The 57,671-nt window shown below is 55.3% G+C and carries 41 protein-coding genes and 1 tRNA gene; 6 read left to right on the top strand and 36 right to left on the bottom strand.

The features are described from left to right. Positions 1-158: 158 nt before the first annotated feature. The 9 genes from WCA10_RS12145 to WCA10_RS12105 form a co-directional block, all read right to left on the bottom strand. On the bottom strand, positions 159-1,349 hold the full coding sequence (locus WCA10_RS12145; protein WP_472822788.1) for a glycosyltransferase: 1,191 nt from the start codon (positions 1,347-1,349) through the stop codon (positions 159-161). A gap of 116 nt (positions 1,350-1,465) precedes the next feature. Next, positions 1,466-2,008 carry a dTDP-4-dehydrorhamnose 3,5-epimerase gene (rfbC, locus tag WCA10_RS12140; RefSeq protein ID WP_472822787.1) on the bottom strand — a complete coding sequence of 181 codons (543 nt, stop codon included), beginning with the start codon at positions 2,006-2,008 and terminating at the stop codon, positions 1,466-1,468. Between the two features lie 108 nt (positions 2,009-2,116). Beyond that, the gene (locus WCA10_RS12135) at positions 2,117-3,349 is read right to left on the bottom strand and encodes a carboxylate--amine ligase (RefSeq protein ID WP_472822786.1); all 1,233 of its coding nucleotides are present in this window, start codon (positions 3,347-3,349) and stop codon (positions 2,117-2,119) included. A 20-nt stretch (positions 3,350-3,369) separates the two neighbouring features. Beyond that, complete coding sequence (locus tag WCA10_RS12130) at positions 3,370-4,548, bottom strand: FAD-dependent oxidoreductase (RefSeq protein WP_472822785.1); 1,179 nt, start codon at positions 4,546-4,548, stop codon at positions 3,370-3,372. Positions 4,549-4,639: 91 nt separating this feature from the next. After that, positions 4,640-5,851, bottom strand: a complete 1,212-nt coding sequence (locus WCA10_RS12125) for a polysaccharide deacetylase family protein (RefSeq protein WP_472822784.1) — start codon at positions 5,849-5,851, stop codon at positions 4,640-4,642. 276 nt (positions 5,852-6,127) lie between these two features. Next, entirely contained in the window at positions 6,128-7,441 is a 1,314-nt protein-coding gene (locus WCA10_RS12120) for a glycosyltransferase family 4 protein (protein ID WP_472822783.1), read from the bottom strand. A 13-nt stretch (positions 7,442-7,454) separates the two neighbouring features. Continuing rightward, a complete protein-coding gene (locus WCA10_RS12115; protein WP_472822782.1) occupies positions 7,455-8,672 on the bottom strand; it encodes a hypothetical protein in 1,218 nt (405 codons plus the stop codon). Beyond that, positions 8,644-9,957, bottom strand: coding sequence for a nucleotide sugar dehydrogenase (locus WCA10_RS12110; protein WP_472822781.1), 1,314 nt, complete (start codon positions 9,955-9,957; stop codon positions 8,644-8,646). Before WCA10_RS12110 ends, WCA10_RS12115 begins: the two co-directional genes overlap by 29 nt. A 61-nt stretch (positions 9,958-10,018) precedes the next feature. Continuing rightward, a complete protein-coding gene (locus tag WCA10_RS12105) occupies positions 10,019-11,164 on the bottom strand; it encodes a glycosyltransferase family 2 protein (RefSeq protein ID WP_472822780.1) in 1,146 nt (381 codons plus the stop codon). A 552-nt stretch (positions 11,165-11,716) separates the two neighbouring features. Here WCA10_RS12105 and WCA10_RS12100 point away from each other — a divergent pair. Further along, the gene (locus tag WCA10_RS12100; RefSeq protein WP_472822779.1) at positions 11,717-13,831 is read left to right on the top strand and encodes a hypothetical protein; all 2,115 of its coding nucleotides are present in this window, start codon (positions 11,717-11,719) and stop codon (positions 13,829-13,831) included. Between the two features lie 94 nt (positions 13,832-13,925). Here the strand turns inward: WCA10_RS12100 and WCA10_RS12095 are convergent, their stop codons facing one another. From WCA10_RS12095 to WCA10_RS11980, 24 genes are all read right to left on the bottom strand, one after another. Next, positions 13,926-15,488, bottom strand: a complete 1,563-nt coding sequence (locus WCA10_RS12095) for a lipopolysaccharide biosynthesis protein (RefSeq protein ID WP_472822778.1) — start codon at positions 15,486-15,488, stop codon at positions 13,926-13,928. 144 nt (positions 15,489-15,632) lie between these two features. After that, positions 15,633-16,592: a glycosyltransferase family 4 protein gene (locus tag WCA10_RS12090; protein WP_472822777.1), complete on the bottom strand. Its 960-nt coding sequence runs from the start codon at positions 16,590-16,592 to the stop codon at positions 15,633-15,635. Positions 16,593-17,084: 492 nt separating this feature from the next. Next, on the bottom strand, positions 17,085-18,347 hold the full coding sequence (locus tag WCA10_RS12085) for an O-antigen ligase family protein (protein WP_472822776.1): 1,263 nt from the start codon (positions 18,345-18,347) through the stop codon (positions 17,085-17,087). A gap of 321 nt (positions 18,348-18,668) precedes the next feature. Further along, on the bottom strand, positions 18,669-20,312 hold the full coding sequence (locus WCA10_RS12080) for an asparagine synthase-related protein (RefSeq protein WP_472822945.1): 1,644 nt from the start codon (positions 20,310-20,312) through the stop codon (positions 18,669-18,671). Positions 20,313-20,488: 176 nt separating this feature from the next. Next, the gene (locus tag WCA10_RS12075; RefSeq protein ID WP_472822775.1) at positions 20,489-21,397 is read right to left on the bottom strand and encodes a hypothetical protein; all 909 of its coding nucleotides are present in this window, start codon (positions 21,395-21,397) and stop codon (positions 20,489-20,491) included. 96 nt (positions 21,398-21,493) lie between these two features. After that, positions 21,494-21,584, bottom strand: a tRNA-OTHER gene (locus tag WCA10_RS12070). Between the two features lie 58 nt (positions 21,585-21,642). Further along, on the bottom strand, positions 21,643-22,548 hold the full coding sequence (locus WCA10_RS12065; RefSeq protein ID WP_472822774.1) for a glycosyltransferase family 2 protein: 906 nt from the start codon (positions 22,546-22,548) through the stop codon (positions 21,643-21,645). 110 nt (positions 22,549-22,658) lie between these two features. Continuing rightward, entirely contained in the window at positions 22,659-23,405 is a 747-nt protein-coding gene (locus WCA10_RS12060) for a ChbG/HpnK family deacetylase (RefSeq protein ID WP_472822773.1), read from the bottom strand. Between the two features lie 117 nt (positions 23,406-23,522). Further along, positions 23,523-24,461 carry a glycosyltransferase family 2 protein gene (locus tag WCA10_RS12055; RefSeq protein ID WP_472822772.1) on the bottom strand — a complete coding sequence of 313 codons (939 nt, stop codon included), beginning with the start codon at positions 24,459-24,461 and terminating at the stop codon, positions 23,523-23,525. A 64-nt stretch (positions 24,462-24,525) separates the two neighbouring features. Continuing rightward, entirely contained in the window at positions 24,526-25,770 is a 1,245-nt protein-coding gene (locus WCA10_RS12050; protein ID WP_472822771.1) for a DegT/DnrJ/EryC1/StrS family aminotransferase, read from the bottom strand. Between the two features lie 130 nt (positions 25,771-25,900). Beyond that, positions 25,901-26,392 carry an acyltransferase gene (locus WCA10_RS12045; protein ID WP_472822770.1) on the bottom strand — a complete coding sequence of 164 codons (492 nt, stop codon included), beginning with the start codon at positions 26,390-26,392 and terminating at the stop codon, positions 25,901-25,903. Beyond that, a complete protein-coding gene (locus WCA10_RS12040; RefSeq protein WP_472822769.1) occupies positions 26,389-27,387 on the bottom strand; it encodes a Gfo/Idh/MocA family protein in 999 nt (332 codons plus the stop codon). Before WCA10_RS12040 ends, WCA10_RS12045 begins: the two co-directional genes overlap by 4 nt. Before the next feature lie 109 nt (positions 27,388-27,496). Further along, positions 27,497-28,633, bottom strand: a complete 1,137-nt coding sequence (locus WCA10_RS12035; protein ID WP_472822768.1) for a sugar transferase — start codon at positions 28,631-28,633, stop codon at positions 27,497-27,499. Positions 28,634-28,807: 174 nt separating this feature from the next. Next, positions 28,808-29,806, bottom strand: coding sequence for a CpsD/CapB family tyrosine-protein kinase (locus WCA10_RS12030; RefSeq protein WP_472822767.1), 999 nt, complete (start codon positions 29,804-29,806; stop codon positions 28,808-28,810). Continuing rightward, the gene (locus tag WCA10_RS12025) at positions 29,790-30,782 is read right to left on the bottom strand and encodes an ExeA family protein (protein WP_472822766.1); all 993 of its coding nucleotides are present in this window, start codon (positions 30,780-30,782) and stop codon (positions 29,790-29,792) included. The genes WCA10_RS12030 and WCA10_RS12025 overlap by 17 nt, the downstream gene beginning before the upstream one ends. Before the next feature lie 13 nt (positions 30,783-30,795). Further along, positions 30,796-32,367, bottom strand: a complete 1,572-nt coding sequence (locus WCA10_RS12020) for an XrtA system polysaccharide chain length determinant (protein WP_472822765.1) — start codon at positions 32,365-32,367, stop codon at positions 30,796-30,798. A 2-nt stretch (positions 32,368-32,369) separates the two neighbouring features. Next, the gene (locus tag WCA10_RS12015) at positions 32,370-33,689 is read right to left on the bottom strand and encodes a hypothetical protein (RefSeq protein WP_472822764.1); all 1,320 of its coding nucleotides are present in this window, start codon (positions 33,687-33,689) and stop codon (positions 32,370-32,372) included. 8 nt (positions 33,690-33,697) lie between these two features. Then, positions 33,698-34,336 (bottom strand): polysaccharide biosynthesis/export family protein, encoded by a 639-nt coding sequence (locus WCA10_RS12010; protein WP_472822763.1) that lies wholly within the window; start codon positions 34,334-34,336, stop codon positions 33,698-33,700. 96 nt (positions 34,337-34,432) lie between these two features. Then, positions 34,433-35,038, bottom strand: coding sequence for a transcription termination/antitermination protein NusG (nusG, locus tag WCA10_RS12005; RefSeq protein WP_472822762.1), 606 nt, complete (start codon positions 35,036-35,038; stop codon positions 34,433-34,435). A gap of 424 nt (positions 35,039-35,462) precedes the next feature. Then, entirely contained in the window at positions 35,463-36,338 is an 876-nt protein-coding gene (locus tag WCA10_RS12000) for a sigma-54-dependent transcriptional regulator (protein WP_472822761.1), read from the bottom strand. A 317-nt stretch (positions 36,339-36,655) separates the two neighbouring features. After that, the gene (locus tag WCA10_RS11995) at positions 36,656-38,107 is read right to left on the bottom strand and encodes a sigma-54 interaction domain-containing protein (RefSeq protein ID WP_472822760.1); all 1,452 of its coding nucleotides are present in this window, start codon (positions 38,105-38,107) and stop codon (positions 36,656-36,658) included. A 490-nt stretch (positions 38,108-38,597) separates the two neighbouring features. Then, a complete protein-coding gene (locus WCA10_RS11990) occupies positions 38,598-39,548 on the bottom strand; it encodes a D-hexose-6-phosphate mutarotase (protein ID WP_472822759.1) in 951 nt (316 codons plus the stop codon). Between the two features lie 74 nt (positions 39,549-39,622). Beyond that, positions 39,623-41,830 (bottom strand): glycoside hydrolase family 3 C-terminal domain-containing protein, encoded by a 2,208-nt coding sequence (locus WCA10_RS11985; RefSeq protein WP_472822758.1) that lies wholly within the window; start codon positions 41,828-41,830, stop codon positions 39,623-39,625. Positions 41,831-42,068: 238 nt separating this feature from the next. After that, positions 42,069-43,076, bottom strand: a complete 1,008-nt coding sequence (locus tag WCA10_RS11980; protein WP_472822757.1) for an energy transducer TonB — start codon at positions 43,074-43,076, stop codon at positions 42,069-42,071. 277 nt (positions 43,077-43,353) lie between these two features. Between WCA10_RS11980 and WCA10_RS11975 the strand changes: the two genes are divergently transcribed. From WCA10_RS11975 to WCA10_RS11965, 3 genes are all read left to right on the top strand, one after another. After that, a complete protein-coding gene (locus tag WCA10_RS11975; protein WP_472822756.1) occupies positions 43,354-46,479 on the top strand; it encodes an isoleucine--tRNA ligase in 3,126 nt (1,041 codons plus the stop codon). A gap of 115 nt (positions 46,480-46,594) precedes the next feature. Next, on the top strand, positions 46,595-47,119 hold the full coding sequence (lspA, locus tag WCA10_RS11970; RefSeq protein WP_472822755.1) for a signal peptidase II: 525 nt from the start codon (positions 46,595-46,597) through the stop codon (positions 47,117-47,119). Positions 47,120-47,338: 219 nt separating this feature from the next. Then, positions 47,339-50,005 carry a M1 family metallopeptidase gene (locus tag WCA10_RS11965; RefSeq protein ID WP_472822754.1) on the top strand — a complete coding sequence of 889 codons (2,667 nt, stop codon included), beginning with the start codon at positions 47,339-47,341 and terminating at the stop codon, positions 50,003-50,005. A 185-nt stretch (positions 50,006-50,190) separates the two neighbouring features. On the opposite strand, the gene WCA10_RS11960 is transcribed toward WCA10_RS11965, so the two are convergent. After that, entirely contained in the window at positions 50,191-51,048 is an 858-nt protein-coding gene (locus WCA10_RS11960) for an inositol oxygenase family protein (RefSeq protein WP_472822753.1), read from the bottom strand. 162 nt (positions 51,049-51,210) lie between these two features. On the opposite strand from WCA10_RS11960, the gene WCA10_RS11955 reads away from it, so the two are divergent. Further along, positions 51,211-52,539 carry a metal-dependent hydrolase family protein gene (locus WCA10_RS11955; protein ID WP_472822752.1) on the top strand — a complete coding sequence of 443 codons (1,329 nt, stop codon included), beginning with the start codon at positions 51,211-51,213 and terminating at the stop codon, positions 52,537-52,539. A gap of 260 nt (positions 52,540-52,799) precedes the next feature. After that, positions 52,800-53,846, top strand: a complete 1,047-nt coding sequence (locus WCA10_RS11950; RefSeq protein WP_472822751.1) for an IS110 family RNA-guided transposase — start codon at positions 52,800-52,802, stop codon at positions 53,844-53,846. Positions 53,847-53,915: 69 nt separating this feature from the next. Here the strand turns inward: WCA10_RS11950 and ltrA are convergent, their stop codons facing one another. After that, on the bottom strand, positions 53,916-55,313 hold the full coding sequence (gene ltrA, locus WCA10_RS11945; protein ID WP_472822750.1) for a group II intron reverse transcriptase/maturase: 1,398 nt from the start codon (positions 55,311-55,313) through the stop codon (positions 53,916-53,918). An 825-nt stretch (positions 55,314-56,138) separates the two neighbouring features. Next, entirely contained in the window at positions 56,139-57,446 is a 1,308-nt protein-coding gene (locus WCA10_RS11940; protein WP_472822749.1) for a S41 family peptidase, read from the bottom strand. Positions 57,447-57,671: the final 225 nt, after the last annotated feature.

Raw genomic sequence — 57,671 nt, 5'->3', positions numbered from 1 at the left:
AATGCCGCACGGAAACCGACCACAGGTCGGAAATTCGAGTAATCGGCGTAACTGTCGGGCAGAATGGAGATCCGTAAGACAGAACAAGGCTGTTCGGCTCGCACCCCTCGAAAAACGCGATGCGACATTCAATCTCACGTTACGGAGTCGGTGATACTTTAGCGATTCATCGACCTTCCAGACCCGGACGCGCTGTAAGGAGCTACAGCTTGATCTCCGATTACCTCGTCAGCCAGGCGTTGTAGCTTTTCTTTTCTTAGGGCAAGGCGCGGAGAACAAGCTAGGCCAACCGATCCAAGAATCGTCTCCCAACGGTAGGCCCAATCATGCCGGAGCAACGACTGCTGAACATTGAGTTTTTGTATCCTGGCTTGGCGTTCCGGCTCCTCGTCGAGTGCTCGAATAATCGCCTCCGCGTCCGGCGAGTTATAGGGCAAATCAATGAGTGCGTCAGGCCAATCAAACAACTGCTCAAATTCGCCATTCTGGGGTCGTTCACCCAGAAGAATGTTTCCGGCCGCGGCACCTTCGAAATAGCGGTTTCCGATTTCAATCTGATTTCCACGCACATCCGGTCGGTCAATCAGACCCGGATTCACAATGAAATATCGGCTTCGCTTCGCGATATTGGCGACAAGAACACGATGCTCGATTGGATCGAGCACGCGATCTGCCGAGGTGCTGTCGTGCAGATAAAGCGTTCCGATATTCGCGGCCATTCGCAGAAACGACTTGTGGGTGATGGCCGATCTCCTGCCAACGCTGTACACGTGGATTCCACGGGCCGGCGGATCCGGATAAGGGCAGAAGCGGATTGCATCAACTCCGGGGGGCAGGAACATGCACTTCTTTTCGCCCATGATTTCATTCGCCGGTGCGACGCTCTGGCTATAGTAGAGAACGACCAGATCGAATTGCTTGAGCATCCGGAAATAGTTTCGATAGTTCGGGATTTCTCTTGCCCACGCTTCGTCGATTAGGCAAACTGCCTTCTTGCTGCGGGCTCTCCAGTTCGAAATAACGTTAATCCTGAGCAGATCAGTCGGATCTCCGCATATAGCGAAGAACAGATCGAAGTCCGAATCGAGAGACACGGGCTCCACCCCTGGATTGAATTTGATCGGAGTGTGATAGGCGAGCTGCCGGGCAAGTGGGAAGCGCCAAGTAGAGGGATCGATCCTCGGCGAAAGCACGACTGCGTTGTCGACCTGAGCGATGATGTCTTCGAACTCAAAATGAGCGCAACGATACGGCTGGATTTGGGTGAGATTTCGCTGCGAGAAGATCAGTGTGCGGGGTTGGCCCGGTTTTGCTTCAATAAGATGGTCATTGTTAAGTTTCGCCGTCATGGCTTCAGGTGGCCTTCCTTTGCCGGATCGCGATGGCTTGACTCCGACACGAGCTTTTCGCGGTTCAAAATCAGTGCCCGCGCCTCAATCAGAGTCTGCGCCTGGTTGAGGTCTATCTAATTCTCGTGCAATTCTGCTTCCAATGGCCAGTTGCGATCTTGTGTGGAGATCACTAAAGGAACCAATGGCCATTGAATGCCAAATGCCGGATCATCGAACCGAGCGCCGCGTGCCGCAGCCGGAGCGAAAAACTGAGAGGCCATGTAGTGCATCTCAGTGTGGTCTTGAAGTGTCTGATATCCGTGCGCACATCGCTCTGGAACGAACAACATCTTGCCGTTTTCCGGGGTAAGTTCCACACCTACCCACTTTCTAAATGTGGGCGAATCAGAACGTACATCGAGTGCGACATCGAACATAGCGCCCTGTGTGCAGCGAATCAGCTTCGCTTCAAGCGCCGGCTCCACCTGGAAGTGCATTCCGCGTACTGTGCCCTTTCGCAGACTGAATCCCATGTTCGCCTGGACAGGATGGAATTGAATGCCGCGTTCTTCAAACTCTCTTAGACACCAGGCACGAAAGAAATGTCCGCGCTCGTCCTTGTGAAAGTCCGGTTCGATGATCCACACACCTTGAATCTCGGTTTTCAAAAATCGCATACAGCCGCTTTACCTTCAAAAAACTGTTCTGTGCGTTCTAAAAAACACATCGGCATCATTCAGATCATGTTGAAATGCTGCTCCCGCATGGCGACGCTGACTGGAGTGTTATTCATCGGATTTTAGATACTTTTTCGCAGCGAGGTAAGGCAACATGATAATTTCGGCAACAGACGGAAGCGGATCCTGCCAATTGAAGACTGATTCCACACGAGTTGCACGCAGCGATTTTATGTATGTACGTACGCTCAGGCTGCCGTGAAAAAAATCTGAAATTGCCGTTGGAATATCGCTCACGAGTCGGAGCCATCCCACTCCCGACACGGCGCGCACCGGTTCGATTGGCAGGCCCATTTGATCAGCGTAGACCAGATAAGGAAAATCAACACCAGAGGCGGAGCCGATACTGTGAAATCCCCAGGTCCTGGCATTCACATCCAGCAGCTTGTATTTTCCGTCTCGCGGGTCGCGCTTGTATTCGATCTCGACGACTCCGTGATAGCTAATCGATTTCAAAAAGAGTTCGGAAAACGCTTCTATCTCCGGCGCCTCAATGGTCTCAACATATGTCGCCGAACGGCCGAATTCCCGCGGGTGCTGTCGCGCGCGACGGGCCGTCAAGATACTGCTGGGAACGCCATTGCGCACAAATGCACAGTAGGAGTATTGCTCATTGCCATCGCCAGGAATGATCTCCTGAATAAGAATTTCTTCAGGCTTGATTTGCCTTGAGGCCTTCTCATAAAGAGACACCAACTCCTCAGCAGTGTCCGCTCGCCAAGCTTTGGCACCCGTTGCGTAAAAAAAATTCTCCTTAACGGCTGGCTTAATCGCCAAGGGCAACCGCGGGAAGAGTGCCTGTACCTCCTCTTTCGACTTAGGATTAAAGGTTTTCGGACACGGGATGTCCAGACTCTCGGCGAGTTCGTAGGTCTTCTTCTTATCCCATGCCCACTCGATGCTCTCCCATTCTCCAGTCGTGACGCGAAAGAACTTCGCAAGTTCCGTGCGGTATCGCGAAAATGCTGCCACGTTTTCATCGCGGGTCGGAAAAAGGATCCAGTTTCGCAAATTGTAGCGCTGACCCACTTCGAGCACAGCGTCAACAGTCTTGCGCTCATCCAGGATACTTTCCACCCGCACGACCTTGGTCACGTATCTCGAGAACGAGGAAACGCAGTACTGGTCATCCAGGATATAGACAGGAATCCCGCGCCGCCCCAGACTTCGAGCGATGCCCAGACCTGGGTGATCCCCGCCAACGACGACCGCGCCTGCAATTCCGTTCTTCGCCGGCGCTCCGACGTTTGCACCTTGCCGTTCTTGAGAAGCAGTTGGCATTTTGTGATCTTTCTCCACGCCTAGCTGCGATGCCGGCGAAAGTACGAGGCCAGTTCCCGGGCGGCGAAATCTGTGCCGGTAACGAAATAGAGCAATGGGCCGAATTTTCGCGCAGCCGTCGCTCCTGTGAAATGCAGGCCTGGTACCGAAGTGGAGAGACCGGCAGACACGTCGGGATAGCCGTCGATTTGCTTGATGTCCTTAAGCAGACTCTCGCATAGAAACTCGTACTTCGAAATGTCGACGCGATATCCAGTTCCCAGCAAGACGTGATCCACTCGTCTTTCCGTGCCATCATCCCACTTCAATTGGAGTTCACCATTTTCTTCAGCGGCAGAAACAACCGATCTGGAAGTGGTAATCGTTACGCCCGGCAGTCTGGGAATAAGCCAGGGCGCACCTGCTGCCCGAACAGCGCGTTTCCGAATCGGATCCTTCGCCCACATCGGGATGCGGTACATCAGGTTTGGATAGGCCACCAACCGGCTGATCCCAATTGGGCCAATGTCGTGTCTGGAATAGAGCATCTTCGACACTGGGCCTAGTTGATGAAGTTTCTGATGCATGCCGATCCAGCGCAGCACTGGGATCTTGGCGATCAACTCCGCTGAGATTCCACCTTCGCTAAGCAGAGCGGCAGACTCGATTGCACTCTGCCCAGCGCCAATCACCGCTACCCGCTTGCCCATTTGCGAAAATGGCCGCCCGTCATAACAGTGAGAAACTCGCTCAATCGGAAGGTTCGCAAATGCTGCCGGGACACTCTTGAACTTCGCAATTCCCGGAGCTACGACAACTCGATTGGCGCTGACTACTTCGCCATCGGGCAGGAAAAGTTTGAACCCCACGCCGTCGCGGCACAGGCGTGAAACGTTGCGCCGGTCTAGTATCGGGCCAAGTTTGGTTTGAAACCATCTCCCGTAACTCACAAACGTATCCTTGGGCAGCCGCTTTACAGGGGGGGTTCCGGTCGCCTTTTCGTACTGCTCGAGCGTGAAAGCCGATGTTGGATCGGAGATCGTGGAAGCCTCTCGTGGAGAACGCAAGAGCATTCCCCGTGGCGTCCCATTAGCCCAGAATTCCATGGGCTCTCCGAAAACACGAACATCCATTCCCAACGCCTTCAAGTGAGCAGCGGAGGAAAGGCCATACGGCCCTGCTCCGATGATTGCTACATCACAGTCTTTGGAAGAATTCATTTTGCTGTCCTTATTCACCTTGATCGATATTGATGGAAGGGTGTCGCCCGCAGCGTCCCAAGTCGAATCACAGCGGAGGTGATATCCGACTTCAGGCCCGAACTCCCCGGCGATTGTGGCGCATCTCGAACGCCGCAGAAGAGGGCGCCATGGCAGAAGAGGATTTGGGAGACGACCAACTCTCGATCTCGTAGACGATCCGGTCGCCATCCAGTCTTGCGTATGCTATCCGCCCGCGACCATCTCCCGGATTCTCAATCACCCAACCGTCTGGCGTCGAAACGAGCCTCATTCGCGCCCGTTGTCTCCACCACCGATTTACCTCGCTGGGAGTCGTCACCCACACCGACTTCTTCTCTCTCAGGTCGACAAGATGACGAAGCAATTCCTCATAGATCGCGCGCTTGCGTGCCTCGATCACGTAGTCAGGGTGGATGATGAAGCTCATAAGGCCGAATTTATGGGCGATGATCTCGGTCTGTTGCATCCAGATGGCAGTCGAAAAGTCATTGAGGATATTGAAAAGCGTGTAGTCCTGAATGGTGGTCACTGGAAGTTCGAGAATGTTCCCGATGAAGTACGGCATTACTGTGCAACATCCGCCGCGTTGCGGATCTAAGTGGGCAACGTTTGGCACGGACATATCGTACGCAAACTTCAGTTCGTCGTACCACACCTGCTTTCTGTAGAGGACTGCCGCGCGAAACCCTTCTGTCTTGTATTCCCTGCCGTAGGCATTTATTTTCACGGCTCTTTCAACAAACTGCTGCCGACTCTTGTAAAGATGGCCATCATGGTTCAGATCGTGAATTGCAATCTCATGCCGGCGCTGTCGAATTTCTTCCAGGAATTCCGGGGGAACCGAGTAACGTTCTTCCGGCACAACCTGGAAGGAGGCTTTGACGCCATAGGAGTCATCGATGTCCATCAGCGTCCGACAATAATCCCGACCGATCTCGGTCTCGACATCGTGTGTCATCAGCGCACACCCTGTTTGCCCGTCGGGCCAGAACCAGACGAAAGGGACTCGCTCAACGCCTGTAGACTGAAGCGTTAACACCATGAGTCGTTCCAGCAAGTTATCGATGGAGCAATCGACCGGCCATCGCGGAAACGAAAGCTTATTCCAACCATGCAAATAGACCTTCTGCAAATGTCGGCGTACACTCACCGGAAGCAAAGGTCGAATGAAGTAATAGGGCTTTGACAAGCTGGAAAGCGCCCCGTGGCGCCATTCTTCGACGTACATTTCCCGATGCAGGTTGTCCACGACCTCGGATAGGTCGAACGGCAGACGAACCAATCCATCTTCGAGGCGAACATCCCCGGCTGCATCAAAGTTTTCAGCGCTCGGACGCGGTGCGGTCGCATGACCCGCAAGTCGTCCAAAAAGAGTTGTATCATTTCCAAATCGAAAGTACCCGCTTTGGAAAGAGAACTCTCCCTCGCATATCAGGCGCATATATTCTTCAGGACATCTGAAGTAAGTCGAGAGATAGCTTTCCATTGATCCCTACACTTCTTGAGGAGATGAGCCCAATTTCATTGGCTGGCCCGACTAGGCACTACATACGATCCACTATCTTTCCACCCCTTCCGAGATATACTCGTCGGATTCTTGTTGCTGAATATCCGCTATCCCGGCAGCAGAATCCAGGCTGACCTCGGAAGTACTTCGAGAATTTTGGCCTCTTCGTTCTTTTTTTTCGAAGGCCCTTTTGTAAGCAGCAATCAGGTTACCCACCGAGCGTTCCCAGGCGAGGTGTTGTTCGACTCGCGCCCGACCAATCTGCCCCATCTTCTCTCTTTCAGCTGGATGATCCAGCAACCAGAGAATCTTGTCTGCAAAGTCGGTTACCAAATCATTGCCAGCGCTATAGAGGGAAGCATCCCCTGCCGTAACCCGGCCTTCCTTCAAATTGAACTGAACAATGGGTTTGCCCAAAGCCATGTATTCGGCGATTTTGATCATTGTCGAGATGTTGTTCATCTCGCATGGCTTGTCCGGATTTACGCAAACATCCGAAGTAGAAAGCACGTCAAGCAATTCCTCGTCAGACACGCGCCCCGTGAGGTTGAACATGTCCCCGAGGTTTTTATCCTCTACCAATTGCCGCAGCGCAGGCAGACCAGGTCCCCCGCCCACACAAGTGAAGTGAACATCGGACCGGCCCCGGCCCCTGATGTTTTCTGCAACTTCGACCAGGATATCGAGGCCTTCCTGAATGCTCATGGTGCCGACGTATCCAATCAAAAATGCCTTGCCATATTTCAGATTGGGTTTAGGAGGAACAAGCCTGAAAGTATCCAGATCCGGGCCATTCCGCACAACAAAGACATCCCGAGAATCACGTCTGCCGCGCGAGATCGCTAGCGATTTATAGCTCTCGTTGGTAGCCATCACCACGTCACTGAAACGATACGTCAGACCTTCCAACCACACCTGGGCTCGATAGAGTGCATCCTTCCTCTCGTATTTTGAGAGATAAAGCTCCGGATTGGCGTCGTGATGATCAAAAATAAATTTCACCCCGAACAACTTGAACGGGAGAGCAACCAGAAATATATCATCCGGTGGATTACACCCTTGCAGGACATCGAATCCTCGAGTGACAAATATCCACCATGCAAACACGAACTCCCACAACAATGCACAGCCGTATTCCCACACGTATCCGAATGGAGTATTTCCCTCCTTCGGCATAGGATGCCGATAGATGTGGACCCCTTCAAGAACTTCATGAACCTTCTGGAATCCCTTGCCACGTGGACTGAGCACGCTTACTTCGAACCCATGTTGATACAGGGCTCGCGCTTCTTTCCAGACCCTGCCGTCGAAAGGGACAGGCAGATTCTCAACAATGATCAGGACTTTTTTCTTCTTCTCGGTCAATTGAGTTCTCGTCTCAAATGGATTCAAACAGGCCAGCCAGCGCACATAGCATCGTCGCCTGTCCCCAATGCAAAGTTGGCGTCTTGTTCACAATGTGACGGGAATAGCGTCTGTAATAAAAGTAACCACTTCGATCCTGCATGTTCCGAATGGTCCATTCAGCTACTTTTTGCGCAAGTCGTAAACTATCGTGATCTTGCGTCCGGAAGAACACCAGCGTATCGATCGCCTGGGAACTGCATTGAATATCGAGGGGCAAAGTCTTGTGATCGTAGTACCGCGGAGTTCCGTCCGGAAGGAAGAATGTGCTCTTCCAATATCGATAACCCCGCATCATCGTCTCGTGAAACTGACTGTTGCCGGTGCTGCGCTCGTAGTGTTGAAAGCAATCGAGCACATATCCGGTGTGAAAGTTATCAACCCAATGTAGGTTCTCTTTTTCTCCGTAGTACCAGGATCCGTCCTGCCGCTGGCATTCGCTGGTATATCGCAGAGCCGACTCCGCAAGGTCGCGATACTTCTCATTTCCCGTAATGCTTTGCACCCTGATAAGCAGGCTTGCTCCGAGCGTGTTGGCGTTGTGCACTCTACTGTCCCTGCCTGGGACATAGGCAATGCAGACACCCGATTTATCCGGAAGTGCAGCGAGATCGTGAAGAATGTGCTCGCAGGCGCTCACAGCGGTTTGGAGATAGCGATCCTGACCGAAGTGCTCATAACCATCGATAAAAGCGTGCCCAATCAAAGAGGTCCACACAACCGTGGGCACTCCCTTGGGGAGATAGAATGCGCGTGACTGATAGTCGAAGTGATTGCCCCAGCATGCTCCTGTATAGCCGGATGATTGGTGTCCCATAAGCCACTGTAGTGAGGCCTCAGCCTTCTGGTTCCAAACCGGATCCCCGGTAGCCTTATTTAGGCGCATGAATCCGCGAGCAAGAAAACCCATCCCCTTGGTGGAGCGCTCCGCCCTGACACCCAACAGCGGTCGAAGATTGATCGGAAAGCGCCGCACGCCCTGAAGAAGAACCGTCCGAAGCAAAGCGGAGTTGAATGTAAACGGGCGGACAAATCTGGCGCTCAAGCCATCGAACGTATCGTAACCTCGATAGTCGTGTTCCTCGAGCCACCTCGATAGACGCTGAATGGAATTGAACAGATCTGTCTTTGCAAGGTTACTGGAGGATTTGACCGAGAGCAATTCAGGCGCAAGAGAGCTGGTGTTTGACATTTGATTTTCCTGACTGAGTAATTCTTACGAAATCAACAAGGCACTGATCATCGCGAAATCGACCCTGAATCTGACTGAATTCGGGATCATAATTACCAATCACGACCGTCTGTGCGTGAGACAGCACATCGTCGACGCTCGCCACCATCAACTTCGAGATATGTGGAATGCGGTTAAGAATGAAATCCCGATTGGCTCCTACAAGCGCGGCAATATTCACGTTTCTGTCGTAGATGCGAAGATCGTAGCCCTTGCCGATGAGACGTTCGATCACCTCGATAACAGGGCTTTCGCGAAGATCGTCGGTTCCGGCCTTGAAGCTGAAACCGAGAATTCCGATACGGGAGTTTCCGCTATCCATCACGAGCTTGACTCCTCGTGCAATCTGCATTTCGTTGCTGGGCAGGACGGCATTTAGAATCGGGAGTTGCAAGTCGTGAATTCTTCCGTGATACGAAAGCGCGCGCAGGTCCTTCGGAAGGCATGAACCGCCGAAAGCGAATCCGGGTTTCAAATAGGCAGACGAGATATTCAGCTTTTTGTCCTGGCAAAAAATATCCATTACAGACTCCGCGTCAACACCGAATGCGTCACATAGGTTTCCGATCTCGTTTGCAAAGCCTATCTTGAGAGCGTGCCAGCTGTTGTCAACGTACTTGATCATCTCAGCGGTATTCAGGTCCGTCCGTATGAACGGGGCTTCCAATTCTTGGTACAGCGTTGCAAGCAACGCGCCGCTGGCCTGGTCCAGTTCGCCAATCACCGTCTTCGGCGGAAACCTGAAGTCTTTCACTGCGGAACCCTCTCTCAAGAATTCCGGATTGTTGCACACGCCAAAATCTTCTCCAGCCTTTTTCCCAGAGAACTCCTCCAAAGTGGGAATCACTACGTCCCTCATGGTTCCGGGTAAAATTGTGCTGCGAATCACGACTGTATGCCGTTCCGACTTTGTTTGCAGTGCGCGACCGATCTGTTCGCATATTCGGCGAATGTAATGCAGGTCCAGGTTGCCATTTGGCTGGCTCGGTGTTCCGACGCAGACGAAAGAAATATCTGTTTCGTGCACCGCCATATTCGCGTCCTGCGTTGCCCGGAGGCCGCCTTTCCGCACAGCCTCCTCTATAATCTCCCCGATCTCCGTTTCTACGATTGGTGAAAGGCCTCGATTGATGAGGTCAACCTTATCCGAAACCGGATCAACGCCGACTACTTGGTGCCCTTCGGCTGCCAAACATCCAGCCGATACCGTTCCCACGTAACCTAATCCGAAGACACTAATGTTCAATGTGAACTCCTCGCTGGAAACCTAGTAGATTGTGTTCGATTGGAATTGAGGTTCTTGCTATCTATTGAAACCGATCTTTCGCGCTGAATGCCTTCGGAGATTTCTCGCAGCCCACAGAAGACCACAGGTGATCGGGGGCAGGCGGCACGGAAAACTCCTTGCTAAGTATCGGGTCCGATTTGAGACAAAGACAAATCCTGTCCCAGTCGCGAAGCAACCACCACCTAATCCCCTGGAGGTTTCGTTCCATTAGCCTGGCAACGCGCCAACCAAAAACTCGCTTGATCCAGCGATACTTCCACGGGAATCGAGGTGCGTCGAGACGTCCCCCCAGGTCGCTAGCCAACAGCTGCGCCAAAGTGAAGAGGTCCGGTCGTTCCGGGTAGAAAGCCCCTATGCAGTTCTGCAGGTATCTCACGCATGCTGCTCGAGCCCTCTGGCTGTCACAAATCGACAGCAGATAGTCCACATTCAACTTCATCGAGAGCCACAAGGCATCGCGCTTGCGGTCACACGCTCCAATATAGCCCAAGCTTTGCGGACCAATGTAACGGTAATACACTCTCGCACCCGGTACAAAACAAACACCTTGACTGGCCATCAATACACGGCAAAAATACTCGCCATCATCATCCGACAACAATCGTGTATCCCACGGTCCAGCCGCTTCGGTGAGCTCCCGGCTCACTAACCACGTCGCAGTTTGCATACTGGCATTCTGCTCCATCTTTCGCATGAGCCACTCGACGTTGGAAAGATCGCTCCAGAGGCAGGTTGGAGTAAACTCCGCCTTCGTTGGTCGGTATAAGAATCTGGCCCATTCTCCAGAAAGCAGAATTCTGGGATTGGGCGTATCTTCCAGCGCTTCCATTTGCAAAGCAATTTTGTTCGGGCTTAGCAGATCGTCGGCATCCAACCACTGGATGAACTCCCCGCGGCTTATTGACAAGGCATTATTCCTGGTCGCAGCTGCACCTTGATGCGCTTGTGTGAATACCCTCAAGATGCCCGACTCAAAGGACCGTGCCACAGACAACGTCTGATCGTTGGAGCCGTCATCGACAACAATAATTTCCTTGCGATCCCACGTCTGCGCTAGCGCGGAGCGAAGTGTATCCGCAAGCCACTTCTCAGCGTTATACGCCGGCACGAGAATCGATACTAGAGGTCTCACGTGTTTCAAAGCACCGATCGTTCTACCTTGCATAAGAGTGCTTCGCCATCTGTACGACCACTCTCCAAATTCGTTGAGGTTTGCCAAACGCAATCGCGTCGAAATTGTGACGAGCGTCAAACGGTAGCCATGCTAAATTCCCATTGTAGATAATACTCAGATCGGAAATATTTACGCGGTTCGGTTGCTCAACTTCCTGTTGAAAATCCAATCTCAGATTATTTAAGTCCAACGATTTCATTGACCTGCCAAGTTGGTTACCCCGGCGCCCAGTTTGGTCAGTGTCATGCTCACGATTTGAGTAGAAGATCCAGATCCGATGGGCACTCTCACACTTTAGTACCAGTGAGGGTATTACTAGGGATGTACGAATCACCCATTTTCTATAAACTTGGTCCATATGAAATCGATGTCGACTCTAAGGGGACGCATGCACTCCGAAGTGCTGTCTATAGTTGTTGTCGGCGACTGCTTTTCCTGGAGTTCCAAAGACACACCCAGAACTAGCGCTCCAATGCAGAAAAACGGTTTGAGTGACATCGTTGATCGTGCTTCTTCGGATCGCGTTAACAGGAGACTCCACTAATGAACTACCGACTTTTCTTTTTGCTATTTGCACTCATCTTAAGTGCTATTACCGTTGGCGTAGTCGCGGCTTGGCGTCGGCCTGCCCGACTTCTCATCCTGCTCACGGCATTCAGTCTTACTGCCTCTGCACAGAACTGGTCTTCTTTTCTCGATTCTTCCAGGGCGATCGATTGGAAGGGAGCCGGATTTACGATTCCCAACTATACGGCGAATTGCGCTACTCAACCTTCGCTCACCGCAAATTCTTCAAGTGCCGCCTCGGCGAATGCTTCCGCGATCCAGAATGCACTGAACTCCTGCGATGCTACACATAACGTGGTGAACATTCCCGCGGGAACATATTACGTGAACGGCTTCAACTTCGGTTCGCAGGGTAAGCAGGTACTTCGCGGTGCGGGCCCGAATTCGACCACCTTCATATTTGGGAACGGAGTCGGCTGTGCGGGCGGATTGGCCGCGGGTATCTGCACCGTTGACGCCAACCCCCGTTACGACGGCAGCGGCGAGGTCTTGCCAGGGGGTTCGCAGCAATGTTCTTGGACGGGCGGACTGTCCAAGGACTCGACTACCCTTACCCTTAGTAATTGCGGTGGCGCTCCTCCTGTGAATCACACCATTATTCTCGATCAGGCCAATGACACTTCGGACACAAACGGGATTTACATTTGTGACACCAACATCGCCAACTGCGGTTATGAAGGCTCCTCGGGTGGCAACAACAATGGACGCGTTATCAACGGCGTCTCGCATTCTGAACAGCAGGTCGCCTATGTGACTGGCGTTAGTTCCCTCGGCGGCGGCTCGTATACAGTCACCATTTCTCCCGGCGTCTATTTTTCAAACATCCGGTCCAGCCAGAACCCCGGTGCGTGGTGGCCCGGATTCGTCCAGAACGACGGGATCGAAAACATCACCCTTGACGGGTCATCGGTCAATAGCAATGTGGGGATCTACGACTGCTATCAGTGCTGGGTGAAGAACGTGCGATCTGAACACGGCGGCAGAAACCATGTCGATGTGTACCAGAGCGCCCAGGATGTGATCCGCGACAGCTATTTCTATGCAGCGCAGGGTTCGGCCTCAGAGAGCTACGCGATTGAATTCGAGGAATCCTCTGGTGCGCTTGTCGAAAACAACATATTCCAACAAGTCACTACGCCAATCATGTTCGGGCAGGGATCAGGGCACGTTATCAGTTTTAACTTCAATATCGACGTGAACTACTCTTGCGGCGGCGGCTGCCCGACCTATGGCAACGGCGCGTACTCCTCGCACAATGCCGGAAGCGAAATGAACCTGTTTGAAGGCAATGACTTCTTCGGCATCTGGGGCGATGATGCCTGGGGAGCGAGCGATCAGAACACGTATTTCCGCAACATGCTGACAGGGTGGCAGAGCGGCAAAACCGCTTCGACTTTTCCAATCCTGCTGAGAGCCTACGTGCGCGGCCTCAACATTGTCGGCAATGTGCTGGGTCAGCCGGGATACAGCACTCAGTATCAGGCAATTGCTACATCGACTTCGGGAGGAACCGGAGGAGCGGCAGAGAATACCAGCATTTACTCGATCGGATGGGCTGGGACCGGAGCAGCATGTTCATCTGGTTCGGTTACGCAATGCGATCCTCTAGGCGGAACGACCTTGATGCGCTGGGGCAACTACGACACCGTAACTGCTGGGGTGAAGTGGGACTCAACCGAAGCATCTCCCGGTGCCGTTCCTTATGTCAAAGCGAATCCCGTGCCTGCGACTCACACGCTGCCCGCATCGCTCTATTACGGTTCCACGCCTTCGTGGTGGCCTTCGGGCAAGCCTTGGCCCCCCATCGGTCCGGATGTAACTTCGGGAAATTTGGGTACGTGCAGCGGGAGTTATAGCGGGGCGCAGGCCACGTCCTCGAGCCAATGCGCGGGCGGAACTTTGACCAGCGCCTGGGCTAACCATGCAACATCTATTCCAGCTGAGGACTGTTATCTCGGCGTTATGCATGGCGTACCTGATGGATCTGGTAGTGTGCTAAGTTTCGACGCCAACCAGTGCTACAGCGCGTCCTCCTCAGCAGGGAATAGCCCGCCTTCGGCCCCGGCGGGACTGACGGCGACTGTGCTCTAGCGACCCTTGTCCTGACCCCCACTGCAACGTTGGGGGCGTGACCCTCAACTTGTGATTGAAAGCCGGCAGTTCACACCCTGTGATTGCCGGCTACTCACGTGGGTCCTCCCACTACTCCGGCCCCGGCTGTTTCTGCTTTCCGAGACGGGACCAACTCGCGCAAAACGCCGGCAAGCAACCGGAACGGGCCGAACCCTCCATGAAGGAGAATGACCGCACCCAAATATAGCGTGATGAACAGCGCCGAAATGCTGATGATTGCCAGGAACGCGAAGCTTGAACTTCCGGCGGTGACCCAGAATCGTGTATGTCGGATGATTGCTGCTGCTGCCAGGCCTGCCAGCAGCGCTGCAGCGGCGTACTTCCAGATAGCGTTCATCAGATCTGAGACACCAAACCCGATGGGTCGCCCGGCATACCAGAATCCGGGAATCAAAAGGGTCCAAGACGAGATGCTCCATGCAGCGGCGACTCCCACGGGTCCCCAATGCAGTGCCACCAGAAACATCGAGACCGTTATCGCTAATGACACCAGACCCCAGCGTAGCAACCGTCCCGGCTTCCCGATGGAAAGGTGGGTCCAGCTAACGGTGGTGCATAGCAGCATGGCGCCGATTCCCGGCCCGAATATCTCAAAAATTCTGCCGGCCTCCGCCCATTTCTGTCCAAGAACCAGTCTGACTACGTCCTTACCGACCAGCGTAAGATCAGCGCTCGCAGCCATGCCGAGGAAAGCAATCATCGCGAGCGAACTGGCGAGATAACGTCGAAACCGAGCATGATCCTCATTCAACCGGCTCAGTGCCGCCAAAGCAACGTTGCTAAGCGGTGCGGTAAGCTGGCTTGCAGAGAGCGCAAACAAGTCAAAAGCTTTCTTGTAGAAACCTAGAGCCACCGCATTGAATCGCCAACCAACCAGCAGGTTATCGATATTCCTAGTGGAATAGGCGATGCTGAACTGGCCATAGACCTTCACTGCGAACCGGACCGCTGCACCTGTCTTGCCATTCCTGCGCGGCAAGCCCGGCACCCATCGACAAAGCCACCAGGCACCAACGGTGAGGCTAAGCTGTTGGGCGAGGATCCCCGTCACTAGCGCCCAATATCCCCACCCGCGCAGCGCGAACAGGATCGAAAAAACTGTATTCGCCACACGGCCAACTACGTCGTTGGTTGAGGTTCCGCCGAATCGCATGGCGCGCATCAGAAGAGCCAAGTGAACTACGGAACCTGCCTGAATGAAGATCCCGATCGACAGACCTTTAGCGACATCTGCCACCAGCGGATTTCCGTAGAACCGCGCGAGCAACGACCCCGCCGCAGCAAACGCAATTGCAAGAACTAACCCTGCGCCAGTATTGAGCCAAAACAAATTGCTTGCTGTCTGATGGTCCATTTCTTCAAACTGAATGACCGCCTCGGTGAATCCATTGAGACCGAAGCTGACCACAAGCAGGCTAAATGTCGTCACCATCGTGACTACGCCGAAATCGGCGGGGGTCAGTAACCGTGCCAGTATCACCGTACTGATCACCTGGGCTCCGAGCGCCAGCCCCGAAGCCGATACGGTCGCTGCTGCACCGCGGACGGCGAGCCTTCGTAGTTCGTGATTTCCTGCACCGGGGCGAAATACGCCGCTAGCGTCAAATGGGATCATTGTCCGACCCTACTCCATTTGCGGCGCGCGAAAACCGCTGCTCGCTTGGCCCCTTCATTCCGTCGCAGCCGACATTCCTTTGTATACGTGTGCAAGTTCTTAGTAATCGGTGAACCATTGCCTTTCCGACAGGCCGTTGCAAAGTCATCTCGCAGCCTGCACATGAAGAAATTTCGGTGGCACAAGATCGGGTTTCAGACCTCGTCCCACTGCCCAATTCAGTACTCGAGTTGTGCATTGTGCTTTTGCATCCCAAGTCAGGCGTTCCTTTGCGTAAGCCATGCCTTCGCGTCGTAGGCCATTCAGGAGGTCCCGATCGGCAGCAAGGTCCACCAGTATCTCTTGCATCCGCATCACCATATCGGCCTCATTCGTGAGAGGAACTTTGTACCCGATCTGCGGAAGGACGATGTCGCCGGGTCCGCCGAAGTCCACGACTATCGGAACGGTCCCCCCTGCCAGTGCTTCAAAGACCACTCCTCCGCCGAAATCTCGAACCGACGGAAACACAAGCACGTCGGCAGATTGCAGCCGGCCGAGGGCTTCCGTATGGCTCAACCACCCGCAGAAAGTGACGGCCTTTTCGATCCCGAGGGAGACTGTCAACTGTTGAAGGCGGTCTCGCTCTGGTCCATCGCCGACGACGGTGAAACGTGCCGAATCGTTTTGCAAGAGAGGAGCAGCCGCGCGAAGCGCAAGATCACATGCCTTGCGGGGAACAAGACCGCCGACAAAGATCAACTCAAGGGGAGCCCCGAGCTCCGGAGAACGCCGCGAATCGCCGCAACAGATAGAGGGATCGATTCCGTTTTCTGGCACAAAGAACAGCTTGTCGCGGTATTTCGCAAACTCCGCGTATGTCTGGGAAGAAGCCGCAATGATCGCTGAGGCATGGCGATATGTGGACCGGGCAAATGGGAGAAGCCGGTACGCTTTCCTCAAACCGGAGATCCACTCCTTCTGCTTCTTGAGTTGGGAGAAACCAGTAGGCCAGGGTAAACCGCCATTCAGTGGACCGATCACGAAGGGTATCGGTCCCTTACGCAGGAAATAAGCGAAAGGGCTCGGCAACACTGCCGTCAACGGTACGACGCGGAGAACCACGTCAAACTCTCCAGAACGAATACGGCGCCGCAACTGCCGCCAGGCATACCATTCAAACGCGACAGAAAATGGATACCTAAATGCGGTTAGTGCTTGACTGTCGTAGTTGCCTCTGAAGATTTTGCGAAAACCCCAGGCGAAAATGCGATCGAGCCGAGGTGTTCGAATAACCTCTATGGCGTGGAACGGCGCGTTTGCGCGACGCAGAGTGTCCTCAACGGTCGCTCGAGCAACAAGAGTTACGTCATGGAGTTTGGCAAGCGCTGCAGCATGAGAATACGTGACGAAAGGAACGCTAACCTCGTTCGGATTACAGTCCGGTCCCAAGACCAAAACACTTAAGCGACCCATGAATTCTCCTGGTTCACTGGCATTCGTGCCACCCAGTGAAACCTCGTGGCTTGTTCGGTTCGTCCGTTCACTGTACGTGGATATTAAGGAGGAGGAGTCGCGCTTATCTGCACGCTTATACCTGCGTGATGATTCTTGAAGTTATGTTCGAGTCAATTGCCGACGCGTTTCCTCGCGTATTACGTGAGCCTCCTGATCAACCGCTGGGGGTTGGCTGTCCGGGAGATTCCACTGGCCAATTTTGCGTGTCGCGTATACGGGCGTCGCAATGATCGCCAACAGAAACACGATCCAAGGAGGCCCCATCACTCTGAAGGCCGCTTCTGTCAGGCCCGTGACGATACAAGCAAGAAAAAAAGCCAGCTTGAGACTGCCAAAATCAGGGTCACGACGGAAGGTTCGAATCACGTTTCGATACCCGCTGGCAATCAAGACACCGAGGCACACCAGTCCGATCCACCCGAGAGTAATAAGAATCTCAACATAGCCGTTGTGAGACTCGTTGAGTTTCAACCCAGGAAATGCCTGCCACATCTTCTGGAGCCGGTCGCCGAGCCAGAAACTCTCATATCCGCTGCCAACCAGCCGATTGGTGGGAACAGTGATGACCATCTGCCAGATATCTGTCCGGCCAGTCAGAGTGGGATTTCTTCCTAAACTCTCGATTAAAGTTCCCGACGATTGAAAAAAGAGCGCATACAGAGCACAAAGAAGTAAGCCTGAAAAGAGAAAGTGCACGAGTGCGGGTTTTCGGCGAAAAGCAGGCCTCGTCGAAAGGAACATCACAGTTGTCGCCATGCTCAATGCACAAATCGACGTCATTGAGTTGCACATCCACAACAGCCAGACGATCATCACCAAAACCACACTAAGCGCTATTAGCCGGTTTCTACGGTTCGGTGTTTCCGGGTCGTTATAGATGGTACGGAAGCGCCAGAGAAGCACAAGGCCGAAGAAATCACACAATTCACCCAAGCCGTTCTTCTGGGTGGCGACTCCGATCGGCTCCATTGTCCAACTCAACGTCAACCTGCGACCGAGCGTAGCGTAGTACTTGATGAAAAGGACTGATATCGGCACGAGCACGAAGGCAAGTCGCGTGAAAACACGTTTGATAGCCTCGGGAACACTCGGCTCGGTCAGGATGATCATAACCATCATCACGTCACCAACACCTTTAATCCAGTGTTTGAGCGTAACGAATGGAAAGTCCGACCACGAAATGCTCATTGCTGCGTAAAGGAAGAACAGGCAGATTGCCCAGTTCTTGCGCAAAACAGGGATGACCCGGTGCCACCTGCTGATCACGAGAATCAAAGCGACGATCTCGAGCGCCTCGTAAACAGCAGCATCCACTGCACTTCCCTCGACATAGCTGCTGGCCCTATCGAGGGTCGGGGTCATTTGCAACCATTCAGTTACAGACCGGGAAAAGCAAAAAAACAACCACGCAGTCGGAATCCAAAGAGACCAGGACACCCGCTTCTCTCTCTCTCGATCAAGAAAGAATAGCGCTGCGATGCCGATCTCGAAAATGACCGTGCTTAACGCAGTCGACATACGACCCGTTCTGGGCGTACCCAAACTGCTTCCACGAATTCCAGTTCGTCAGCTCTTGACGGAGGACGATGCAGATACCGAATCACCGGAGCGGGTTGGCAATGCTGGTGCTGCGAAAACGAAGTCATTTCACACATAGCGCAGTGTTGATTGTACGGGAACTGGCTAATGATCAATGAAGACCCTGTGAAACAACTCAAGAGACAGGAGATTGTGAATCTCGGTAGTGTAGTTGCGGCCGCCTTTGACGTGGCGATGCACGATCGTTTCCACTTCCCTGCGATCCAGATAGGGTCGAGATAGCGTCAACGGATCCAGCAGCATTTCCTGGACATATTTGGAGAGCTCGTCGCGATACCAGACACGGAAATGGTAGTACTTGTGACGCCCAAGAAAGAGCCGCTCCAAGCGAAACGGCGAGAGTGCATGATCGATTTGTGCTACCGATTGCGGCATTCCATGATCGTATGCGTACTCGGCTTTGAACGTAAAATCCTGATAACGCCGAATAATTGAGCCAGGAAAACTTTCGTGTTTTCCTCCAACCCCCATGTCGGTGCGGATCTGCCTCAGCGCCAGGTTTCCGTCCGAAATCAACCGGAGTCGGGCGACATTATTCTCGATTGCGCATGCCGGCGCGCGAAAACTTGCCCGCACCACGCCATTATCGAGGAACGGCGAACGTTGAGTGAGTTGGGTCTGTTCCAACGCCAGCAGGTTTGAATGATGCCATGCGGTCTGCCGAAATGCGGAAAACGATAGCGGGTGTGTATCGGCAATCTGATTGTAGGTCTGGAAAGCCGCCTTGACATGCGTCATCAATTCCGGACGGAATAAGCCGGCGGCAGGCATGCTTGGCTTAAATGCCCGGAATCGCCGAATGATCTGGTCACCGTAGTTTCCCGTCATTCTCACTGGCGCGATCTCGCGTGCCTTCTGGCAGACGTAAAGCGGTGGGGCGCAACTTACATCCGCGCCACCGTCAGTGAGGTACACAGTTCGTTCTGCAAGTTGGGGAAAGCGCGAGAGAAAATCCGCGCCGGTTTCAATAACCTGGTGAGGTTGTCCGCATGTCTGTGCAACCCTCCTGGCCACAAGAACGTCGCGGCATTCGCGATATGTGCCGCCAAATGTATAGCACGGTAGAGAACCCGCAGACCCCCGATACCAGGCCATCACAGCTCGTGTGTCTAGTCCGCCCGTCAGTGACATCGCCACGGACTGCCGACCAGTGAAATAGCGCGGCAGGGCCTCGACGAACGCTTCTCGCAGCTCGCCGTAGAACTCGTCCGGGTCGAGCGTGGTCTGAGATTCCCATTCCTCAGGATGGAAATATGTGCCTTTTTGTTCAACAGCACCATTTCGAAAAGTCCACAACGAAGCATTCGGCAACACCGAGATACCTTGAAACAAGGACCGGTTTTCGAGAACGGCGCCTAGCGCAATCAATTCTCCCAGACTTGCCATTTCCGCAGCGCGCAGTTCGGGATGTACAGCAAGAATCGCCTTAGCTTCCCCAGCAAAGTAAAATGCGTCCTTTGACTCGTGGTAGTAGAGGCGCTGCATGCCGTACCGGTCGTTCATCAGTGAGACAGTTCCTCGCGTCTTGTCGGCTAACACCGCATGAAAAAAGCCGTTCAAACAAGCCGGGAAACTTCGCTCTTCTTCATACAGATGGACTAGGTAAGAAGCCTCCTTAGAACCGAGTGCGTGTCCGCGCGCAGCTAATCGTGCTGTTGTTCCGGGTTCTGGGAATTCCTGGCCCGCAAACACAAGCACGACCTTGCCCGTTTCGTTCGTGAGTGGCATCTCGTCCGCAAACGAGTTCTTCTGGGCGCTCCAACCGACATATATACCCAGATCTTCAGCGATCCAGGTTCCTGTAACGTAAAACGTCTCGTGTCGAAGCGTGCCCACCATGGCGAGCAATTCGCGTTCGGCTTGCTCCCTGGGGAGCTTAGTAATAAGTCCTACGATCCCAGGCACTAGGTTTCCTCCAATACCGAACGATACCGTCGCTCGTACCAGTCGGCCCGAAAATCGCGAAGTCTCCTCGCAACACCTTCTGGAATGCGCTCTGACATATTGTGGTGCAGGCCCAGACGAAGCGCCACCCGACCGATTGCCGTTAGCGGTACGTAGTACCGAGGCGTATCGACTCGTCGGAAACCGTTTCGCTCTTTGAAATCCCGCAACCCGTCGCGCTCCTTTTTCCCATAGTCGAATTTTGAGTACACGAGATACCGGATACCCCGGGCCGCACAAGCTCGGACCGCGTGCGCGATTAGCGCATTCTGCGGAACCTTGTCCCTATGCTTAAGCATCGAAATAATGTTCATGAGCCCGGCTTGTGTTGAGGTCTCGTCCGGCACCAACTTAACGAACCCAATCAGCATTTCCTCGAAGAATGCCCCGATAAAAATGCTGCTATTCAGAAATGTGGCTTCTTCGCGACGCACGGTTTCAAAATCTTTGCCGTAATGGGGAAAACGCCGCCTCTGCCGAATCGGGCATTCATTGTAGATTCCCTGTATCCCAGCGACCAATGCGTCGTCGAAAGGGACCTCCCGGAGGATGACACCATTCTTCTCGGCCTGTTTAGCTTTGTTCCTGGCCTTGAAGCCTAGCTCGTTTTTCCACCAATTCTCAAACGTTGTGATGGATAAGACTGCATAGTTATCCCATTCGAATGCATAGGAGAATTTCGGCTGGCTCTCCGGAAGCCTTTGGGCGAATGTAAGCAAGTCTACTCGCGAGCCGGATCTGCGCAGACCGTCAATGATCGGCTCTGGATCGTCTATGAAGCGGTATCGATCACCGTGAAGCTGTGCGATACGCAGAATACGGCCGTCAATCTGGATTTCTTTGTCACGTACGCTGATGAGCTTTGCCATATCGCGAACCCACAATTCAAACACCGCGCTGATAAAACACGCGAGAGATCAAGAAACTCTCTTCGCGCAACACGTAGGACACCTGCTTGTTGAAATTGGCGGAGAGGGGAGGATTCGAACCTCCGGATGGAATGAACCACCGTAGCCGGTAGAACTGGCCACTGCCTTAGCCAACAGCGACCTCTCCTATTTACGGGAACAGGAATGCCTTACTCGCCTGAAAACGCCGTACGTCGTATCACACCTTAGCCTGAGACATACGGTTCCCGAACCGCTTTAATCCCCATGAGCGCTAAGAGCTTTCCGAGGTGATCGCACAGCCGTACCATCACATCCATGAATCTGTGCTGTCCGAGGAGCGCCGAAATGGGTAGCGCAAGCCCATAGATTAGAACGGCAACCAGGGACTTTGTGATATCCAGCACGCCAACGGTTGGCCTCAACGCGGCGCAGCCGCCTCGCAGCAGAGCCTTCCGCAACAGATACACGCGTTTCCACCTGGAAGGCGGCACCGTTTCATAAACTATGGCTTCATCGCACCAGGCGAATGTAAACCCGCGCTCGATTGCCCTCCTGAAGAAATCCACGTCCTCGCCGGCGCGGTACTCGGGCCGAAACGGCGCATCCATGTCACAGAATACGCCCCTTCTCAATAGCGCGTTGCCTGTCCGAGTCTGCTGGGCAGTGAGAATGCAACCACTGACCGGGAAGGACCTGTCATAGAACCTCCCCTTCACGATCCAACTCGGAACTCCCTCTTCAAATGACGGCTTCACTGGCCCTAACACTCCGTCCACATCATATTTCTGACAAGCAAGAAACAGGGACTGCAGCCAGCTCTTCTCCGGGAACTCGTCATCATCAATGAAAGCGAGATAATCTCCGGTCGCGTTTTGGACGACCTTGTTGCGCGCGAGCGCGATGCTCTGCTGAGGCTCCAGGCAGTACTTGACCCCGATGCTGGAGGTGGCTGCGAATTCCGACACAGTTTGTTCCGCTGATCGAAGCTGGTCGTTATCGCAAACAACAACGGAATACGTGAAGAGTCCTCCCGTTTCCTGACGCCGAATATCATTCAGCAAGCGCTCAAGAAGAGCAGGGCGTCTGAACGTACAAATGCAGACGCAGATATTGCTTGCTTGACTAGTCATTTCTTCCTTAATCGAGAATCGTTGGCCTAAAAACAATCTCAGAAAGGTCGTTTGAATCCCGGTTTCCGACCTTCAAGTCTGAACCCTCAACGGCTGTGTAGTTCGTACAATCAAACCTGCGTCGTCAGATTGGGGACAATCGCATAACCGAGTGCAGCCGCAGAATCACCGACCAAATTGCGGAATTCCTCACCCTTTAAAAACGCGTGCTCGGCCGGTACTTGCGGGTGAGTTTCCATTTCAACCATAAAGTGACGGGACAGATCCACGATCTTCTGAAGACGGCTCAAGGGCACGAGCGGCTGTATTGAAAAGAAAAAGTCGGTCAGACGATGACGTCGGCCGAGGACGCGATCTAATGCCTTCCGATACCAGCGATTCACGATACTCTTCTCTCCCGGCTGAAATGAGAAACTCCTTCTAACCATGGTCCCTGAAGGAAGCAGTCCGCCGAAGAGAACATTGGCGCAGAGGTGCATGTGATGATGCCCGTCAAGCCGTTCCGGTTCCCGCCCATAGAGTCGAGCAAATTCTGCGATTTGAGCCGCGACGATATATTCGAAAGAGCTATTCAGGCCGGGGTGGAATATTACCTGCGCGAAACGATTTCGAAGCAGGTACTCTGATAACCGAATCTGATGCTCAGCAATTTTCCGTGAGACCCCGGGCGCCGAGAAGGATGCCGTAAAATTGAGGTGGAGGCCAACGTCGATCCCATTGTCGAGAGCAATCTCGGCCGCGCGTTCCGAGTCCTCCATGAACACCATGGCGCTGACGGATGAGACGGCGCCGCAAAGAACACAATCAAGAGTGCGATCGGTAGTTTCGCAGTTGAGTCCCCAGTCGTCCGCATTCACGATCAGTCCGCAGCCGCGTGGACGAGCGCTCTGAAGAGCGTATGGCTCCTTACTCGACGCCTTTGCGGAGTGAATTCGGTTCCGATCTGATTGTGTGCTTCTCTGCATGGTCTTCGATCACTTGTCAGACTTGGATAACTCGGCTTTTGCAGTCATGGAAATCGTGTGTGGCTCTCCTGCTCCACGCAGAGCAACCTTTCTCTTCAATCGGCTCAGTTGTTCCCTTCGGTGGAATTCAACAAGTTCGCGCGGAACCGGCCGCTCAAGCCCGCGAACCGCTGCCCAGGTGTAACCGATCCCCAGCGCGAGTCCGCCGATTAGCCGTGGAGTCTGGGTCATTTGATATACAACTCGAAAAATCTCCCAGAGAGGGTGATTACCGATGCGATGATCCTTCAATCCATACTTGAATCTGGACTTCAAAATGCCCTGCTGTGCCGTTCCCATCTCGCGATGATGCGTGCATACCTTCTCGGTGAAACTACGCGTCTGCCAACCGCGCATCCGCGCGCTGATTACCGCAACGTGATCGATGGAGCCGCCCTTCATCGGCTTATATCCACCAATTGCGTCGAAACACTCGCGGCGAAACACCTGGCATGCGCCGGACACGTGTTCGATGCTGACAAACCGATAGTCGTAGACTTGTCCAGACAACTCCTGGAATGGCGTTCCAACTACACCCAAGGCCGGATTCTCTAACAGCTTCCTAAGCAGAAATTCGAAATAGTCCGGATCGAAGGAGATGTCGGCATCGAGACTCGCAATCACCTCATAGCCTAGGTCCTTGACTCTCGCGTACCCGGCATTGAATGCCAGCACCTTGCCTGCAAAATTCCGCTCAACGCGCTCAGGCATTCGTACCAACTCGATCCATGGATGCTCTGCTGCATACCTGGACACAACTTCATCGGTTCCGTCCGTAGAGCCATCACTGACAATTACCCACCTCAGCGGAAGCACCGTCTGCGTCACGACAGACCGAAGCGTAAGCTCAATGAATCGCGCCTCGTTCCGGGCTGGAGTGACTATGACGTATTTCGTAAGCGTGGACATGTCAATTTGATTGGACGACTGAAGGATATTGTGGGGGGCCGATATCGAGACCATCTTCGTGCTGCTACGCAGATCGGTCCGCGGTTATGAGCGTTCCGAGTCGCTCCTCCGTCGAATCCTTCTGTAAGTTCGTAAACGAAATAATCGCCGCAGCCGTCTTCTCTTGTTGTCCGGATGTCAGTTGAGGGTACATCGGAAGCGACACAATTTCTGCGGCACAGCTCTCCGTTACCGGGAAATCTCCCACGCTGTGGTTGAGAGATAAATAAGCGCGTTGCATGTGCAGCGGTACCGGATAATGAATGGCCGACCCGATTCCCGCATCCTTCAGATGCTTCATCATATTTTCACGTTCGTTGGTTCGGATCACGTAGAGATGATAGACACCTCGGGACCAGGATGGCTCCCATGGCAGTCGAATGGCATCGCAATCCGCGAGAAGCCGATTGTATTCGAGGGCTCTCGCACGGCGAAGCTCATTCCAGTTTTTCAGATGCCCTAGCTTAATTTGAAGAATTCCGGCCTGCAATGCGTCCAGCCGTCCATTGTAGCCCTCGATGTCGTGGTAGTATTTTCGGCTTTGTCCGTGATCGCGCAGCATTTTCATCTTCTCTGCCATGCTGGAATCATTCGTCGTGATTGCGCCGGCCTCGCCGCAGGCTCCAAGGTTCTTTCCGGGATAGAAGCTGAATGCGGCCGCTCTACCCATCGACCCCGCCTTCATCCACCGGTTGTGCTTTTTTGAAAAATACTCGGCACCATGCGCCTGGCAGGCATCCTCGATCACGATCAGGTTGTATTCTTCCGCAAGCTCAAGAATCCGGTCCATATCGGCCATCTGTCCATACAAGTGCACCGGAATGATCGTCGTCACAGGCCGGCCGCTGTGAAGGCTCACAAGCCGTCCGGATTTGTCGCGAACGCATTTCTTTTCGAGATAGCGCTGCAACATGACAACAGACATGTTGTACGTCTGCTCGTCAACATCCACAAATTCCGGAATGGCCCGCGCCTGCGAGATTGCTTCGGTCGTAGCGATGAAGGTATTTGGAACCGTAAGAACGACGTCCCCGGCCTGGATGCCGCTCGCAATGATGGCGAACCGCAAGGCATCCGTACCGCTATTTACGGCAATGGCATGACGCACATCGCAGAACTCTGCAAATGCGGTTTCAAAGTTCTCCACCATCGGACCGCCTATGAACCCGGCGGAATGCAACACGCGGCGGAACAACGCCGTGAGTTCCTCCTCAAGCTCAACGTGGGGAGTTACTAAATCGAGAAATGGGATTGCCACGTCACTATTCATTGTCTCTCCTGACTTGCGCTCTATGAATCATTACGGAAACTGTACGGATGATTCGACACAGGATCGGCGAGCCCGGATTGACTCGCCACGATCGCTCGCGGGCACGCGCTCAGATGCCGGAGCTGAAACCCTAGTCCCCTTTAGCCGCGTCAAGGTAACGCAAAATCCTGGCTGGGTTGCCCGCTATCACGGCGTTCGCAGGAACGTCGCGGGTTACCACGCTTCCCGCGCCCACAATCGCGTTTTCGCCGATGCAGACATTTGGGAGAATTGTCGCACCCGTACCAATGGATGCGCCTCGCTTGACAAGTGTTTTCTCGACCTTCCAGTCCGCTTCTGTCTGTAGCTTGCCTTCAAGACTCGTCGCGCGAGGATAGCTGTCATTCGTGAACATCACACCATGTCCGACGAACACGTTGTCCTCGATCATGACTCCCTCGCAGATGAAGGTGTGGCTTGAAACCTTGCATCGCTGGCCTACCCTTGCGTTTTTTTGAATTTCGACAAATGCGCCGATCTTCGTGTCGTCCCCGATCTCGCACCCGTAAAGGTTGATAAACTTCGAAAGGCGAACGTTCTTTCCGAGCTTTACGTCGCTTGCAATTGCGTTAAATTCATTCATAGCTCGACAAGAGCCCCTCTTTTTTTCAATGATTCGCTCGCAGCCTCGAGCATTTTGACGACCCGGAGACCGGCGCAGCCATTATTGAAAGGCTGTTGTCCACTCGAAACGCAATCGACGAAGTATGTCATTTCCTGTCGCAGCGCCTCGCCTTGTTCCAACTGCGGAGACCACATGTCACCTGAGCGATAACTTACAAGCAGCTCGTAGACACCTTCCTTGCTGCCAATCTGAACACCCTTGTCGTAGATCTTCAGCTTTTCGTCGGCTTCAAGATCGTTCCAGACCAGCATTCGTTTCTCGCCGCCAATCAACGTCGTCCTCACCTTCACCGGCGACAACCAGTTCACATTGATGTGAGCAATGACTTTTTCCGGGAAGTAGAGCGTCATGTATGCAACATCTTCATGACCATTCAGATGGCCTTGCCCGGTTGCAACAATCGCTTCCGGATCGCCCTTCAGCAGGTAGTCCATGATCGACAGATCGTGGGGGGCTAGATCCCATAACACGTTGCAGTCATGCTGGAACAGGCCGAGGTTGACGCGAGTCGAATCGTAATAGTACAGATTGCCCAGCGCGCCATCATCGACAAGTTGCTTGATTTTCCGTACCGCTCCGGTGAACAGGAACGTGTGGTCCACCATTATCGTCAGGTTCTTCTGGGCAGCAAGGTTAATCAGTTCCTCGCCTTGGGCCGAAGTGCTTGTGAACGGTTTCTCAACAAAGACGTGCTTTCCATTCTGCAGAGCCGCCTTGGACAATTCGTAGTGCGTCCAGACCGGGGATACGACCGCGATTGCGTCGATCTCAGGTGAAGTGATGACTTCTGTCGCGCTTGAAACAACTCTTGCTCCAGGATGAGCCTTCTGTGCCCGAAGGCGGGCCTGGGGGCTGATCTCTGCAATAGCCAGGACCTCGGAACCCTCAAGACTCGCTAGGTTCCTCACAATATTCGGGCCCCAGTAGCCGTAACCGATTACGCCAAAGTTCATGATTCGCCGTCTTTCTGCAGAATCGCTGACTGGTTGGGGGATGACGTACGCAGGTTTCCAGACCGGGATCAGTGATGATCTCTGCCGATTGAATCAGTTGTGAAGGAGTTTAGTAGGCGCCCGAGCCACGGATAACGGCTAGAGGCGTGCGGAGAAGGATTTTGACGTCAAGCCACGGACTCCATGAGGTGGCATACCTGAGATCCAGTCGCACCATGTCATCAAAGTCAACAATGCTTCTTCCGGTAACCTGCCACAACCCGGTAATACCAGGCTTTACTTCGAGCAGTCTCCGGCGATGCCATGTTTGATACGCAGCCAATTCGTATGGAATCGGAGGACGGGGACCAACCAGCGACATATCACCACAGAGAACGTTGAAGAACTGTGGCAATTCGTCCAGGCTGGATTTGCGCAGAAATCTCCCGATCGGGGTGATCCGCTTGTCACCTGTAAGCTTGTAGACTGTGTCCGATTTGAGGTCCGCTCTTTCCTCTTTGTTGATCAGCTTGGTCACGAATTCGCGGTGAACATTGTGGTCATTGTTGACGTACATCGAACGGAACTTCAGGAAGGTGAACTGCTTCCCATGCTGACCCACCCGGATCTGCCGAAACAGGACAGGCCCTTTGGAGGTCGCCTTGACTGCGATCGCAATGAGTACGCAGAAGGGAAGGCAGACCATTGAGAGAATCAAGCCCCCCACGATGTCAAGGGTTCGCTTGAGAATAAGCATCGGCTGCTTGCCTTTGTCGCGGCTTGAAAGATCTGGATACAAGGCAGGGTTGCTTGGGCGACCCGGTCCGTTCTCATCCCAATCATCGGGATAGTAATGCAGAGAAATGTTGACGAGATTAAATTGCTCGAAAGTCAGTTCCTCCCGCAAAGTCTTGCTCACACGACTCAGAATGGTCATGAGGATCGAGCTTTTGTCTCCTGCGACCAGGCCCGTAAACAATGCGCCTATCGTATTCGCCGACTTGTACCAACCCACCATGTCGGTGTCGCGGCTCGTTGCCAGCAGAACCGTCATCACCGATTCCAGCGCTTTCGCTGACCTGACTGGATGCTGGTCGTCAACCTCGAGAAGCATGAGGACAAACGGAGCCTTCGATCGTTCCGTCCGTTTCCGCTCGATCGCGATGACCCGCCTGAAACCTTCCTCATCGAAGGGCTGCCGTTCAGATGCTGGCTCGGTCAGGGGATCCATTACAGAAGGTTGCCGACGCTGCTGTTCCGTGTTCACCGTTTCCTCCCAAGGCACATATCCAATTTCTTCAACGTTCGAACCTAAATCGTTCAAATTCCATATCGCATCTTGTAGTCATAGTGTCGGACAACCGGTGAAGCGTTTCATACAGATTGGAAACTCAACCGCTCTCGTGAGAATAGTCAACAGACGCTAGATTACCCATAACAATCAAACTTCCGCATCCTCGTTTAGTAACCGGTTTGTGGGGCGATAGTAATAATCTGAGTTCGCCACGCTTTTTGCACTGTTCAAAATTGCCCCAATCAACTTTTGCGTTCCGACCGCTTCAAGTCCGCGCTCCAGCTGACGCTTCTGCGTAGTGCCCTGCCGGGTCACAAGCAGGATCCCGTCCGCCAGATTGGTCCACACACTCGTGTCGGCGAGAGGAAGAATCGGCGGTGAATCGATGACCAACCAGTCGAACCAAGCCGTTAGCTGCTCCATCAGTGGCGTAGCCCGGCCCGATTGCAACAATTCGAGCGAATTTCCTGTCGCCATTCCCGCAGGAAGAATCCAGATTCCTGGCCCCTGAAGCCTATACATGCTTCTGACAAGCGTCCTCTCCCCGCTCAGCCATTCGCAAATCCCCGGCTTTGGTGGAAGTCCAAAAATCTTCGACTGCGTGGGCCGCCGCACGTCACCCTCGATAAGGACCACCTTTTGCTGGGTCCGCAGCGCGATAGTGCAAGCCAGATTGCCTGCAACCATGCTCTTGCCTTCCTGCGGAATTGTGCTCGTAATCAGAATCTTTTTTAATGGACGCTGACGCCGCATGTGTCTTAACCGTACGCCAAGCAGATGAAACGCTTCGCCGGCGGGGCTTTCCATGTCGGGGAGGCATACGAGATGACTATCAGGAGACGTCGAGATGTTCAGCGTTTCGCATTGCATTGGCCCCTCGCCGCGCTCTTCAACTCGCAATACCGGAGAACCGGTTAGGAAGTTATCCACACCGCTCTCTCCTTGCGGCGGTTCCACCACTGCCAACGCAGGTTCCTGGAGAGCCGCCTGACCGCGGCCATCAAACGAATCGCTCGCCGATCGAACTGTGGCCACAGTGCTTTCGGCGCGTTGCAGCACATCGAGTGCGCGCGCATCAACGGCTACACCCTTTTTGCCACTCCGTTCTGCTTCCGAACGCTGTAGAGCGTCAAATATCTGACTCATGCCCCCCCGCTTCAACCGTGATCGGAGGATTCAATTCCGAGCCGGCTCCGTTCGCTTTTTGCGTTGCCGCGTAAAGATCCAGGGAAAAACTCCTGGCTCGTTCCAGGTCTTGGTCGACATGATTTGGCGCGTTGTGTGCGATCTTCGAACCATTTTGAGTGAGATGGAAGTCGCTGGCGACTCCAGAGACAATCTCTGAAGTAATCTCAGAAACCTGTTGAGCATATCCGGTGATGAGAGAGTTCTCGCAAATAGTGTTGATGAGGCGCGGAAATCCACGGGAGTATCGATGAATCGTCTTCACAGCATCCGGCGAAAACAATGGCTCATCGCGGAAGCCCCCTCCGGCAATGGCTAGTCGCTCCTGAATGTACCTGTCCGTATCCTGCTCATCGAGCGGCGCAAGGTGCGCACGCAATGCAATTCTTTGCTTCAGCGGACGAAGTTCAAAGGAATCGAGCTTCAGATCCAGCTCGGGCTGCCCCACCAGAACAATCTGAAGAAGCTTATCGTCGTTTGTTTCAAGATTGGAAAGTAAACGAATCTCCTCCAGGAGTTCCATGGAAAGATTGTGCGCCTCATCGACCACCAATACCGTCGTGAGTCCCTGAAGGCCACGCGACGTAACGTATCTGCTCAGGTCCAACAGCAGCGAGCTCTTGTTCTGCTGTTCGCTGACCTTCAAACCGAAATCAGAGGCCGTGTAGTGCAGAAACTCCATAGCGGACAGCCGGCAGTTAAACAAGTAGGCATAGGCAATTTCGCTGCTCTCCTTGAAGAGTTGCAGCAGGCATCGAACCATCAGAGTCTTGCCGGTTCCCACTTCTCCCGTCACCACGACGACGCCTTTGTGGCGACGAATCCCGTAGTAGAGTGCGGCCAGCGCCTCATTGTGTCGCACCGTCGCCACAAAACAGGTCGGGTCCGGCGTGATATCGAACGGATTGCGCGTCAAATTGTAGAAGCTCTTGTACATAAAAGGTCCCGCACTATCCTCGCAATAAGCTGTATGCAGATCCAGCCGCAATCACTGCACCAACGATCGCTGTTAATGTCCAGCCCAATGCCATTTGTTTCTTCTGCCTTCTTTCGTCCAGAGGGCTCTGAATTTCTGGAATCTCTGCCACAACGGGTAACTCAAGTAGGGCCTTGATCTCTTTCTCTCCGTGCATACGGTCATCGAAGAATTCGAACAGGAAAACAACCAGGCATCCAAGCGCCACGCCGATCCCCACTCCCATTGCGCAGAACTTGAGACGATTCGGGAAGTCGGGTCTGATGGGAAGGCTCGGCGGATCAAGCATGGTGAAGCGCTCGCCTTGCTGCATTTGCTCCATGCTGGTGGCCATGACGGACTGATTCTTCTTTTTCAGAAGGTCATCATAGTTCGCCTTCGATTGGTCGTAGCCTCGGGTAAGATCGGCCAGCGCCTGTTCGGTCGCAGGTTGTGAGTTGAGGCGTCCCTGGTATTCGTTGATTCTAGCCTCAAGCCCGGCAATCGCCCGCTCGCGGCCTGCAATCTCAACCTGGTTGGCCTGGAGTTGGCTCTGTAATTGAAGAAGGGGCGCGCTCTCTGCGTCACCGGCCTGTCTCGAGCCGGTTCTTTGAGAGGCCAACATGTCCTGCCTCTGCTTCTCGGTCCGGGCGATCTGTGCCTTCACCTTTACCACGTCCGGATAGGAATCTGTATAGCGCGAACTCAGATCCGTCAGTTGAGCTCTGAGCTTCGCCAATTCCTGGTCGATAGCAGTGACTTCCGTCGGCGCTCCATCCACGGTACGCCCGGTGGCATGAAGGTTCTTGTACTGCTCGATCAGTGTTTGATAGTAGACCCGCTGCTGTTTCGCGGTGCTCAGCGAATCCTGCTGGTTCTGTAATTGGCTCTGAAAACCGGCAAGGATCTGGAGATTGCTGGCCTGCTGACTGGGGAGTGCGCCCTCATGCGCTGCTTGGAATTGCCGAACCTTTTCTTCCTGGGCAGTCAGGGTTGCGCGCGCGTCAGCAAGCTGTTTTTCAATAAAGAGCGTTGTCCCCTCGGACTGTTGCTCGCGGACCTTGAGGTTCTCATTGATGAACAGCTGCGTCAGCTCGTACGTCACCTTCTGAGCCAAAATGGGATTATTCGAGGAGAACCCCACTCGGAAAGAGGTGATCTCGTTATTACGAGTATCGCGGACAAGATCGATGCTGATGTCCTTTCGCATCTTTTCGATCTTGTCGTCATCATTCTTAATTGCATCGGAGCCAACGTACAAGTTCAGCTTTTTAATGATCATCAGAAGGCGTGTACGGCTCAGGATCTGCTGCGTGATGCTTTGCAGACGGTCCTGTAGATTGTCCGTAACGTTGGGAGCCACATAGTTCTCAGGCATCGTTGGCTGCTCAACCAGAATTAATGTGCTCGACTTGTATCTCGCCGGCAAAACCCAGCTGACTCCCCAAACGAACATCCAGCCAGCCAACAGAGGAACCAGAAAATAGATATGCCGGCGACGCACGAGATCGAGATACTTTTCGAAGTCAAAATGCGTTGATTCCTGTTCTTCAATGATCTCGGGCATGGTCATCTTCCTAAGGGGCGGTGAAATCCGTAACTGATCGATAGGTAAACGCGATTCGAGTCTGGCGCAATGAAGGCGACTGGAATTCCGGAATAGCTCTCATGGAAATGCATGTATCCAATTGCTGCGTTCAGTCCTTCCATCACTCGGTGCTGCACATCAGCCCCGGCGGAAATTGTATGTCCTCCTGGAAACAGGGCGGGAGTGAGACTGTCGAGCAACGAATAATTCCCCTCTGCCCCAACGCTCCAGTTGCGGGAAAACAAAAAACGTCCGTCAATACTGGCCATATCTGCATGATACGCACCGCCAAACCCCGGTGCACCCGATACCAGATGGGAGTAGCTAACGCTTACCATCGTCCGAAGTGCCTGCCAACCTAGACTGCCCTGCACCGCCGGCGTCCATCCCTCGAGTTTCGGAAGGCCTGATTCCCAGGCAGCGTAATGCTCCGGGCCACCGAGGATCGAGAATGAGAAGCTCTTTGTAAAGTAATGAGTGTAAAACCCGAAGACGTTGTGTGCCACCGCATACGTGTCAATCGGATGTGCAGAAAATTTTGAGAACTGATATGCAACGCCGGCATACTCAGATCGGCCGATCCTTCGACTAAAGAATCCCATCGCGCCAGTTGTATTTCCGTCGTTCAATCCTGCGGTATGGGAATCATCCGGATAGTGAAGGAAGTCATAAGTTCCTCTCCCCCCGACCATCGCATTTCTACCGTACTGGTAATCAATCCCTGCGTTGCTCGTATTGACGATCTCATTCGCGAAGGGTGCAATCAGAAGCGTATTCGACGGTCCCGGTTTTCCCGAAACTCCACCGCCGACAAATGGATTCGACTGATTGTAAAGGTTGTCGTTTTGCTGAAATTTGTCGCTAATCTCAATCACAGCATACGGACTGATGTGAAACCGGTAGTCAGCTGACGCGTCCTGGCTCACGCCATTGAGTTGGCTCGTATTTTGATAAAGCGTGAATCCTGGGCTATAGTGCAAAGTCTCGCCCTGTCTTGAGGTCCTGCGATCAAGGCTTACCGAAGGCAGGAAATAGTAAATCTCGTCACCGTCAGCCTTCGTAGTGTCCCCAAGCATGAGATTGTCAACGTAAGAACCGGTGAAGACAAGCCCGGCATCAAGATAGTTCGCGCGCGATTCAGTTCCTACGACTACCGGATAGGCGTCTCCGCTGATCGGCGGAGGCGTCATCATGTGGGTGTCGTCCAGATCGATCCCGCCGCCATTCGCTGCAGGCTCAACCTGAGACCATAACGGCGTCGTTGTCGCAATCACGAGAAAGAAACAGGCAATCTTCAGCATAAAGGCCTCTACGGAACAATGATCGTGTCGTTCGGCTCGAGTTTGACGTTCTGAGCGGAATTCTTGCCCTTGATGAATTCCTTGTAATTGAACTTCAGGTTGGACTCGTGTCCGTCAGGGCCTTTTCGCAGCACGTACACGCCCGACTTTTTTGCAAAATCACGAAACCCGCCTGCCGCTGCGATGGCATCCATGATCGTCGTATCGGTCGTCAGTGGATAGGAACCCGGCTTTGTAACCTCTCCGAGAACGTTGTACTTCCTGCTGTTCACCTTTTCTACGACGACAGTAACTTCCGGCGTCGTGATGAAGTTCTTCAGCTTGTCAGTGATCTCATTCTCCAATTGCAGAGGGGTGCGTCCGGCGGCTTGAATCTCCCCCACCAGCGGAAGCGAGATCTTGCCGTCGGAACGCACGGGAACCGACTTGCTTAATTCTGCTTCTTTCCATACGCTGATGGCGAGAACATCGTCATTGCCGATCACAAAATTGTCGTCATGCGCCTTGATGCCCGACCCAGAATCCTGTGCATTCGAGCTTGCCGAGACGGAACTTCTGTTTGGCGCAGCCTGTGCCTGCCCCGGTCGCGGCGCCGCGAGAACCAGGACCAATCCCAAGAACAACACGTGCAGGGCAGTCAACTTCATAGGCACTCCTGTCAACCATCTGTCGCGTTCAGAACCGCATATCTTCGGCCTGACGCTCTTCGTGTACTGCATCGAACCTCTGTCCAGACTTCCGTTCTAATCGCCCGCGAGTGACGTTCGCAGAGGCGGATCGGCTTGCTTGCACTGCGTGGCATCGAGCGCCACCACGTTGCGCTGCACTATTGGAACAACATCCATTGCGTCAATCTCGACAGCTACCGATTGCGCCAACATCTCCACAGAAAGGACCAACCGGAACAGGTTCTTCTTTCGCGTCAGAATGCCCTCAACACCTTCAAGTGAGCCGCGAGCCACGCGAACACGCTCGCCGCAGCGCAGAAAGGGGTGAGGCTCCACGCTGAAATCGCCGTCAACCGTCCGGCGGATCGCCTCAATCTCTTCTTCCGGCACTGTGGCAATCCGTTCTCCTTGGCTAATGATCGTGTGCACCCCCGGTGTGGTCAGTACAGGAAGCCTGCGTTCCACCGCTCCACGCACAAAAACGTAACCGGGAAACAAAGGCATCGATAGTACTTTCCGACGATCCTTCCACCTGCGGGTCGACTCGTAAAGCGGTAGAAAAACCTCAAAGCCCTTGGTGATTAGCATCTCGCTAACGGACTTTTCGTGTTGGTGACGCGTATGCGCCACGCACCACGCAGCCTCCATTTGCTGCGGCACTTCGATACTCTGCACCTTCACCAAGTGAACCCCCGATTGCATCCCTTCGCCGCTGAGGACATAGCTTCGCCCTGTGAGTTACATGCTCAGTGTTTTTTTTAACCGTTCGGTCGTCCGAATCTCTCTCAACTGCCGAGCCTTACCGTTCAACCTGGGCAGCGGAGAAACCCTGTCCCATAGTCGGGGAACCCAGTGGGTTCTACAATGCCCTATTAGGGTCGGCGAAGTACCTCTGCAGTAACCTAACCAAGCCGCCGCAGTAACCACATCCTCCTTGCCCGGAACCCAAATCCAAATCTTTGATTCCACAATCCTTGGGGATCCGATCAACCCCATTGTTCAAAACCTGATCCTTGAGCCTTCAAATTGTTACTTTTGGGTCAAATGCAGCCGTTTCATAATCCCCGCGCTCCGTAGAGTTGACATGGCGCATCCGCCGGTAACCTCAGCGATGCCGATGAAGACGCCTCGCGTAACCCATTTTCATGTGAGGCACATGACCGCTTCTCGCTGCCGCCTCCTCAAAAGCCAGTAGTTGCCGGCTAAACTCCGGGCCGATGACATCCTCGGCTCCAAAAATCACGATCCTGGCAATCCAGTTTTCCAGCTCGCGAATGTTCCCCGGCCACTTCCACCGCTGAAACGCGTCCAGCGCATTCGAACTCAGTCGTGGAACAGACCGGCCAAAGTTACGGGCAAATCTTCCAAGCAAATACTCGCAAAGTTGCGGAATATCCTCCTTACGTTCGCGAAGTGGCAGCAGCCGCACGCGATGGAGATTGGACAGCCCGAGCAGTTTCTCGACACACGTGCGACTCTTCAGCCCGGTCTCGGGGTCAATACCCGAGGCGCATACAAACCTCGCATTTGCCGTAAGATCCTCATTCCCACCTGGACGGCGATAATTTCCCGATTCGAGTGTCTGCATCAGTTTTTCTAGAAGGGCAGAATCCATATCCCCGATTTCGTCCAGAAAGAGCGTCCCACCAGACGCCATGCGAACCGAACCGACCGCCGTCAACCTCGCATCCACGGCTCCCCGTTGTTCCCAACCGAACATCTCTGCTCCCAACAGGTCAGGTGGAACCGCAGCACAGTTGAGCTTCAAAAAAGGTCCGTTGCCGCGAATCGAACCCGTGTGCAGAAACCGGCCGATCACTTCCTTGCCCGTACCGCTCTCACCTTCGATCAGCACGGGAAAATCGTCGCAAAACGCTCGCTCAATTTCTTCCCTAACTTTGTCCATTCCAGCCGTGCTGCCAAAAATAAACTCAGCAGTGGGAAGTTCGAGCCGATCGGCTTGGGCAGTAATTGCAGTCATACGGGTTGGTACTATGCCTCTTGCAAGATCATGACCAATAGTGAATTGTGACGAGGTTTCATTTCACGGGTTTTCCCCCGGTTTTGAAGCAAATTCATCGATTCTCAACAGCTTCAACGATCGCAAAAAACAGAAGTGTGCAGGATTTTGCACACTCACTTTGGAAGTATGCAAATGATTGCAACATTGATCTGCCGTGGAACTGAATGCATTGCGTGGGTTCTTGCGTGCGTTCTAAAGAGAGAAACATTCCACGCGCGAGGACACCAAAGCTCGGTGGAAAAGTAGAAACAAGGCTCCGCTGATTGGTTAGCGCCTCATATCCCTGAGGCGGTTCGGCTCCATGAGAGAGACTTCGGAGCGAGCCCATGTTGCTGGATTTTGTAGAGCAGGCCTCGGTAGCTGATGTTGAGATACTTGGCCGCATGGCGCCGGTTCCAACCGGAAATCTCCAGGGCTTCCTGTATCATTTGTGCTTCTGCGCGATCCTTCATATCGCGGACAACTGAGCGCATCCCCGACTTTTGGGCATGCAGCGCCCGCCCGGGTTCCTCATCCTCAAGCCGAACTTCGGCGATCTTCTGTTCCAGTTCGCGAACCGCAGTATCTGAATCGCGCATGGTGATTGTGCGGGTTACAAAATTCCGCAGCTCACGCACGTTTCCATGCCAGTCGTAAAGCATTGCGGCATCCATCAAACGCGTCGGGAATACGGCTTCGTTTCCGTACCGCAACGTCTCCGGCAACCTGCAGATGGTCTCCTCAATCAGATAGGGAATGTCTTCGCGCCGCTCTCGTAGCGCTGGCACATTGATGGTGAAGACATTCAGCCGGTAGTAAAGATCCTCGCGGAACGATTTTTCCGCAAGTGCGTTCTCGATCTGCACGTTGGTCGCTGCCAGTACGCGCACGTCTACCCTGCTGCTTTCACGCGCGCCAAGCCGGTTGAACTGGCCATCCTGAAGCACATGCAGAAGCTTGGCTTGCATCGGCGCGCTCATCTCGCCAATTTCATCCAGCAGCAAAGTGCCGCGATGCGCCAGTTCAAATTTGCCCGGCTTATCCTTGATGGCGCCCGTGAATGCGCCCTGGTGGTATCCAAACAATTCGCTTTCGAGCAGATCGGCCGGCAGTGCTGCACAATTCACATTTACGAAACGATGCTCCGCTCGGCGCGAATGCTTATGAATCAGGTGCGCGATCACTTCCTTGCCCGTACCGCTCTCGCCAAGAATCAGAACCGGAGCATCCACATCCGCCAGAAGCTGGACTTGGCGATAGATCCTCAGCATCGAGGGAGCTGCCGCCAGGAAGTACCTTCCATCCGCCAATTCCTCCCGGATCACTTCCGTTGCCTCTGAACCCGGGCACACCGAATTCGCTGTGTTTCTGCACCCCAACTCTCGTTTCGCCGTACTTGCATCGCACGCCCGCTCGAGCATGATCGAGACATCGGTGGCCACGAGTGGGCGCTCTAGAAACAGCCCAACTCCTGGCGCGAAAGCCTTGCCCAGGGTTCGCTGCTCGCCGGGGCCGCACACGATGCAAACAGTGGACTTTGAGGCTGTCCGAAGAGTTTTGTGAAGAGCCGGAAGGGTGAACGGAGACGACGACTCCAGGATGACGAGATCGGCTTCCACTCCGTTGTTGAGCAGAAGCTCCGCCTGATCGCAACTGCCAGCTTGCACCAGCTTGTGGCCGGCGCTCTCGATGACTTCACTGAGCAGTAAACGCGTTTCGGCAGATCGAAGAACGCTTAGAACAAGCAAGTTTGTTCGCACAAGGCACCCGAGGAGGAGGCAATTCTTGCAAATGAGAAATCGGGCTTCGCGTCATATGCCCAAAACAGGCAAACTCATAACGCGACCATCGCTCTGCAAACGTCCGCCAGAATTTCGCATGGGTCCGGCTCGTGCATACCGCGAGTTTGACCAAAGCGAAAAGAAACCGGCACCCAGCCGAAATCTCGAAAGAACTTCAGTGTCCGTCGATCGGAAGTGCTCCCGCAATCGGAACGGACCACGAAATGAACGCGGACTGTGAAACGGGCCAATTCTTCCAACGGGCCTAAATTGTTGAACCTGTTTGGAGCCTTAACAGTAGGATAGGTGCGGTTACGAGTCAATAAAACTTTAGTAACATCCTCAGTGTAAGTAGCTGAAACAAATGTGTGTTTTCATCGCCTTAGGTCTACGAGGATTTATAGGAATTTCATAAACATCTATGAACGGCTCGCCGGATTCAATATGGAAAAGTGAATTAGATCGCATCCCGGAAAGACTCGCATGAATGCACCGTTTCCGTTGCAACGCTGATCTCGATATTCATCGTGTGGCTCTCTTCGGGCTGGAGGCTTACCGCAGAATCCAGGATATTCCCACCTTCAACGCAAAGCATCCTGCGCCACTCATCGGCTCCGAAATCTGTCAGCGAACTAGCTCCGTCGCTCCAAGGGTTCCAGACAATCGTCGAATTCGAGTTCCGCTTCGCCGTCTTCAATCTTCGCCCAAGGACCCCGTCCACTATCTCGACCGACCCCGAAGCTCCAACAAAGGCATTGTCGGTCTGCGCCGAGAGCCGAAGGGCACCCGTTTGTATCTTTCTGCGGTTCCCATCCCGGTTATCGAAATACGCCACACCATCCAGCCCCCGCACTTCAGCCTTCTCCACATCGCCCACGTTGAAGTAGGTATGCAATGCTTCTTCAAATCGAAGCGCAGCAACGCCTGTGTTTTTCATCCTCAGTTCCGCCTTCAGCCGCGCTCCAACCGTGATTCGATATTCCAATCGAAAATCAAAGGGCCACCACTTGCGCGTCGCTTCATCGCTCCCGGTCGAGAAATACACGCACACCGATTCGCCCGAAACCTCTGTGATCGACTCGAGATGCCATTCCTTCGTCCGCACAAATCCATGTGCCGGAGCCTTCGGATTATCTGATTTGCCACGGAACCAGGGAAAACACACCGGGATCCCACCGCGGATAGCTCGACCGGCCTCCCAGTGCGACTTCTCGCTCACAAAGAGGACTTCGTCTGCGCCCGCCGGTTTCCAGCCAGTCACTTGCGCCCCGTGCAGGTAGATCTCCGCGGTCGCTGCTGCTGTCTCAATTTGAATCCTCGGCAATCCACCATTTCCGAACTCAATCTTTGCTACGCCGGAAATGGCGCACCGTCCATTGAAGGCGGCGATCTTCGCGTCGTTTGCCATACTTCCCGGATTCTCCCCTACCGAATGCCTACGGGTGCCAAAATGCGATCTCCGCTCCTGACGCCTCATCTCGATTACGGCTTGTAGTCCTTCGTCCCCGTCACATCGACAACCGTCTGCACCGGAAGCTTATCGCTCGATCCACCCGCGAGGATGCGCACCTTCTCCTTCTCCACGCGCCACACATGGTCCGGCGTATTCCAGTACGCCAAATCGCGCGCTTTCAATTCGAGTGTCACATCCTTTTCCGCGCCAGCTTCAATCCGCACCCGCTTGAATCCCTTCAGTTCCAGTTGTGGCCGCGTCACCGCGGAACCCATGTGCTGGACGTACATCTCAACAACCTCGTCGCTGGCACGCTTGCCGGCGTTCTTCACCTTTACATGCACCTGCACACCGCCGTCGGCATCCATGTGCGATGCGCTCGTTGTCACGACGCGATAATCGAACGTCGTGTAGCTCAGCCCATACCCAAACGCATACAGCGGCTTTTTCTTGCTGTAGAGATAGGTTTCGCCATCCAGCAGGTTGTAGTCGAGAATCGGCAACAACTGATCATCCCCGGTCGGCCATGTCTGCGTCAGCCGGCCCGCCGGTGAATAATCCCCAAACAACACATCCGCCAGTCCATGCCCTTCTTCCTGGCTGTTGTGAACCAGGTGCACAATTGCGGGCACATTTTGCTGACTCCACACAATCGCATACGGAAAACTCGACCGCAGCACCTCAATCGTCTTCGGATTCGCAGCGAAGACCTTCTTCACCAGCTCTTCCTGTTCCAGCACAATCGTCTTGCGATCCACATCTTCTTTGCCGTTGGAGGGAACCGGGCACTGATCCCATCCCGCATTGCACACGGGATGATTGCCAACAACCACGATCGCGACATCCGCCTTCTTCGCCAGAGCCTCCGCCTCGTTCTCATCCGAGCCGTCTGCAAACAGCACCTGCACGTTTTTGCCCACCGCCTCGCGAATTCCATCCAGGATCGTCACGTTGTGTGGCCATGTTCCGCTGTACCAATCCTGCAAAACCGTATCGGTCCACGGTCCGATCACCGCAATCGTTTTCAACTTCGTCTTATCGAGCGGCAGCGTGTTCCCGTCGTTCTTCAGCAGCACGATCGATTCATCCGTCGCCTGCCGCGCCAGTTCCCTGCTCGATGCGCGCTCCCACGGCGGAACATCGCCCTTCCCTTGCCGGCCAATTGCTCCATAGGGATCCGCTCCCTGCGGATCCATCTCCCCCAGCCGCAAATACAGCCTCAGCAGATTCTTCAGCGACGCATCCATATCGGCTTCCGTCAGCAACCCATCCTTCAACGCCCTCGTCAGGTCCGGCTTGTATGTGTCGAGAAAGTGATTGATCCCTGCTTTCACCGCTGCCGCCGATCCATGCTCTTTATCCGGGAACGCCTTGTGCGCCGTGATCAGCAGTCCCAGCGCGCCGCCGTCCGTGCAGATCAAGCCGTCATTGCCCCACTCCTTGATCATCACGTTCTTCAGCACCGGATTCACCGTCATCGGCGTCCCATTCCACGCGTTATACGAGGCCATCACCGCGCGCGATCCGCCTTCTTCAAACCCCATCCGAAACGGCACCGAGTAGTACTCCCGAAAAAGCCGCTCATCGAAATCCGAAGACGTATGCGTGCGCCCGTTCTCGTTCTCATTCGCCATGAAATGTTTCATCAGCGAAGCAGCTTGCCAGTGTTTCGGATCCGGTCCCTGCAATCCGCGAATGAACGCTACTGTGAGCGTCCCCACCAGGTACGGATCCTCGCCCATCGATTCCTCTGTGCGTCCCCAGCGTGGATCACGGCTCAAATCCGCGTTGGGCGCACGCACCACCACGCCACCGCGGTCCCAAACCGGATTCTGATAGAAATAGCGCGTCTCGTAGCCTTCGAGCGCGCCGATCTTCTTCAACAGGTCCGTGTCCCATGTCGCGCCCAGCCCTTTTTCCTGCGGAAAGGTCGTCGTCGGTGCAGGCTGCCTTCCGCGCGCGTCCCAATTCGCCGGTCCGCCCAACGCCTCGCCGTGAAGCCCCTCCACCTGTCCTGAGAAGACGATGCCCAGCCGCTCGATCTTCGGATGATCCGACATCAGCGACACTTTTTCATCCAGTGTCAATCGACCCAGCAAATCCTGAATGCGCGCATCGTCCGAAAGCGAAGTATTGCGAAATGGATAATCGCTCTGAGCTGGCGCTTTCGCCGCCGCCCAACTCATCAACACCAACGCCGCCGCCCAAATCCCACACCGACCCACTACCAGGCGCATCGCAAAACCCTCCTCGAATCGAACACCGAAGATTACCACGCCAGATTTCAATAAGCACTGGAGTAAATCGATTGATACAGAATTCAAAGAGTCATCGACCCCACTTCATCGCCACAAAGCAAAAGAGCGAAGCGCTCATTGCGCCTCGCTCTCCGTTTTTCTGATCCCTGATCTCTGAACCCTGATCCCTGCGCCCTGCGCCGGGGTCCCCGGCGACAGGTCTTCGTCGCTGGGGTGGCTAATACAGCCTGAAGTTAACCTCGATGCTCATCATCACCGGCACAGGCGTTCCGCCCTTCATCGCCGGCTTGAACTTGTACTTTTTTACAGCTTCCAGCGCCTTTTCATCCAGCCCCATGCCGAGCGGTCGAACCACCCGCGGATTCTGCGGATTACCCTGTGCGTCCACGATCAGAGAAATCAGGCACACGCCCTGGTACTTCGCGCGCCGCGCCTCATCAGAGAATTCTGCTTCCGGCGTAAAGATCGGCACCGGTGCAGAAATCCCGCCGCCGATGTGGTAGACACCGCCGCCCGTATTTCCACCGCTGCCGGGACCAAACCCGTTGCCATTACCCGAACCAATTCCCCCGCCGTAGCCATTGCCCATGCCACCACCGCCGCCGGAGCCATTCGAGGCCAGCTGCACGTTGGCGGAGTTCTTCACTCCGAAGTTCACCATCTGCGGGTTATCTGGCAGCGTAATGTCCTTCTGCACATTGATCGCCGGCATGAATGCCAGCTTCGGCTTCTCCAGGATCGGCACCATCGGAGGCGTAATCGGATCCTTCATCCGCGGGGGCAGCTTGCCCTTCATCGGATCCACAATGTCGTGCGAACCACCGCCGCCGCCGCCGCCCGCCGGGGTAGTTAATTTCGGCGCCTTCAGAATGTCGCTGACATCCACATTGGTCAGATTCGTCGCTTTCACGACCGGGTGAATGATCGTGAGACCGAGCCAGATCGCAATCGCCAGGATGGCGAGATTTACAAAACTCGACGTGCCCACGGCCCAGGGATTCGCCTTCACCGCCATCCGGTCTATCACCGGTATCGGCTTCGAGGTCAGAACCAGCGGTGGAAGCTTCGGCGGAAAAAAGACATCACGGATGTTTTCATAGAGGTCTTTCCAGATCGGCTTCTCTTCAAAAGCTTTTCCCAGGAACGAGTCGAGCTCATGACCTTCCATCGAGGGTAAGTCGCTCTTCGTCTCCGAATCCGGCTGGATTAATACGTCGTTTGCCATAGTTGCCGATACTGGCCCTCGCGGCAGCGACTGCCCTGCTTGGCTATCGCTCGCTTCGTGGTCCATCCTTCCATTATGCTCGACATTGCCCGTCCTTGTCTTTAGATGAAGACACGAGGCGTTTTGGCTTGTCGCGCCCTCCAGGGACTCGTATTCCTCCGAAGTGAGAGCTCCCATAAACGATAGACGGCCCCAGAGATCAGTTGTTACCTTAAAAATCCTTTCGGCTCCTTTAGACTAAACATTCAAGATCTTTTCACCGCACCAGGGAGTTCCAATGTCTCCAGCGCCGGAGTTGAAGGCGACCTTAACCTTGCCGCAAACTGCATTCCCCATGAAGGCGAATCTGCCCCAGAATGAGCCTCTTCGGCTCCAAAAATGGGCCTCCATCCGCCTTTATGACAAGCTGCGCGAGGCCTGTGCCGGCCGCTCCCCTTACCTTCTCCACGACGGACCTCCCTACGCCAACGGCCCCATTCATCTGGGCCATGCCCTCAACAAAGGCCTGAAAGATTTCGTCGTCAAGTCGAAGACCATGGCCGGCTTCGATTCTCCATACGTTCCCGGCTACGACTGTCACGGCCTGCCCATCGAGATCAAAGTCGACGAACAACTCGGCCGCAAAAAGCTCGAAATGCCTGTCCCTGAGGTCCTCGCCGCCTGTCGCGAATACGCGCAGAAATACGTTGACCTCCAAACCTCACAGTTTCAACGCATCGGCTGTTTCGGTCGCTGGGACAAGCCCTACATGACCATGGCCCGCGACTACGAAGCCCGCACGTTGGAGGCCTTTTACGGCTTCCTCGAAAAAGGCTTCGTCTATCGCGGACTCAAGCCCGTTTACTGGTGCATTCACGACCGTACCGCCCTCGCTGAAGCCGAGGTTGAATACGAGCAGCACACCAGCCCATCTATATATGTGCGCTATCGCATGACTTCCGACGCGGCAGCGCTCGACCCCGCCCTCGCAGGCCGCGAAGTCCACACCATTATCTGGACCACCACTCCGTGGACCATTCCCGCATCCATGGCTGTCGCTTTCCACCCCGACTTCGAATACGTTGCCTTTGCAGCAAGCGGCAACCTCAAGACACAGCCGTCACCCTCGGACCCCGTCTACATCGTCGCCGCCGAACTCGCCCCCACCGTCATCGCCGCATGCAAACTCGGCGCAACCACTGAACTCGCCCGCTTCAAAGGCAGCGCCCTCGAGCACACTACCTACAAGCATCCCTTCCTCGAGCGCAGCATCCTCGGCGTGCTCGCCACCTACGTCACCGCCGATCAGGGCACCGGAGCAGTCCACACTGCCCCTTCCCACGGCGCAGACGATTTCTACACCGGCCAGCGCTACGATCTGGACCAGACCTGCCGCGTCGACGCATCCGGCCATCTCCACGTCGATCCCGCCGCGTGGCCTCACGCCTCGCTCCCTCCCTTCGAGGGAAAGAAGGTCTGGGCCGCCAACCCCATCATCGTCGCCATGCTTGAAGAGCGGCGCGCCCTGCTTGCCGTCTCCGATCTTGAACACTCCTATCCCCACTGCTGGCGCTGCCACCACCCCGTCATCTTCCGCGCCACCGAGCAGTGGTTCATCTCGCTTGAAACCCCGATGAAACGCGCCGACGGCTCCGAGACAACCTACCGTCAACTAGCCATCGAAGAAATCGACAAGGTTGTCTGGGACCCATCCTGGGGCAAGGAACGCATCACCAACATGATCGCGACGCGCCCCGACTGGTGCATCAGCCGCCAGCGCATCTGGGGCGTGCCCATCGCTGTCTTCATGTGCGAAAGCTGCAACAAGCCAATACTCGATCCCGCTCTGAATCGCACGATCGCGGACATGTTCGAGCGAGAAGGCGTGGAAGCCTGGCACACCACGCCGATTGAAGCACTGCTTCCCGTCAATGCGAAATGCTCCCATTGCGGCAGCACCGACTTCCGCAAGGAAACCGACATCCTCGACGTCTGGTTCGACTCCGGGACCAGCTGGTTCGCCGTCTGCGAATCCGATCCCGACCTCCGCACCATCTATAAGGCCTTTCAGCAGGAAGAACATGGGCTCGTGCCCTCCCGGCTCCCGGAGGGAGCCATCGAAAATAGCCCAGGACAAGCGCAGCGCAGTCCTGGGAAAGCGGCAAAAGAAATCTCTCAGAGCCCCGTAGGGGCGCCGGAAATGAATCGCCCTGAAGCCCTCTACCTCGAAGGCGGCGACCAGCACCGCGGCTGGTTCCACTCCTCGCTGCTGACTTCAGTCGCTCTCCGAGGCCGTGCACCCTACTCGCGCGTGGCAACCGCCGGTTTCACATTGGACGAGCAAGGCCGCGCCATGTCGAAATCCCTCGGCAACGGCGTCGATCCCGTCGATATCGCCGACCGCATGGGCGGTGAAATCGTGCGCCTCTGGGTCGCCTCCATCGACTTCCGCGAAGACATGGCCGCCAGCGAAAACCTCATGGCCCGCTGCGCCGACCTCTATCGCAAGGTCCGCAACACCTTCCGCTTCCTGCTCGGCAATCTTCATGGATTCAACCCCGAACTCCAAAGGGTCAAAGAAGCGGAGCTTCTCCCGCTCGATCGGTACATGCTCGCCCGCACTCGCGACCTCACCGAAAAAATCCGCGCATGGTACGAAGCGTTCGAATTCCACCGCGTCTACCAGGCCATCAATGAGTTCGCCATCGTCGACCTGAGTTCGTTCTATCTCGACATCCTCAAAGACCGCATGTACACCTTCGCGCCCACAAGCCACGCGCGCCGTTCTGCGCAAACCGTCCTCTGGCAGATCACCGAAACACTCGTCCGCCTCGTTGCGCCCATCATGAGCTTCACCGCCGACGAAGTCTGGGAATACCTTCCCGCCACAGCCGATCGCGAATCAAGCGTGCATCTCGCCCTCTTCCCCAAGCCGGAAGAGATCTATTCTGCTGATCCCGCGCCGTTGCTTGAAGAGTGGAAGCAGATCTTCGCAGTCAGGGATGAAGTATTGCGCAAGCTTGAGATTGAGAGGCAGGCCAAGAAAATTGGGAAGGGCTTAGAGGCCCGAGTAATCGTAGTTTGCGGAAGTAAGGTGAATGCGCTTCTTAACCGCAATTTCGAGCGCCATCCAGAGGGTCTAAAAGAAATCTTCAACGTTTCTCAAGCTCAAAATGTCGCTGAAATGGAGTACCGATCGCAGACCTACTATCTGGACCAAAACGGCCCAAACAGTGTTTCGGTAAAGCCGTTGGAAGAGGATCAGTTCATCCCGTACGTTGAGAAACCGATTGGCCACAAATGCGCCCGCTGCTGGAACTTCATGCCCGAAGTCTCCAACTACGGCATCTGGCAGGACGTCTGCACCCGCTGCCACAACGCCCTTCACGAAATGAACATCGAGCCGCCCCAGTCACCCGATTGAACATGCGCAAAGAACATAGACAACAGAACGCTGTGCCCCGTTCATCGCGGTCCTATCGCGATGAGCGGGCGTCCACAACCCTCGACCCAAACACCATTCATGGGGCGGTTGTCGCATGACCATCCCCACCCCCCGCAAACTCCCGTGGCTCCTCCTCATTTCAGCCGTCATCATCGTCCTCGACCGCATCACCAAGTCCCTCGTGGCCTCTCACGTCCCCTTGGGCGACGGCATCCTCGTGATTCCCGGCTTCCTGCGCATCACCCACTGGCTCAATGAGGGCGCAGCGTTTTCCCTCTTCGCCGACTCTGCCTCGCCCAACGCCGTCCGCTGGGGCCTCATCGCCTTCTCCGCAGCGGCAGCCATCGCCGTCCTGATCGTGCTCATCCGCCTCGGCAGCCGCATCTCCCTCGCCACCGTCGCTCTCGCCCTCGTGCTCGGCGGAGCGCTCGGCAACCTGCACGACCGCATCGCCTACGGCTCCGTCGTCGACTTCATTGAAGTCCACATCTTCGGCTACCACTGGCCCGATTTCAACGTAGCCGACAGCTCCATCGTCATCGGAGCCTGCCTCCTCCTCCTCGATTCCCTGCTCCCTCGAAGGTCCTCAGAACCTGCCGATTCGGTCGAAATCCAATAAACTGCTTCGCTCGTTACTCAGAAAGACCGCCTGGTAACTTTGCGCATTACCAATGTGCGCCCCGGTACCCTAAAATGACGGAAGTGTCATCTACAAGCGGTTACGACCAATAACCGCGCTCTGCGAGGCTTCTAGTTCAGACGCCGTCGGATGCCGCCGAATACCTTCTTCGCAACTCCGGGCCGGAATTTCCGTACCTATCGTCTTTTAGAGGATGAAATGAGAATCGATCCTGCTTTCCACTTGCGCTTTGTGCGCCTTGTTTTTCCCTGTTGTCTCTTCGCCGCCGTCACCATCGCTGCCACCCTTACCTCCCAGGCCCAGCGCCTCCCCACCACCGTCCGCCCCCAGCATTACTCCCTGACGCTCACTCCCGATCTCAAAGCCGCCACCTTCACCGGCTTTGAAGTCATTGACGTCACGCTGGCCGATCCCACGAGTTCCATTACTCTCAACGCCCACGACCTCACCTTTCAATCCGTAAAAATCGAGGCCGCCGGCAATGACCAAACCGCCACCGTCGCCCTCGATAAAGAAAAAGAACAAGCCACCTTCACCGTCCCAGGCAAACTTCTCGCCGGCAAAGCCCGCATCTCCATCCAATTCACCGGAATACTGAACGGCGAGCTTCGTGGCTTCTATCTCTCCAAAACTGCCAAACGCAACTACGCCGTCACCCAATTCGAATCCACGGATGCGCGCCGCGCCTTCCCGTCCTTCGACGAACCGGCCTTCAAGGCCACCTTCGATATCTCCCTCATCGTCGATAAGGGCGACACCGCCATCTCCAACGGACCCATCGTCAGCGACACGCCCGGCCCCGGCGCAGACAAGCACACCCTCAAGTTCCTCACCACCCCGAAGATGTCCACCTACCTCGTGGCCTTCCTCGTCGGCGATTTCCAGTGCAGCTCCGGCGAACAGGACGGTGTAGCCATCCGCACCTGCGCCACTCCCGACAAGGTTGCCCTCACCACCTACGGTGTCGATGTCGCTAAATACGTGCTCCACTACTACAACACCTACTTCGGCATTCCCTATCCACTCAAGAAGCTCGACCTGATCGCGATACCGGACTTCGAAGCCGGCGCCATGGAGAACTTCGGCGCCATCACCTATCGCGAAACCGCCCTTCTCGTCGATCCCAAAACCGCATCCATCAATGCCAAAACAGAAGTCGCGCTGGTGATCGCGCACGAAATGGCGCACCAGTGGTTCGGCGATCTCGTCACCATGCAGTGGTGGGACAACATCTGGCTGAACGAAGGCTTTGCCACCTGGATGGAGAACAAGCCCGTCGAAGCCATGCACCCCGAGTGGGATATCGATCAGGCTGTCGCTTCAGGCATGGACGGCACGTTGAACCTCGATGCCCAGCCCACCACACGCGCCATCCGCGCACGCGCCGAAACGCCGGCCGAAATTGAACAGATGTTCGACGGCATCTCCTACGGCAAGGCCAGCGATGTTCTGCTCAGCGTAGAAAACTACGTCGGTCCCGAAACCTTCCGCCAGGGCGTCCACAACTACCTCATGGCCCACCTTTACGGCAACGCCACCGCCGAGGATTTCTGGAACGCGCAGACCGCAACCAGCCACAAGCCGGTCAACAAGATCATGGAAAGCCTTGTAGCCCAGGCCGGTGTTCCGCTGCTCACCTTCGGTCAGCCCTCAGGCGGCAAAGTCACCGTCTCGCAAAACCGTTTCTACCTCAGCCCCAGTGTTCAACCCAATGCAGCGCAGAAGTGGACGCTCCCCGTTTGCTTCAAAACCGGCGAACACAAGCAAGACTGCCGGCTTCTCACCCCCGAAACAACTTCCCTGAATGTGCCGCACGCGCCACTCTTTTTCGCCAATGCAGGCGGCAAGGGATACTATCGCACCGCCTACACCCCCGCCGATTACGCGACTCTCGCCTCGCAGGTTGAATCCGGGCTCTCCCCCACCGAGCGCATCAGCCTCATCGGCGACGAGTGGGCCCAGGTCCGTGCCAACAAGGCCACCATCGGCGACTACCTGAACCTCGTTGCTGCCGTCAAATCCGATCCCAACGCAGACGTAGTCTCCTCCGCTCTCGACGGACTCGGCGCTGTCAATGCCCGCATCGCCTCCACGCCCGAAGAAAAAGACGCGCTCGAAGCATGGTTCCGGCAAACCTTCGCACCTGAATACGCGAAACTGGGCCCACCCGCCGACAGCGACTCACCCGACAAGAAGCAGTTGCGCGCGCTCCTCTTCGCCGCTCTCGGCGAAGCAGAGGATCCCCAGATCCTCGGACAGGCCCGCGAAATCAGCGCGAAATACCTCGCCAATCCAGATTCAGTCGACCACAACATCGCCCAGACCGCGCTCCAGATCACCGCGCGCAACGGCGATGCCGCGCTCTTCGATCAATTGCAGAAGGTCTCTGAGACCTCCACCAACCCGGAAATTCAGATCGGCGCGCTCCGCCTCCTCGCCATGTTTGAAAACCCCGATCTCGCCGAACGTGCTCTGAACTACGCCGTCTCCGACAAAGTCCGCAATCAGGACGCCGCAATCCAACTCGCCATCTCGCTCGATACCGACAAGAACCGCGACCTCGCTTGGAGATTCATCCAGACCCACTGGGATGAAGTGAAAAAGGAGTTCACACCCGAGATGGGCAACGTCCTCGTCGGCGCCACCAGCGCCTTCTGCTCTGCATCGGAGCGTGACGACGTTTCGCAGTTTTTCGCCGCACACCATGTCCCCGATGCTGACCAGGCGCTCAAGCACGCCATCGAGCACATCAACGGCTGCATCGAACTCCGCGACCTGCAGGAACCTCAACTAAAAACCTGGCTCGCGAAGACCTCCCTTGACACTCACGCCTCGTCGACTGCCTCCGGCGCGAACCTGCAATAATCCCGAAACATCAATGGCCGCCGGCATCCACCGGCGGCCATCTCATTGTTGAACCCAAGCATCATTACATAATTGAAACCCAGGCCTCACTGCAGACTGTCATTCCGACCGACCAACGGGAGCGGAGGAACCTGCAGTTGCCTTTCTGCTTTTCTTGGGGGTCTAATCGCGTCAGCGCGGTCGCCCTACCACGCCACCTTCTCCGGCAAAAACTCCGCAAACAGCTCGTCATAGTACGGCTTCAATTGCTTGAGATCCGGCTTCGCGTGTCCCTTCGAATAGAGATCGTACTGATTGAATTTCAGCACCCACTCCAACATCGCCCGATCCTGATCGTTCGCCAGGTGATCGTACGCCCCGTGTCGATGCCACGGATAAAACGAGTGGAATCGCAGCATGTAAAGCGACTCAATCGGCAGATAGGGCTTCATCACTTCGGCAATGTACCCGTCGTGCCCAAAGGACATGTGAACATTTTCCAGTCCGCAATTCGGCTCATAGATTCCGTATTTTGTCTGATACTCCGGTACGTTGCGATCGGGATTCTTCGCAAAATATTCGTGGAAAACAATCGCCTCTGACCATGCGCATCCTACCGGAAACGTATCGCCCACTACCGCCCACTGCGGCTCCCCATAAAGGCAAAGACACTTCCCAAGATCGTGCAGAAATCCTGTCAACACCATCCACCGCGGATGCCCATCGCGCCGGATCGCCTCCGACGTTTGCAGCAGATGCTCCGTCTGCGTCAGATCGGTATCGGGGTCGCTGTCGTCCACCAGCGTATTCAGAAAATCTGCCGCCTCCCAGATCGTCTTCTTCCCTCTCGTCAGTCCGAAGTAATCCTTCTCTTTCCCGAAGAGGTACTCCACCGTCTGCCCCTCATGATTCAGCCGGTAAAACTCTGCCACTCCCGGTTGAGCCGCTGCATCATAAATGCGAAATTCCTCTTGCGACTTTCCTTCCTTGTACCGCCCTTCGACGAAATCGTCCCATTCATCCAATTGGGCCAGGGGTTTTGCGTGGGGAATTGATGTGCTCATTTTGCGTCTCCATCCGTCACCGAGCGACGTTCCAATATGAGGTTGTTCTATCAAACACCCGCTCCCATGGCAACATCTCCATCTCGCATCGACCCGGCACTCAATACAATCAACGCTTTCCCTTTTCCACTGGCCAGCCCGAGTGTTACCTTCAATCGCAAGATGACCCGTTCACGCTGCTGTTTCCTTGTCGCCCTCTTCCTTGCCGCTTCCACCGTTTATGCGCAACAGCCCGCCACACCCGCTGCCACCCAGGCGGTCCTCGCCGGCAAACTTATCGATGTCCGCACCGGCGCCGTCCGTCCGCACGCCTACATCCTCATCGCTGGCGACCGCATTCAATCCATCGCCGATTCCGCACCCTCCGGCATTCCCGTCACCGATCTCTCCGCCTATACCGTCGTCCCTGGTCTCATCGACGCCCACGCCCACACCCTCTCCAACCCCACCACGCAAAACATCGCCGCGCATCTCCGCACCTCCATTCCGCAGTCCACCGTGTGGGGTGTCTACAACCTGCGCCTCTGGCTCGATCACGGCTTCACTTCCCTGCGCGACGCCTGCGAAGGTCCGCCCGACTATCCGCAATTCGCCCTGCGCGACTCCGTCAAGCGCGGCATCATCCTCGGCCCCCGCATCACCGCCGCAGGCAGTTGCATCTCCATCACAGGAGGCCATGGCGACGGCACGCCCTTCTCCCCCGACATGCAACTGCCCCGCGGCCAGAACGTCGCCGACACCGTCGACGACATCGCCCACGTCGTTCGCCGCGACATCAAATACGGCGCTGACTGGATCAAGCTCATGGCCACCGGCGGCGTCATGGATCCCATCTCCGATTTCCACGTCCAGGAACTCAGCGAAGCGCAGATGGCCGCCGCCGTCGAAATCGCCCACCGCGCCGGCAAAAAAGTCATGGCCCACGCTGAAGGCGCCGCCGGAATCAAGGCCGCCGTTCGCGCCGGCGTTGACTCCATCGAACACGGCACCATGCTCGACGAAGAAGGCGCGGAGCTGATGGAGCAGCACCACACCTGGCTCGTCCCCACGCTCTACTGCTTCCAGCACGACATGGAAACCGGCCTAAGCAAAGGCCGCGATCCCGACTCCTACGCCAAGGGCGTCGAGATCATGGCCGCACAGGGCCCCGCCTTCAAACTCGCCCTCGCCCATCACATCCGCATCGCCTACGGCGTCGACGATGCCGACGTCGATGAATCCGTATCAAAAGAATTCGGTGCGCTCGTTCGCGGCGGCATGACCCCGCTCGGCGCTCTCCAGGCCGCCACCATCAACGCCGCCACCATGCTCGAGAAAGACAAGGACATTGGCTCCCTCGAGCCCGGCCGCTACGCCGACATCGTCGCCGTCCAGGGCGACCCGCTCTCCGACATCACCGTCATGGAACACGTAGCCTTCGTCATGCAAGGCGGCCGCATCATCAAAGACCCCGCCCACCCCGACCGCAACCCCGTAATCCACGTGAAATAGTTCCGGCCTTGGTTCGGTACAGATTTCTATTTCTCAAGAACGTTTATGTACCCTGCAACACAAGTCTTTGAAGTGACATCCTGAGCGGAGTGGCTTGGGGCCCCGCGAGCATGAAGTGCTCGTGGGGCAAGCGAAGTGAAGGACCTGCTTTGAAATCACCTACAGAGATGTGCGCCCACAAAAATGCTAACTAATGGGATGGTCCGCCGCCTTTGACTTCCTTCAGTGGGAAGTATTAACGGTGGGCAAGGAGGCGTCCCATGAACCTGCATGCGATCGGCATCGATTTAGGCAAGACGACTTTTCACCTTGTTGGACTGAACCAGGCCGGAGAGGTCCAGGTGCGGAAGAAGTTTTCGCGCACCCAACTTCTTCGCTTCACTGCGAACGTGCAAGTTCACCTGATCGGGATGGAAGCCTGTGCGGGCTCTCATTTTCTCGGCAAGGCTCTGCGCGAGCAAGGCCATGAAGCGCGCCTGATGCCGGCACAGTATGTAAAGCCGTTCGTGAAGACCAACAAGAGCGACTTCATTGACGCCGAGGCGATTGCCGAAGCAGTGAGCCGGCCTTCGATGCGCTTCGTACCGATCAAGACCGACGAGCAGTTGGATATGCAGTCGCTGCACCGTGTGCGGGAACGCTGGATCATGCGACGTACGTCGGTGGTGAACCAGATCCGGGGTCTGTTGCTGGAGCGGGGCATCACAGTGCGAACGGGAAGATGCCATTTGGATGCGGCCCTCCCTAATATCCTGGAAGATGGCTCGACGTCCCTGTCGGGAACGCTTCGCTTCCTGCTGGTCGAACTGAAGCAGGAACTGGAGCAGCTGGCCATCCACATCGAACAGGCGGAGATGCTGATCGAGCGAGCTGCGAAGCAGAGTGAAGCCTGTCAGCGCCTGGATGCGATCCCGGGGATCGGCCCGCTCACGGCCACTGCTCTGATCGCCGCGATTGGAAATGGTGGAGCATTCCGCAAGGGCCGCGAGTTCGCAGCCTGGGTTGGGCTGGTGCCTCGCGAACACTCCACCGGCGGCAAGCAGAAGCTTCTCGGCATCAGCAAGCGCGGCAACAGTTATCTGCGGAAGCTGTTTGTTCAGGGTGCGCGTGCGGTTCTGAAATACAGAGACAAGCAGTGCTCCGGTCTGAAGCACTGGCTGGCAGAGTTGTCATCGCGCAGCCACTACAACATCGTCGGCGTGGCACTTGCCAACAAACTGGCACGCATGGCATGGGCCGTACTGGCCAGCGGAGATGCCTACCGGCCGCTTTTGCAGGCAGACACGACTGGTCTGCAATCGACATAGGTATGCGATCACTCGCTTTCCCTGTCACACCACCGTGCGTACGGGTCCGTACACGGCGGTTCGGTAGGATTACGCGCCAGTTGTGCAGCGCAAGGAAGGAAGCCCCAAGCGATCGAAGTAAGCGGCGGGCATGGCATAAGAAAGGGCTTCTGTGCGGCTAAGCCGCCATGGACCCCACTGATGCCCTGCCGTACGGGCCGCGAGGTCATGACTTAGACCGAGCTCCCGCAACCGAGCGTACCGTGTCTTCCCTGTCCGCCATTGTTTACAGGCAGCAGAGCGTATACGACGCCTGATCCACTTATTGAAACGGTCCAGCACGGTCGGGGTTTGGCAGAAGCCGAAGTAGCCTTGCCAACCCTGCAGGTAGCGGCCTAGCTCGCGAACCATGGTCTCGATGCTGATACCACGAGTGCGACGAGTGAGGACTCGGACTCGAGCTTCGAACCGGGACTTTGCTTTGGGCGCGATTCTGCGCTTCGGCTGCCTCCCGTTTGTAAAGCTGAACCCGAGGAACTTCCGCTCCCACGGTCGTGCCACAGCACTTTTCTCCCGGTTCACCTTTAGCTTGAGCTTACCTTCAAGGAGTCTTGTGAGCCCTCCCATCAGGCGTTGGCCTGCTCGACGGCTGCGGACATAGATGTTGCAATCGTCCGCGTACCGAGCGAACCGGTGCCCTCTTCGCTCCAGCTCACGGTCGAGTTGATCGAGAACAAGATTCGATAGTAAAGGCGAAAGAGGTCCACCTTGCGGCGTCCCTTCATCCGTCGGTCCTACGAGTCCGTTCTCCAACACACCCGCCTTGAGCCAGCTCCGAATCAGTCGCAGGAGGCGCTTATCGTGCACGCGCTTTGCGATCTGCCCCATCAGTCGGTCGTGGTTAACTCGGTCAAAGAACTTTTCCAGATCGAGGTCGACCACCCAGCGGAACCCCGCAGCAACATGTTGCTGGGCACGCGCCACTGCCTGATGCGCCGAGCGCCCGGGACGGAACCCATAGCTCGATTCAGAGAAGGTACTATCCCAACTGCCTTGCAGAACCTGCATCACCGCCTGCTGGATCATTCGATCCAGCACCGTAGGAACGCCAAGCTTTCGCACTCCTCCGTCCGGCTTTGGGATTTCCACCCGACGTACCGGTTGCGGCTGATATGTTCCACTCAACAGCTGGTCCCGGATTTCTAACCAGTGCTGCTTCAGGTAGCCGGTAAGGTCATCAACCGTCATTCCATCGATGCCCGGGCTGCCTCCGTTTCTTCTTAACCGCCTGAGAGCCTGCCAGAGGTTTTCTCGCTGGCAGATTCTCTCCATCCACTGCTCATCTGGTGCCAGGCTTTCTGCACTGCACTCCGCCTCCGATGCTTCGGTCCCTCCGGAGGACTGACTTCGAGCTTCACTCGTCGTCGCTTCCTCGAAGGCCAGCTGTAGCTGGTTATTCTGCCGCTTTGCACCTTTGAGTCGTGCCACGTACTTGCCTCTCCTATCGTTCAGGCCTTCGTCCGATGTACCGGACTACTATGCCCTTTGCTGACTTCTGCTGCACGTTCAAGAAGAATCGCTTCTTCTCCAGTCGTGTTTCCACGACATGCAGCAGATCTCCCGTGGTAAGTTCGACCGCCTTCAGCGCACCACCGCCGGATTTACCGACACTCGCCTTGATGGATATGGGCTTTGCTGCTCATTGCCAACTCGCCCGCGAGTGCAGGCCTCGTATCCGATTCTTGTCCATCGGCACACGCCTTTGCTCCACGCTTCCTTCAGACCCCGCCTCGCGACGACGCCCTTGCGCTTCGCTAATCCTTCACCTCCATCAGGTTGGATAAGGGACTTGCACCCTCAAACTGTCAAACATGCACGGCACACGATGACGGCTGTCTAGCGACAGCCTTGGAAATCGCTATGCGATTCCCACATCCGCAAACCAGCGACGACTACGAAGTTTAAGATCCTGCCAGGTCTGCTGGCGAACAATGAGATGGCACAACGGTCGAACCCGGCGCTCCCTAAACCCGAACTCGGAAGAAGTCTCCCAAGACTGCGTAACTAATGGGGAACGGAACGCGGCGCATTCCATCCTGGCCCGGAGCCTCGGCTCCAACAAAGGCCGAATACATTTGCGCAGACCAACAAGTCATTCTCATTTTTCGCTTGCGACAAGGCGGCGGACCATACATTCCGAGTTGGCGGTGACTCTTCGCCTAATCGTGCGGGAGGAACAGACGGAAAGCCTCGGATGGAATTAGCCCGGACATCAAGGAGCAGGCAACCTGGGCGTTCTGATCCAATACTTGATCAACGCTTTTCGCGAACGAATACTTTGGAGGCCAGATCGGGGGTTAACTGGACACCCAGCAAGCTCGCCCCAAAAGACAGGACATGATCACGGTGAGCGACTAAATCGGCCGGGCTGGGAAGAAAGGTCTGGTCGGGTGATACACCGACATGCTCAAGGCTTTTTCCATCGGTCATGACGGTATCAGCGATGGTCACGGAAGTGCCGTAAAGGTAGAACGGATGCATGCCTGCGTGATGCGGAATACGAATCGCCGCCATGGTAAGGCCTGAGGTGCGATCGCCGACTACGGTACCGCGTTGCTCCAGCTGCACCACGCGGGCAAAGATCTCCCCACCGGATGCCGTTTCGCTGTCAACCAATACAACCAGGTCGCCGGTGAATGCATTTTTGGCATTGCCCTTGATCGTTTGGGGAGTCACCTTGCCGCGCTCGACCAGTTTTCCGAAGTTCACTTCGTGACTGAAGATGTGGTCAAGGTACGCGTGAAGCGAGTCGACCGTGCCACCCCTGCACCCGCGCAGATCGATAATCAGCTTCTTGTGGGTCCGAGCCTTGGCAAACAGGGCGTCGACATCATGGCCGGTCTGGAGGAACGCCGGAATCCGAATGGCCAATAAATCGGGACTGAGTTCCACTGCCTCAGCCCGTGCGTTGTCCCAAGCATCTTCGGCCTTGAGGCGCATCTCGTGGGGGGCCCACGAACTGAGTCCCGCAATTGCTGGTTGCTGCGTGACGGACGCCAGCAGCCGCAGGTCGCGCACGCGGCCTTGACTATCGCGCAGCTTTACCTCGACGCTGCTGAGCGGAAGATACGTTTCCATGGCGGAGTGCAGCAGGGGGGCAGATTGCCGATCCACTCTGAAGCCATTGATCGCCAACACCTCATCGCCCAGGTGAACGCCCTGCTTCTCCGCGTCGCTCCCGGCGTGAACCTCAGTGATATAGGTGCGGCTGCCGAAGATCTTGAACCGCCAGCCGTAATCGAAATTATTCCCGTGCTGGGGAGGGATCAAGAAGGTGTGGGAGTCGTGCAGCGACTGAAGCAGGCCCTCGATCTGCGCGATGGCCTCTTCCATATCGTGAGCATTTTCGATGTTCGTTCTGGCCTTCTGAACAAGCGAATTCCAGTCAAGGCCATGGAGAGTCGGGTCATAGTAATTCTTGCTGACGTCGTCCGACACGTCTTTGAGTATGGTCTCGGCAATTTCCTGGTCAAGGCGGTCGAACTTCTGCGCAAAACTCTTCATCGCTGAAAACATTGCAAACAACACAAACAGCATCATCAACACTCGGACAAGGCGCATAATCAATGCCCCACTTTGTTGAAAATCGACATGTTAACAGGGCAGATAGAACGAGGATGTGTGTCCAATCACAGGTCGCGGGCGGATTGTTTGAATGCTAAGCGTCGGATGGGGTGTCCCAAGAGGGACGGGATGAACAGGCGTAGGTCATACTGGATCCGCTGGAGCATGCGACAGCTACAGCCCGGCCTTGACATTGGTGCTGACCGAGAGCCCGTTGTTAAG

It is taken from the genome of Occallatibacter sp. (assembly GCF_049582745.1).
Taxonomy (GTDB): domain Bacteria; phylum Acidobacteriota; class Terriglobia; order Terriglobales; family Acidobacteriaceae; genus Telmatobacter.
Note: the sequence above shows the minus strand (reverse complement) of the source record. Positions and strands in the feature narration are given on the sequence as shown.

Bases quoted from the DNA above. Each gene is read 5' to 3' on its own strand.
- WCA10_RS12145 (WP_472822788.1), bottom strand. From the start codon at position 1,349: ATGACGGCGAAACTTAACAATGACCATCTTATTGAAGCAAAACCGGGC.
- rfbC (WP_472822787.1), bottom strand. From the start codon at position 2,008: ATGCGATTTTTGAAAACCGAGATTCAAGGTGTGTGGATCATCGAACCG.
- WCA10_RS12135 (WP_472822786.1), bottom strand. From the start codon at position 3,349: ATGCCAACTGCTTCTCAAGAACGGCAAGGTGCAAACGTCGGAGCGCCG.
- WCA10_RS12130 (WP_472822785.1), bottom strand. From the start codon at position 4,548: ATGAATTCTTCCAAAGACTGTGATGTAGCAATCATCGGAGCAGGGCCG.
- WCA10_RS12115 (WP_472822782.1), bottom strand. From the start codon at position 8,672: ATGTCAAACACCAGCTCTCTTGCGCCTGAATTGCTCTCGGTCAAATCC.
- WCA10_RS12105 (WP_472822780.1), bottom strand. From the start codon at position 11,164: ATGCAAGGTAGAACGATCGGTGCTTTGAAACACGTGAGACCTCTAGTA.
- WCA10_RS12100 (WP_472822779.1), top strand. From the start codon at position 11,717: ATGAACTACCGACTTTTCTTTTTGCTATTTGCACTCATCTTAAGTGCT.
- WCA10_RS12095 (WP_472822778.1), bottom strand. From the start codon at position 15,488: ATGATCCCATTTGACGCTAGCGGCGTATTTCGCCCCGGTGCAGGAAAT.
- WCA10_RS12085 (WP_472822776.1), bottom strand. From the start codon at position 18,347: ATGACCCCGACCCTCGATAGGGCCAGCAGCTATGTCGAGGGAAGTGCA.
- WCA10_RS12080 (WP_472822945.1), bottom strand. From the start codon at position 20,312: ATGCCACTCACGAACGAAACGGGCAAGGTCGTGCTTGTGTTTGCGGGC.
- WCA10_RS12075 (WP_472822775.1), bottom strand. From the start codon at position 21,397: ATGGCAAAGCTCATCAGCGTACGTGACAAAGAAATCCAGATTGACGGC.
- WCA10_RS12065 (WP_472822774.1), bottom strand. From the start codon at position 22,548: ATGACTAGTCAAGCAAGCAATATCTGCGTCTGCATTTGTACGTTCAGA.
- WCA10_RS12055 (WP_472822772.1), bottom strand. From the start codon at position 24,461: ATGTCCACGCTTACGAAATACGTCATAGTCACTCCAGCCCGGAACGAG.
- WCA10_RS12050 (WP_472822771.1), bottom strand. From the start codon at position 25,770: ATGAATAGTGACGTGGCAATCCCATTTCTCGATTTAGTAACTCCCCAC.
- WCA10_RS12045 (WP_472822770.1), bottom strand. From the start codon at position 26,392: ATGAATGAATTTAACGCAATTGCAAGCGACGTAAAGCTCGGAAAGAAC.
- WCA10_RS12040 (WP_472822769.1), bottom strand. From the start codon at position 27,387: ATGAACTTTGGCGTAATCGGTTACGGCTACTGGGGCCCGAATATTGTG.
- WCA10_RS12030 (WP_472822767.1), bottom strand. From the start codon at position 29,806: ATGAGTCAGATATTTGACGCTCTACAGCGTTCGGAAGCAGAACGGAGT.
- WCA10_RS12025 (WP_472822766.1), bottom strand. From the start codon at position 30,782: ATGTACAAGAGCTTCTACAATTTGACGCGCAATCCGTTCGATATCACG.
- WCA10_RS12020 (WP_472822765.1), bottom strand. From the start codon at position 32,367: ATGCCCGAGATCATTGAAGAACAGGAATCAACGCATTTTGACTTCGAA.
- WCA10_RS12015 (WP_472822764.1), bottom strand. From the start codon at position 33,689: ATGCTGAAGATTGCCTGTTTCTTTCTCGTGATTGCGACAACGACGCCG.
- WCA10_RS12010 (WP_472822763.1), bottom strand. From the start codon at position 34,336: ATGAAGTTGACTGCCCTGCACGTGTTGTTCTTGGGATTGGTCCTGGTT.
- WCA10_RS12000 (WP_472822761.1), bottom strand. From the start codon at position 36,338: ATGACTGCAATTACTGCCCAAGCCGATCGGCTCGAACTTCCCACTGCT.
- WCA10_RS11990 (WP_472822759.1), bottom strand. From the start codon at position 39,548: ATGGCAAACGACGCGAAGATCGCCGCCTTCAATGGACGGTGCGCCATT.
- WCA10_RS11985 (WP_472822758.1), bottom strand. From the start codon at position 41,830: ATGCGCCTGGTAGTGGGTCGGTGTGGGATTTGGGCGGCGGCGTTGGTG.
- WCA10_RS11980 (WP_472822757.1), bottom strand. From the start codon at position 43,076: ATGGCAAACGACGTATTAATCCAGCCGGATTCGGAGACGAAGAGCGAC.
- WCA10_RS11975 (WP_472822756.1), top strand. From the start codon at position 43,354: ATGTCTCCAGCGCCGGAGTTGAAGGCGACCTTAACCTTGCCGCAAACT.
- lspA (WP_472822755.1), top strand. From the start codon at position 46,595: ATGACCATCCCCACCCCCCGCAAACTCCCGTGGCTCCTCCTCATTTCA.
- WCA10_RS11965 (WP_472822754.1), top strand. From the start codon at position 47,339: ATGAGAATCGATCCTGCTTTCCACTTGCGCTTTGTGCGCCTTGTTTTT.
- WCA10_RS11960 (WP_472822753.1), bottom strand. From the start codon at position 51,048: ATGAGCACATCAATTCCCCACGCAAAACCCCTGGCCCAATTGGATGAA.
- WCA10_RS11955 (WP_472822752.1), top strand. From the start codon at position 51,211: ATGACCCGTTCACGCTGCTGTTTCCTTGTCGCCCTCTTCCTTGCCGCT.
- WCA10_RS11950 (WP_472822751.1), top strand. From the start codon at position 52,800: ATGAACCTGCATGCGATCGGCATCGATTTAGGCAAGACGACTTTTCAC.
- WCA10_RS11940 (WP_472822749.1), bottom strand. From the start codon at position 57,446: ATGCGCCTTGTCCGAGTGTTGATGATGCTGTTTGTGTTGTTTGCAATG.